This is a genomic window from Rhodococcus sp. DN22 (assembly GCF_036669995.1).
Lineage (GTDB): Bacteria > Actinomycetota > Actinomycetes > Mycobacteriales > Mycobacteriaceae > Rhodococcus_F > Rhodococcus_F erythropolis.
Genome location: NZ_CP133326.1, coordinates 3,825,917 through 3,883,587, shown reverse-complemented (window position 1 = coordinate 3,883,587; position 57,671 = coordinate 3,825,917). Strand labels below are relative to the sequence as shown.

The following is a 57,671-nucleotide window of genomic DNA, read 5'->3' as shown; positions in this document are numbered from 1 at the left end:
ATCGTCGTCACCCAGATTCCGTTTCTGTTCACCCTCTACTACTCGACGCAGTCGTGGAACCTAGTCCGGCCGGGATCGCGGCACTTCAACGGGTTCGACAACTACATAGAGGTTTTCAAGGACAGTCAGTTTCGGGAAGTCGCGGTCAACACGGTCATCATGATCGTGGGAACCGTCATCGTTTCCGTGATCCTCGGACTCGCGCTGGCGCTGCTACTCGACCGCGCATTCCTTGGTCGGGGCATCGTCCGGACACTGCTGATCACGCCGTTTCTCATCACTCCCGTCGCCGGCGCATTGCTGTGGAAGACAACAATGTTCGACCCGGTGTTCGGTATCGTGAACTTTGTCCTCCAGCCTTTCGGCGTCGGCCAGGTCGACTGGGTCAGTAAGTTTCCGCTCGCCGCCGTCATGATCAATCTGATCTGGCAGTGGACGCCCTTCATGATGCTGCTCATTCTGGCCGGTTTGCAGTCCATGCCCCGAGACATTCTCGAAGCCGCACGAGTGGACGGAGCCAAGCCGTTTGCGATGTTCCGCGAACTGACGTTGCCGCACCTGCGCCGCTTCATCGAACTCGGTGCAGTTCTGGGTGCGATCTACCTCGTGAACACCTTTGACGCGGTGTACATGATGACGTCGGGCGGGCCCGGCGTGGCCAGCTCGAACCTGCCGTTCTACATCTACCAGCGCGCGTTCCTCGGCTTCGACGTAGGTCAAGCTGCGGCGATGGGTGTCGTGACAGTGATCGCGACCATCATCGTGTCGACACTCGCGCTCCGATTGATCTTCAAGAGCTTCACCGGCAACGAGGAGGCGGCGTGATGACTGCCGTAGAGACGACACTCGCGACGGCCGACAAACCCGTCGTCAAGAAAAAGAAGAGCAGTAAGTTCAGTCCGTGGTCGGTCGTGGCGTGGATCGCCGCTCTCGGGTTTTTCTTCCCGGTCTTCTGGATGGTCCTCACCGCGTTCAAGACCGAGGCAGACGCCTACACGGATCCGCCGAAGCTGTTCTTCACTCCCACCCTCGAACAGTTCCGTGCCGTCCTCGACTCCGGTCTCGGCACGACGCTGGCAAACTCCGCATTTGCGACGGCCATGTCGACGATTCTTGTTCTGCTACTGGGTGTTCCGGCTGCGTTTGCATTGTCGCTTCGCCCGGTAGCCAAGACTCAGGACGTTCTGTTCTTTTTCATCAGTACCAAGATGCTCCCAGTCGTCGCTGCAATCGTGCCGCTGTACGTGATCGTCAACGACATCGGGTTGCTCGACAACATCTGGGCGCTGGTCATCTTGTACACATCGATGAATCTGCCGATCGCAGTGTGGATGATGCGTTCGTTCTTTCTCGAAGTCCCCGGCGAACTTCTCGAAGCTGCCAGCATGGACGGCGCGAGTTTGTGGACCTCGGTTCGCGAGGTGATCCTCCCGCTGATCTCGCCCGGAATTGCTGCGACTGCGCTGATCTGCGTGATCTTCTCGTGGAACGAATTCTTCTTCGCCGTCAACCTGACAGCTGTTCAAGCACAGACGATTCCGGTCTTCCTGGTCGGGTTCATCACCGGCGAGGGCCTGTACTGGGCTCGGCTCTCCGCGGCAGCGACCATGGCGGCATTGCCCGTCATCCTGGCCGGTTGGTTCGCCCAGAACAAACTGGTGCGCGGCCTGTCCTTCGGTGCAATCAAATAATTCTCCTCACCCTCTCAGGAGTTCGCCATGGCTGAAATCTCGTACCAGAAAGCGTCTTGCATCTACGAAGGTGCCGGGACCCTCGCTGTCGATTCACTCGATCTCGACATCAACGACGGGGAGTTCATCGTGCTCGTCGGTCCGTCAGGTTCCGGAAAGTCCACGGCCCTGCGCATGTTGGCAGGGCTCGAGGACATCGATTCCGGCGCGATCACCATCAACGGCAAGGACATGACCGATGTCCCGTCCAAGGATCGCGACATCGCAATGGTCTTCCAGAATTACGCGCTGTACCCCAACAAAACCGTCGGGGAAAATATGGGGTTCGCGTTGAAGATGCGCGGTGTGCCCGTCGAGGAGCGTAAGAAGAAAGTGGCCGAAGCGGCCAAACTGCTTGACCTGACTGACTATCTCGACCGCAAGCCGGCCAAGCTTTCCGGTGGTCAACGGCAGCGAGTTGCCATGGGCCGAGCTATCGTTCGTGAACCGCAAGTGTTCTGCATGGACGAGCCGCTCTCCAACCTCGACGCAAAGCTACGCGTCCAGACCCGCACGCAGATCGCGGCGTTGCAGCGTCGTCTCGGAACCACCACCGTCTACGTCACGCACGATCAGGTGGAAGCGATGACGATGGGTGATCGAGTGGCAGTGCTCAAGGGCGGCAAGTTGCAACAATTCGCTTCTCCGACCGAACTTTACGATCGGCCGGCCAATGCTTTTGTTGCCGGTTTCATCGGATCTCCAGGTATGAACTTGGTAACGGCGCCGGTCAGTTCGGGTGGGGTGCGTTTCGGTGACGTCGAGGTTCCGCTGGACCGCGAGCAGATGGCGGCAATCGCCGCGGCCGGTCTGGACTCGGTCACAGTAGGAATTCGACCCGAGCAATTCCAGGTGGTTGCCGCTGGAGACGGAATCGCAGCTCAGATCGACCTGGTGGAGGAACTGGGCAACGAGTCGTACATCTACGCGCACGTACCCGGCACGGAATCCGATCCGATTTCGCTCGTCGCACGCACCGGCGGGCGATCGAAGCTGCAGTACGGCCAGACGCTGGGCTTCGAGCGGGTGGACGGCCTCGTTCACCTCTTCGACCCGACTACGGGCGAGCGTGTGGGTAGCTGAATCCCACCATAATCGTGACCTGCTCGGCACCCGAACTCGTTCGTGCCGAGCAGGTCACATCCATCTTCGACCGGTGAGAAGGTTAGGGTCTACCGATGAGTGATACATGCGAACGATCCGTCGTGGTGTGTGGTGAGGGACTGGTTGATCTGGTTCCGGTGGGGGAGAACTTCTCACCCAAGTTGGGCGGTGGACCGTTCAACGTTGCGATTGCACTGGGTCGACTCGGATCCGACGTGGGATTCGTCTCTCGCTTGTCCACAGACGCCTTCGGAGATCGGATGATCGACTCGCTGGCCGCGTCCAATGTCGACACAACCGGAGTCGAACGTGGGCCCGAGCCGACAACTCTGGCCGTCGTGAACCTTGCAGCGGACGGAGGTGCGCGGTATTCCTTCTACCTCGAGGGAACGGCAGATCGACAGTTCGCGCTGCCGAAACTTCCCTCTGCCCGGGCATTCTCGTTCGGAACGCTGTCGCTGGTGCTCGAGCCCGGGGCCTCTGCCTACGAAGCTTTGCTGCACGAAGCACACGCCCGCGGTCGACTCACCATGGTCGACCCCAACATTCGTCCGGCGGTGATCTCCGACCCGGACGCGTATCGACGACGGTTTCGTTCGTGGTTGCCCGCCATCGATATTCTCAAAGTGAGCGACGACGACGCGAAGTGGTTGGGTTCGGTCGACGGCGCCGAGTGGCTCCACGAAGGCGTCGGCGCCGTCCTGCTCACCCGTGGTGGTGACGGGTTGCGGTTGATCACCGAGGAACTCGATGTTTCGGTGCCGGCGCCCGCGGTCGACGTCGCGGACACGATCGGTGCGGGCGATACCGTTCACGGAGCCCTGTTGGCCTACCTTGATCGTCACGACGCACTCGACGTCGCTGTTGTGCGTGCGTTCACCGAGGCAGATTGGTCGGCCGCGTTGACCTTTGCCGCACGCGCGGCAGCCGTCACCGTGTCACGTCCCGGGGCGGATCCGCCGTGGTCAAGGGAGTTGGGCCTGCCCGTCTAGCACTGGGGACCACCGCCCTACTGCGAGCGCAGTACGTCGAACTGCCTACCTGTGCACGATGTGCGACGGGGTCGTGTATCGGCACAGTGACACGCATGTCGATATTCCTGTACAAACTCTCGCGACTCGCGTTTCGGCGCCGTTGGGCAATGGTGGGCTTCTGGGTCGTCCTGCTGGTGGCGGGCGGAGTAGGCGCAGCAACGCTGTCCGGTCCGACCGTCAATACGTTGTCGATTCCGGGCACCGAATCACAAGCGGCGCAAGATCTTCTGGCTGAAAGATTTCCGCAATCGTCCACCGACGGAGCCAGTGCTCGCATCGTCTTCGAATCTCCGGCGGGCACGACGCTCACCGATCCGGCGATTCGACAATCCGTCAGTGACTTGGTCTCTGCGCTCGGGAAGGATCTTGAGATTGCAGCGGTATCGGATCCGTATGCCTCCGGCGGAGTGTCGCCGACTGGGACGATCGGATACATGCAGGTCTCCTATACCGCCGACTCGATGGACTTACCGGACAGTTCGAAAGAACTGCTCGAGTCCGCCGTCCACGACGCCGCGGATTCAGGGCTGGCAGTCGATGTTGCCGGCAACGTGCTGATGGAAAGCAGCGCCGAATCGATGGGCGAAGTGATCGGCGTCGCCATCGCCGCTGTGGTCCTGACGGTCACTTTCGGTTCGTTGGTGGCAGCAGGGCTTCCCTTGATCAGCGCGTTGATCGGCATCGGCATCGCGATCTGCACGATCACTATCGCAACTGGTTTCATCGAATTGGGTTCGAGCACAACCGTCCTGGCAATGATGCTTGGGCTCGCCGTGGCGATCGACTATTCGCTCTTCATCGTCTCGCGCTACCGCTCCGAACTACGTGACGGACATGATCCGGAAATTGCTGCGGGCCGCGCAGCGGGGACGGCGGGTTCGGCCGTAGTGTTCGCGGGGTTGACGGTGCTCATCGCATTGGCAGGACTGTTCGTCGTGAACATCCCGTTCCTGACGAGCATGGGTCTGGCTGCAGCATTCGCAGTTGCTGTTGCAGTGGTGATTTCACTGACGCTGCTGCCCGCCACACTCGGATTTGCAGGGTCGCGCGTCATGAGTCGGTCTGATCGTCGACTGCTGGCGTCCGGCGGTGAACTGACACACCGGAAACAGTCGGAGGGGGCGGGCTCGCGATGGGCCAAGTTCGTGATCCGGCGTCGAGTTCCGGTTTTGCTCGCGTCAGTCCTCGGGCTGGGATTGCTGGCGATCCCCACATTCGGAATCAACCTGAGTTTGGCGAGCCCACCAGTGCCCGACACAACTGCCGCCAGGGCTACCGACCGACTATCCGAGGGGTTCGGTGCCGGGTTCAGCGGTCCGCTCATGGTGGTCGTCGACGTTGCCGACGCCGCAGATCCGGCAGCGGCATTGAGCGGCGCCCAGGAAAAGCTCGGTGCTCTGCCCGACGTAGCGGCAGTGACGCCGCCAGCACTCAATCAGGCGGGCGATACAGCAGTCATCACGGTGGTTCCCTCGAGTGGCCCGGAAACCGAGGCAACAAAGGCGCTCGTCGCAGATATACGTGAGGTCGCCGGATCACTGACCGACGAGACCGGAGCCACGATGTCGGTCACCGGTCAGACAGCGTTGACGATCGACGTTTCGGATCGCCTGGCCGACGCCCTGGTTCCCTACCTCGCATTGGTCGTCGGCCTCGCCTTCATCCTCCTGATGTTGGTGTTCCGCTCGATCTTGGTACCACTCAAGGCAACTCTCGGATTTCTGCTCTCGATCGGTGCGACGTTCGGTGTGCTGGTCGCGATCTTCCAGTGGGGTTGGTTCGCCGGCATTCTCGGAATCGAAGGTCAAACCGGATCAGTTGTGGCGATGTTGCCCATCTTCATGATTGGCATCGTCTTCGGGTTGGCGATGGACTACCAGGTGTTCCTGGTGACCAGAATGCGTGAAGCGTTCGTCCACGGTGACGGACCGGATGAAGCAGTCGTGAAGGGCTTCGACCAGGGCGCGCGAGTGGTCACGGCCGCGGCGCTGATCATGATCGCCGTTTTCGCGGGCTTCATCTTCGGCGGCGACGCCTTCATCATGCAGATCGGACTCGGACTCTCGTTCGCGGTTCTGTTCGACGCCTTCGTGATTCGTATGACCGTCGTACCGGCCGTCATGTCCCTGTTGGGCTCGAGGGCATGGTGGTTCCCCTCATGGCTGGACCGGTTGGTCCCGAACGTCGATGTCGAGGGGGAGCAGTTGACTGCGCTGCTCGCAGATTCGAAGGAATCCAGTGAACCCACGAGCGACAAGTTGTCGGTGTGACCCGGATACGGTAGATCGATGACTTCGACATCGACGTGGGGTCGATGGTGTGCGGAACACCCGCGCACCATCGACCTGGCACTGGCGATTCTCGTGCTCCTTGCCACGTGGACGGCGCACCGCATCGCGCTCGACGGCAATGACACCCGCGAGGTCACGGTTGTGGGAGTGCTTGTAACAGCGATCGCAGCGGCAACCATCGTGTTCCGAAGGCGCTATCCGTTCTCGGCACTGGCGGTGGCAGTACTCCTCGGCGTATTGATGATTGCACTGTCAGCGCCGCCGAATGCCGGCACAGGTTCCGCAGCGATGGTGTGCCTCTACTACGTTGCCAGCACGAGTGACCGCCGGAGGACCTTCTTCGCAGCGGCGAGCACAGTCAGCTCGCTGATGCTCGTCACGATCTTTCTGGGAGTGGGGAACAATCTCCTGCAGGAGGCACTGGGGTTGTTGGCTTGGTTGCTGATGGCAAGTTTTGCCGGCGCCGAGGTCCGTTCTCGCCGAGCCTATCTGGAGTCCGTCGAGGCGCGCGCGGTGCAAGCGGAAAGAATGCGCGAGGACGAGGCCCGACACCGCGTCGTCGAAGAAAGGATGCGGATTGCGCGAGACCTGCACGACGTTGTCGCGCACCACATTGCCTTGGTCAACCTGCAAGTCGGGGTCGCGTCGCACTTGATCGGGAAAGACCCGGAGAAGGCGACGACTGCACTACGCGGAGTGGAGGAAACGTCCAAGGCGGCACTCGATGAAATTCGGGCCACGGTCGGAGTTCTCCGTGATGCTCAGGACGGTGATCGCTCGATGAAGCCGGCTCCGGGGCTTTCGGATCTACCGGCACTGGTGGATCAATTCGTCAGTGCGGGAATGGAAATCGAAGTGCGCGCTGTGGGTTCGCTGCGCCCTCTCGGGCCAGCAGTAGACCTCACGGCGTACCGAATTATCCAGGAAGCACTCGTGAATGCGAGCAAGCATGCGTTGCCAGGGGCCGTCACCGTGTCGTTGTCGTACGAAGCCGAGGTTCTGGTGCTGTCGGTCGAAAACTCCGGAACGGCAGTGCCTTCGACGTCACCGCCCGGGTACGGACTGCTGGGAATGAAGGAGAGGGCACAGGCAATGGGAGGCGAGGTCTCAGCAGGATTCCGCGCGGACGGGGGATTTCGTGTGGACGCCCAACTGCCGCTTGTCTCGGTGTCCAGGGGTTCGGAGAGTGGGGAGTCGTGAGTATTCGGGTGGTAGTGGCAGACGATCAGGCGCTCTTCCGTCAAACGCTTGCGCTGCTGATCGGTTCGGAAGAGGACATGGAGGTGGTCGCCGAGGCGGCAGACGGAGAGCAGGCATTCCAGGCGGCGATCGAGCACCGACCCGACGTTGTATTGATGGACATTCGAATGCCAGGCACCAGCGGAGTCGAAGCGACCGCCATGATTGCCGATCATCCGGATTTGTCCGACGTACACGTGTTGATCCTGACGACATTCGAGGTGGATGAGCATGTGGCACAGGCGATCCGGGCGGGTGCCAGCGGCTTTATCGGCAAAGGGATCCGGGCTGAAGATCTGCTGGATGCTGTTCGGACGGTCGCAAGTGGCAACTCGTTGTTGTCGCCGATTGCGACCAGTGCGTTGATTACTCGATTCCTTTCCATCCCGTCGCGGGCAGACTCGACTTCTGGGATCTTCGGTCAATTGACGCCGCGTGAACTCGAGGTGGTAACTCTCGTTGCTATGGGGATGTCCAACGACGAAATCGCCGCGGAATTGGTGATCAGCGCGGTCACGGCAAAAACCCATGTGAATCGGGCGATGACGAAACTGGATGTCCGCGACCGCGCGCAACTGGTGGTTCTCGCATATCAATGCGGTGTGGTGATTCCGGGACGCTCGGTGGACTGACTCGTGAAACTCTTGACTCGAACGGGTGTTCGAGTATGATATGGGGAGGGGATCGGGGGATTCAATGAGCGTCTTGTTGTCGGATGTGGTGTCAGGTTCTGCGGTGGGGTTACGCGGACGCCTGTGGCAGTTGACTGCTGCCGAGTTGCGCGCTGCTGCTGTCGAGGCGAGTGCGGAGATTCTGCGCCTGGAAGCCGTTCGTGTGGCGGTGGTGGACGAGTTGTCGTTGCGCCCGGATGATCAGGTGATTGCCAGCCGCGGGGTGGGTGCGTGGTTGGCGGCTAACACGATGCTGCAGGTTCGGGACGGGAAGAAGATCGCCGCGTTGGGTGCAGCTTTGCGGCCGCTTCCGGGTGTGGCGGCTCGGTTCGATGGCGGGGATTGCTCGTTCGAGCATGCCGTGTTGATCGTGGCGTTCTGCGAGTCACCACCTAAAGGCATGCCGGAGGAGGCGCTACCGAAGTGCATCGATTTGTTGTTGGCTGCGGCATCGGGGGTGGAGGCGACGACCACGAAGGTGCGGAACGTAATCGCGACCTTGGAGCGGTTGTTCGAATCGGATGAGATCCCGCCCGCAGAGGATGTCGATCTCAATGAGTTGCGGATCGCCTCGACCTTGAACGGCCGGGTGGTGGTGCGTGGTGATTTCGATGCCCTCACCGGCGAAATGCTGCTCTCGGTCCTGTCGAATCTGACGATGCCGACCCCGGCACCGGACGGGACTCCCGATGCTCGGTCGGCGGCGAAGCGGACCGCGGACGGGTTCACCGAACTGATCCGGCGTTACCTGGACTGCGCGAGGACTGGCACCGATGGTGGTCAGCGTCCGCATGTGAATGTGCACATCAATGCTCGGGATCTGGCGGAGCATCGGGACTGCGCCGCAGCACCCTCCACTGCTGATGACGGAATGGCTGTGTCGGATCTTGATGTCGGGCACATGCCGTGGCTCGGACCGCTGTCGGTGTCGCAGACCAGGCTTCTCGGGTGTGATTGTTTCCTGTCGACCGTTCTGCTCGACGGTCACGGGGCGCCGCTCGATGCGAGACCAGGGAAGAGGTTGGTCACCGCCGAACAACGGACTGCGTTGATTGCCCGAGACAGAGGCTGCGCGTTCCCGGGCTGCACATGTGTACCGGCGTGGACCGATGCGCACCATATCCGGCACTGGGCGAACGGTGGGCCGACGGTGATGAACAACCTGGTCCTGCTGTGCCGTTCACATCACCGGCTGATGCACCGGAAATCAGGGTTCGTCGGGAAATGGGATATCCGGATCGGTGTCGACAACAAACCCTGGTTCATCCCGCCACCCTCGATCGACCCCGGGCAGCACCCACGGCCGGCGAACACCACCTTCAAAACCTGAGGGGTCAAACCTCAGATGCACCAGAACATGCCCAGGCCTGTTTCAGACCCGCTGCTCTGTGTCCGACCGATTGGTGGGAGGTGGAGTCGAATGGTTGCGTGCTTTCGGGGCGGCTCTACTTTCGGGTGCCCGTGTGGCCTGTCCCACTCAGTGGGTCGTTATTCCGTTGTTGCCGCGCCGGTTGTGCCAGGTCATTTGGACATCTGACCTGCAGTGCAAAATCTTTCGTTAGAACACGTTCCAATTTCGCAGATTTGTGGCTATGGTCACAGAGATAGATGCGGGTGTGCGAATGAAAGGGTGAAGTGACGTGAAGACCAAGGGTGCAATCCTGTGGGGCCTCAATGAAAAGTGGTCCGTCGAGGAGATCGAGATCGGTGAGCCCGTAGCCGGCGAAGTTCAGATTCGCATGGAAGCGGCCGGAATGTGCCACTCCGATCACCACATCGTCACCGGCGCGACCCCGATGCCGTCGTTCCCCGTCATGGGTGGGCACGAGGGTTCGGGCGTCATCACCAAGCTCGGCCCGGAGGTCAAGGGTCTGGAGGTCGGCGACCACGTCGTTCTGTCCTTCATTCCGGCTTGTGGAACCTGTCCGGCGTGCTCGGCCGGCCATCAGAACCTGTGTGACCTCGGGATGGGCCTCCTCAGCGGCCAGGCCATCAGTGACGGTACCTACCGAATCCAGGCACGCGGCGAAAACGTGATCCCGATGTGCCTGCTAGGGACGTTCTCGCCCTACATGGTCGTGAACCAGTCGTCAGTGGTGAAGATCGACAAGGATATTCCGTTCGAGGTTGCCGCACTCGTCGGTTGCGGCGTCCCGACCGGTTGGGGATCGGCAACCCACATCGCCGATGTGAAGCCCGGCGAAGACGTTGTGATCATGGGTGTCGGCGGCGTCGGTATCAGTGCGCTACAGGGTGCAGTTGCATCGGGCGCCCGGTACATCTTTGCCATCGACCCCGTGCCGTGGAAGCGTGAGCAGGCTCTGAAGTTCGGCGCAACGCACGCTTTCGAAAGCGCTGCCGCTGCCATTCAGCCGATCATCGACGCTACGTATGGCCGCATGGCGCAGAAGACGATCATCACCGTCGGCGAAATGAAGGGTGAGTACGTCGAAGAAGCGATGATTCTGACGGCAAAGGCCGGCCGTTGTGTCGTCACCGCAATGGGGCACCTGACGGACATGGATGTGAAGCTGAACCTGTTCCTGATGGCGATGCTTCAGAAGGACCTTCAGGGCAACATTTTCGGCGGTGGCAACGCTCGCCAGGACGTGCCGAACCTCCTCGCGATGTACAAGGCAGGCAAGCTGAACCTCGACGACATGGTGACTCGGACCTACACGCTCGAAGGCGTGAACGACGGCTACCAGGACATGTTGGATGGCAAGAACATCCGCGGCGTCATCCGCTACACCGAAGCTGACTGGTGATCGGAAGCGCAACTCTTGTGCCAGTAGTCTGATCGGGTGCCCAGTACTCACAGTCTCGACGTAATCCAGCAGTGGCCGGTCGACAATGCGGCAGCGGTCGTCCTCTCCGGGAAGAATCCCGGTGAGGGCGACCGCATTCGTGCTTTCAGTGGCGACCAGGCGCATGTTTTCCCCCTGGCTTCGGTGACAAAACTGTTGTGCGCCTACGCGATTCTCGTGGCACTGGAGGAGGGGGCGGTCGAGTTGGATGGGCCGGCCGGGCCTGAGGGGTCGACCGTTCGTCATCTCCTCGCACATGCTTCGGGATTGGCATTCGCCGAACGTGTTGTTCAGGCGCCGGTGGCGTCGAAGCGGATCTACTCGAGTGCGGGGTTCGAGGTGCTTGCCGAGTTGGTTTCCCGGGAGACCGAGATCGAATTTGCCGACTATCTGGCCGAGGCGGTGTTCGCGCCGTTGGCGATGACCAGCGCGGCTCTTGTCGGTCCGGCCGGTCACGGTGCGCAGGCATCGGCAGACGACTTGGCCAAGTTCGCGGCTGAACTGCTCTCGCCGACTCTGGTCTCGGCGCAGACGTTCGCAGAGGCGACAACTGTGCAGTTCCCGGGGCTCAACGGAATTCTTCCGGGCTATGGCTCTCAGCGCCCCAACGACTGGGGGCTCGGATTCGAAATTCGGGGCGACAAGCGTCCGCATTGGACGGGTCTCGAGAACTCGGCCGCTACCTTCGGTCATTTCGGCCAGTCCGGGACGTTCCTGTGGGTCGATCCCACGATCGATACTGCGTGCGTCGTGCTTACCGATCGCGATTTCGGTGATTGGGCCAAGCCTTTGTGGACCGAATTGTCGGATGGCGTGGTCGGTGAAGTTTCGCGGTAGAGCACAAATTTCTCTCCTTCCACTGGCGCAACACGGGTAACACAAGGCACACTGTTCAATCGAGCGTGCTGCACGAACTCGACAGAGGTCGTTGGGGAAGACGTCCCTCGTCGAAGCAGGAGGCTCGAGTGCGCGAAATGAATCAATTCGCGGACGTGACGACTGGTGTGGTTTACATCCACTCGTCGCCCGCGGCGCTGTGCCCGCACGTGGATTGGGCTCTGTCCGCCACGTTGGACAGCCCTGCCAAGCTGAGATGGACCTCACAGCCTGCCTACGACGGGCTTCTGCGTGCGACGACGGACTGGACGGGTCCCGTCGGAACCTGTGCCCGCCTGGTCGACTCGCTACGCGCGTGGCCGATGTTGCGGTTCGAGGTCACCGAGGACCCGAGTCATGGCGTCGACGGCGAACGGTACAGCCATGTGCCCGGTCTGGGCCTGTGGCGCGGATCCACCAGTGCGAACGGTGATGTCGTCGTAGGGGAGATGAAACTGCGGTCCATCATGAATTCCGGTGGAGACATCGCCGCGGAAATCGATCGGGCGATAGGTACACCGTGGGACGAGGAACTCGAACCCTTCCGGAGTTCAGGCGAAGGTGCCGAAGTGACATGGCTGCGAAGGCGTGTCAGCTGACCGAGGTCCATCCTGAACCCGGAGTGCTCTCGCGGCTTGAACGACAAAGACTTGAATGACAAAGGTGGGCCCCGCCGTATCGGCGAGGCCCACCTTGCTGTCCAGGGTTGTCAGAGCGGAATGTTCTTGTGCCGCGCGCGGACAGATGGTGCAGACGCGAGGGCAGCGGTCACGATGCTGCGAGTCTTCGCCGGGTCGATTTCCTCGTCGACGACGCCGATTTCGACCGCGCGGTCGACGCCGCCCGCGATTGCCTCGTGCTCGGCAGCGAGTCGGTCGTGCAATGCTTCACGCTCGTCGTCCGGTGCAGCTGCGAGGGCCCGCTTGTGCAGGATGCCGACAGCAGCCTTCGCACCCATCACGGCTACTTCGGAGTTGGGCCAAGCGAATACGGCCGTGGCTCCCAGTGCTCGCGAGTTCATCGCGATGTAGGCGCCGCCGTAGATCTTTCGAGTGACGACGGTGACGCGGGGGACCGTTGCCTCGGCGAAGGCGTGAAGTAACTTCGCTCCGCGTCGGACAACGCCTTCCCACTCCATCGAGACGCCCGGCAAATACCCGGGAACATCGACGACGACCACGAGCGGCACGCCGAATGCGTTGCACAGTCGCACGAATCGAGCGGCCTTCTCTGCACTTTCGGAGTTCAGGCACCCCCCGAGTCGCAGTGGGTTGTTCGCAATGACGCCAACGGTGCGTCCGGCCATCCGGCCGAAACCGGTGACGATGCTCCGAGCGTAATTGCCTTGCAGTTCTTCGAAACTCGACTCGCCTTCGACGTTGTCGAGCATTTCGTGAACGATCGGACGAACGTCGTACGCGCGTTTCGCGGAGGCAGGCATCATGGCGCGCAGATCGCTGTCGCCGAGTTCCGCTGCCCGCTGATCGAATTCGCCCTGCTCGCACATCATCGAGACCAGGCGGCGCGCGCGGTGCAGTGCGTCGGCCTCGTCGTGTGCGGCGATGTGCGCGACACCCGACTTCTTGGTGTGTGTGTCCGGACCGCCGAGTGACACCATGTCGACCTGTTCGCCGGTGACACTACGAACTACGTCTGGCCCGGTGACGAACACTCGGCCTTCCGGCGCCATGATCACGACATCGGTGAGGGCTGGACCATACGCGGCTCCGCCAGCGGCAAAGCCGAGCACGACGGAAATTTGAGGTATGAGACCCGACGCGCGGACCATGGCCTCGAAGACCAGTCCGACGGCGTGGAGCGCCTCGACGCCTTCAGCCAGACGCGCGCCACCGGAGTGCCAGAGGCCCACGATGGGGGACTCTTCCTCGATAGCGGTATCGATGGCTTTGACGAGGTGTTTGCAACCGTCGACGCCCATGGCGCCACCCATGACAGTGGCGTCGGAGCAGTATGCGATGGTGCGGACGCCGTCGATGTTTCCGGACGCGGCGAGCACACCGGACTTGTCACGGGCGTGGAGCGGCACTGTTGTGCCGGGGTCGAACAGATTTTCCAGGCGCGCAAGAGGATCGCGCGGGTCTGTCGATGATTCGGACTTTGTCACGGGGGCCAGGATGGTCATCGCGTCCTCCTTCAGTACGAGCCTTGGGTGGAACGAAAGGTCGGTGTTGTCCGCGGGTGACGTTGTGTTGCAACGACACCCGCGGACAGGTGCAAACCGCGGTTCGGGCTAGGCCCGACCGAAGGCGAGCGCGACATTGTGCCCACCGAAACCGAACGAGTTGTTCAGTGCGAAATCGAAAGAGCCGGTTCGGGGTTCACCCTTGACGACATCGAGATCGATTTCTGGATCCTGGCTGTCAACATTGAGCGTGGGCGGGATGATCCCGTCACGCACTGCCAGAACCGTGAGGACTGATTCGAGGGCGCCGACAGCGCCGATCGAGTGTCCCAGCGCGGATTTCGGGCCGTACACCGCAGCGTGATTGCCGACCGCTGCGTTGATTGCCTTTGCCTCTGCGATGTCACCGATCGGCGTCGCAGTGGCGTGGGCGTTGATGTGCTTGATGTCGGACTTCGTCAGTCCGGCCATCTCGATTGCTCGGGTCATGGCTCGCGCCGCGCCCAGGCCTTCCGGATGCGGTGCCACGATGTGGTACCCGTCCGAAGTGATTCCGGAACCAAGCAGGCGGGCGTGAATCGTTGCCCCGCGTGCCTTTGCGTGCTCCTCGGTTTCGAGGATCATCAAGGCGCCGGCTTCGCCGAAGACAAATCCGTCGCGGTCCTTGTCGAAAGGACGTGAAGCTGCGGCCGGATTGTCGTTGTTGGTGCTCATCGCACGCATCATGGCGAAGCTCGCGATCGGAACGGCGTCGATGAAGCTCTCGACTCCACCAGCCACAACCATGTCCGCGTCACCCATGACAAGCATGCGGTGAGCGTGAGCAATTGCCTCGGAACCTGATGAACATGCCGACACCGGAGTGATGACGCCACCGCGGGCCCCGAGTTCGAGTCCGACCGTTGCGGCCGGTCCGTTGGGCATGACCATCTGCACCGAGAACGGGGACACCTTGCGGTATCCGCCGCCACGGAGCTTGTCGACGGCGTCGATGAGCGTGTCGCCGCCGCCGAGTCCGGTGCCGATGACAACGGCCAGGCGGTCCTGATCGACTTCAGGGCTGCCGGCGTTGCTCCAGACCGTGCGACTCAACGTGAGGGCAAGGCGTTCCACCCAGCTCATCCGTCGAATTTCGACGCGGGACAAGCCCTCGTCCGGTGAAACCTTCAGGTGCCCGCCGATGCGAATGGGAAGGTCGAACTCGTCGATGAACGGGTCATCGAGGATTCCGATGCCGCTTTCGCCGGCGAGTAGCGCCTTCCACGTGCCATCCACATCACCAGCCACCGAGGTCGACGTCGCGAGGCTCGTGACGACGATGTCGGGGAATTTCCCTTTGCGGGTAGAAGCGGAAGTCACGGTCGGCTCACTCTGCGTTCTTGGCTTCGGCGCCTTCGGCTTCGAGCTTCTGGATGTACGCGACGATGTCGCCGACGGTGCGCAGGCCTGCGAGATCCTCGTCGGGGACCTTCACGCCGTACTTGTCTTCGGTCTGAACGGCGATCTCGACCATGGACAGGGAGTCGATATCGAGGTCGTCGACGAAGGACTTGTCAACGGTGACCTCGGAAGGCTCGATACCAGTGACCTCCTCCACGATCTGGCCGAGTTCCGCGATGATTTCTTCCTGAGTGTGGGCCACTGGTGTGGCTCCCTTCTTGATCGATTGAGGTGGGGTGAAACGTCCGGCCGCCGTTCGGGCTGATCGGCCGGGTGGGCGTCCGAGCTAGGTCAGCTCGGACAGTGCGGAGATATCCTCCGGGTTCTTGAGGGCCACCGTCGGTGTGCCACGCATTTCACGCTTGGCAATTCCGACGAGGGTTCCAGCCGGCGGGAGTTCCACGATCGCGCTGACTTCTGCTGTCCGCAACGACGCGGAGCAGAGGTCCCAACGAACGGGGCGGGTTACCTGCGCGGCAAGCTTGGTGAGGGCGTCGGCGCCCGAGGAGACGGGTGCGCCATCCGAGTTGGAAAGCAGCGTGCGCGTCGGATCGGAAGGGGTGATCTTGGCGGCAGCAGCTGCGACGGCGTCCTGCGCCGGCGCCATGAAGCGGGTGTGGAAAGCTCCGGCGACGGGTAGTGCGCGGACTCTGGCCTTTTCGGGTGCGTTTGCTGCGAGTTCTTCGAGCGCGGTGAGCAGTCCGGCCGCCACGATCTGGCCGGCCGCATTGCGGTTGGCTGCTTCCAGCCCGAGTTCTTCGATTCGTGCGAGCACTTCGGCTTCGTCTCCACCGAGAACGGCTGACATGCCCGTGGGCTCGAGCGCACAAGCCTTGGCCATCTCGGCGCCACGGAGGGCGGCAAGCGCGACCGCGTCGTCAGCGGAGATAACACCGGCGACCGCAGCAGCGGCAAGCTCACCCACCGAATGGCCGGCAGCGATGACGTCGGCGCCGAGGAGCCGACGTGATTCGATTTCCTCGTATGCCAGCAGAGCAGCGGCAACGACGAGGGGCTGGGTTACCGAGGTGTCGGTGATTTCTTCGGCGGTCGCGGTCGTGCCGAGTCGGACGAGGTCCAGGCCGGCTGCCTTCGACCACACTTCGAGGCGGTCTTGTGCTCCGGGCAGTGCCAGCCAGGGGCTGAGCATGCCGGGTGTCTGAGAGCCCTGTCCCGGGGCGAGCAACGAAATCACTTATTAAGAGAACACCGCCGCGAGCGACCTGCGAGATGTCGGTCGCGATGAACTCTGGCGAAGTGTTTTGTAGGGTTCCCACAAAATCCCACGTCGCGCTCGGCCATCGAAATTGGACGCTCAGGGGTTACAGGTTTGTTTGTCCGGATGTTAAAGATGTGACTGAAGTAACCGAATTGTTCGATTTGAGATCGATTTGTGTCAATCGGCCCACGGTAGCGGCGATCCGTAGTACATACGCGTCGCGTGGATTCGTTGGATCCCGGCCGGTAACTTCGGCGATTCGCTTCAAGCGGTACCGAACGGTATTTGGATGAACAAACAGAAGACGTGCACAAGTCTCAACCGCACCTCCACAGTCGAGATAACTGTCTAAAGTATCGGTCAAGACTGTGCCGGATTCAGCTAAAGGTGCGACGAGGAAATCGCGAAGAGCCTTCACGGCAGCGGCGTCTCCCAGTAGTGCCCGTTCCGGGAGCAGTTCAGTCGCGAAAACGGGACGAGGTGCGCCGCGCCACCCGGCAACAGCCTTGATTCCCGCCAGAGCTTCGGACGCACTGAAGTGCGCTGCGCTCAACGAGGGTGTCGTCGGGCCGATCACCACCGGCTCGTCGGCGAAACTCATGAGCAGGTCTTGAAGGAATTGGCTGCCTTCCGTCTTACTGCTCAGCTCGCCGCTGACGATCATCACCAGTCGCGGACCCTGCACCACGGCGAGAACAGCGCGCCCGTGCGCGGCGGCAGTCGCGTGGACGGTGCCGGCAACCGAGACCCGCTCGTCCGGCGGGGGAGACCCGACGATGACGGTGGCCGGAGCCGTGGCATCCCAGTTCAAGGTGGCGGCGCGAGAGAGCATGTCCGAGCCGGTGTCTCCCTGCACGACGGCGTCGACGACGAGCGCTTCCAGTCGCGTGTCCAGGGCACCCCGCGACTCGGCAGCGCTTGCGTACACCGTCGCTGCTGCGAAACCGAGTTCACGCCCGTAGCGCAGGACGGCTTCTGTCAGCGCGATCAGCTGCTGATCGTTGCGGGCGAGAGCCGGCAGCCATTTCTCGAAGAACTCCATCGCCACCCGGACCATGTCGACGGTCTGGCGCAGCGTGAGCTGTCGAGCAAGATCCTGAGGGATGACCGGAAACGACTCGTATCCGAAGCTGATCTCCGAGTCGAGTTGCCGCAGCCATTCCAGGAAATTCACCACCGACGTCTGCACCAACAGTTGAACGTCGGCGCGTTGCGAAGCGTCGAGACTGTCGAAGAACGGAAGCTGCTCCTCCATCACGGTCACGGCCTCGGTGGAGAGCCGGCCGGAGAACTGTTTGACGCGGCGGAGCAAGGCTTCTGGAAGTGGATCGCGAACCTGACGACGGCGGGCGAGTACAGCCTGCAACCCGGACGACTGTGGTCGAGTGCGGCGTACGCCCTCTTCGGGTTTCTCGGGATCAGGTTCGGGCATGAGAAAAACCTACGCCCATTGCCGCAGCGGATGTCGAGATGACACCCGCGGCGATGGGCGTAGGTCTGTTTTCGATCGCTTGGACTGTTGTCCTACGACTTAGGCGCTACCGGTGTCCCCGGTCTGCTCGGGAGCAGCATTCACGTCGTCGATGCGGTATCGGCTCGCTGCTTCGACGGCATTCGACCGCTCGATCGACCCTTCCTTCGCCAAACCGATCAGCACGGCAACGACGATGGATTCGGCATCGACGTTGAAGTAACGACGCGCAGCGGTGCGGGTGTCGGAGAAGCCGAACCCGTCCGTGCCGAGCGTGGTGTAGTCGCCGGGAACCCACTGACGGATCTGGTCCGAGACCGCCCGCATCCAGTCCGAAGCCGCGACGACAGGGCCTTGGGCCGAGGACAACGCCGTGGTGACGAAGGGAACCGGAGCATCCTCGGACGGATTGAGCAGCGCCTGACGTTCGCATTCGACGCCTTCGCGGCGCAGCTCACCCCAGGACGTGACCGACCAGACGTCAGCCGAGACGCCCCACTCGTCGGCGAGCAGCTTCTGCGCACGCAGACCCTCGGGCATCGCGACACCGGATACGAGGATCTGTGCCTTCGGGCCGGCTGCTTCGGACGTCTTGTAGAGGTAGATGCCCTTGAGCAAGCCCTCGACGTCGAGACCTTCGGGCTCGGCCGGCTGAACGTACGGCTCGTTGTAGATGGTCAGGTAGTAGAAGATGTTCTCGCCACCGAAACCGTCGACGCCCTCGGTGCCGCCGTACATGCGGCGCAAGCCGTCCTTGACGATGTGCGCCAACTCGTACGAGAACGCGGCGTCGTACGTGACAGCTGCGGGGTTGGTGGATGCCAGGAGCAGCGAGTGTCCGTCGGCGTGCTGGAGACCTTCACCGGTCAGAGTTGTACGACCGGCGGTGGCGCCGAGAACGAATCCCCGAGCCATCTGGTCGGCAGCCGCCCACAGGCCGTCGCCGGTGCGCTGGAAACCGAACATCGAGTAGAAGATGTACAGCGGAATCATCGGTTCACCGTGGGTGGCGTACGACGTGCCGACTGCGGTGAACGAAGCCGTCGAACCGGCCTCGTTGATGCCCTCGTGCAGGATCTGGCCGATCGGGCTCTCCTTGTAGGCGAGCATGAGTTCGGCGTCGACGGAGGTGTAGAGCTGCCCGTTGCGGTTGTAGATCTTCAGCGACGGGAACCACGAGTCCATACCGAACGTGCGAGCCTCGTCCGGGATGATCGGCACGATGCGCTTGCCGATCTCCTTGTCGCGCAACAGTTCCTTGAGGATGCGCACGATCGCCATGGTGGTGGCGACTTCCTGCTTGCCCGAACCCTTGCGGATGACGTCGTACGTCTTGTCCTCGGGGAGCTTGAGCGGAGCAGCGTCGGTGTTGCGGGAAGGCAGGAACCCGCCCAGTGCTTTACGACGGTCGAGCATGTACTTGATCTCGGGTGCGTCGGCGCCCGGGTGGTAGTACGGAGGCAGGTACGGATCCTTCTCGAGCTCGGCGTCCGAGATCGGGATGTGCTGCATGTCGCGGAACGCCTTGAGATCGTCCAGCGTCAGCTTCTTCATCTGGTGCGTGGCGTTGCGGCCCTCGAAGTGCTTACCGAGGGTGTAGCCCTTGATGGTGTGCGCCAGGATGACCGTCGGCTGGCCCTTGTGTGCCATGGCCGCTGCGTAGGCGGCGTGGACCTTGCGGTAGTCGTGGCCACCGCGCTTGAGGTTCCAGATTTCCTGGTCTGTGAGGTCCTTGACCAGTTCCTTGGTGCGGGGGTCACGTCCGAAGAAGTGATCGCGTACGAACGCGCCGTCGTTGGCCTTGTACGTCTGGTAGTCACCGTCCGGCGTCACGTTCATCAGGTTGACGAGTGCGCCGTCGCGATCGGCGTGCAGCAGCGCATCCCACTCGCGACCCCAGACGACCTTGATGACGTTCCAGCCGGCACCGCGGAAGAACGATTCCAGTTCCTGGATGATCTTTCCGTTGCCGCGGACCGGGCCGTCGAGGCGCTGGAGGTTGCAGTTCACGACGAACGTGAGGTTGTCGAGGCCTTCGGTTGCCGCGACGTGAGCGAGGCCGCGTGATTCGGGCTCGTCCATTTCGCCGTCGCCGAGGAACGCCCACACGTGCTGATCGGTGGTGTCCTTGATGCCGCGGTCGTTGAGGTAGTGGTTGAACCGGGCCTGGTAGATGGCGTTCATCGGGCCGAGGCCCATCGAGACCGTCGGGAACTCCCAGAAGTCGGGAAGCAGCCGTGGGTGCGGGTAGGACGGCAGTGCGCCGCCGAAGTCGGCGTGGGACTTCTCCTGGCGGAATCCGTCGAGCTGTACCGCGGGGATCCGGCCCTCGAGGAAGGCGCGGGCGTAGATGCCGGGGGAGGCGTGACCCTGGATGAAGATGTGGTCGCCGCCGCCGGGATGGTCCTTGCCGCGGAAGAAGTGGTTGAAGCCGACCTCGTACAACGCTGCCGAGGATGCATAGGTCGAGATGTGACCGCCGACGCCGACGCCCGGTCGCTGAGCGCGGTGGACCATGATCGCGGCGTTCCAACGGATCCAGGCGCGATAGCGGCGCTCGACCTCTTCGTCACCGGGGAACCACGGCTCGTTTTCGGTCGGAATCGTGTTGACGTAGTCGGTCGAAGTGAGCGCGGGGAGTGCGACATGCTTCTCACCGGCGCGTTCGAGCATGCGGAGCATGAGGTAGCGGGCACGCGTGGGTCCGGATCGATCCAGAAGTCCGTCGAATGATTCGAGCCATTCGGTGGTCTCGTCCGGATCGATGTCCGGCAGGTACGACGCAACACCTTCGCGAATGACGCGAACGCGACCGTCGGTTCCCCCCGGCGTATTCGACGCGGGCGAACCCGACTCGCCGGCGGCGCCGGAATCGGCGTTCTGCCCGGACGCGGGACCCTGGATCAGGTCAGACAACGTGTGCTCCTCATTGGTTTGGGGACGCGTGGTGGGGCGTCCTTACATAGGTGATCGAGGCCTTGTTAGGTCCGACGCACTTCCATCGTGAATATGGCGCGTACCTCATCTTTCACCATCCCGGTCGGTCCGGCACACCTCGCCTCTGGTTACTCTCGGGTAGCGTTTTTCGGCGTGACGCAGGGGTGTGATGGTTCCCCGTAGTCACAGGCTTGGGGGATCGATCGGAACGTATGAAGGGGTGGGAAAAAATAAACAAAGAAATCAATTACGGCAGGGTCGGGGCGTGGGTCTCGGTCGGATCGATCGCAGTGGGACTGTCGGTGATCGTGGGATGTTCGGCGGCGGTGACCGGATCGGCAGTACCCAATGAAGCGCACGTGGCTGCATACCAATCCGAGGTGAGTATTTCGATGGCCGCCGCGTCCTCGTCGAAAGCGGCGGCAGATGCGGCAGATGCGGCGTTCGCGATCTGTGAGGAAGCGGTCTCTCGATCGAAAAACGACGTGGTTGCGTTCAATGCCTACGTCGACGCCGGAAATCATGGTGAGACCGACCTGAGAGCCGAAGCAAGCGCTGCTGCTTCCTCGGCAAGGGAGACGGCCTCGTGGTTCGACTCGGTCTCGAGTGAACTTCCGACGCAACTTTCCGGACTGTTCGCCGAATTGGCCGCGAACCTACGTTCATCTGCTGTCGTGATCGAGAGTGATCATTCGGCCGATGAAATCAATTCGATCAGCGATACGAGCAATTCGATTCGCAAGTCGATCTTCGATGAATGTGGATCCCTGTGACCTGCGGTAATCCGCAGGCGTAAGGTTCGCCGTGTGTCAGAAGACGATCTTTGGTGAAAGTTTTCGGCGTGGTCGGCTTGCGCTAACGCCTCAGACCATGTTCGCTTTCCCTAATTGATCGTCAAACGGTAGGTGTGCGGGGTCGCCACACACCATCAACAAAAGGAGGACCCCACCGTGGTCGCCGCGGCGGATGCCCAGAACTACGCTCAGAAACTCGGGATTACCACTGACATGGTGGTGCAGGAACTGGGCTGGGATGAGGATACCGACGACGGCATTCGTGCCGCGGTTGAGGAAACCATCGGCGGGGAAATGCTCGACGAGGATTCCGACGAGGTCATCGACGTCGTGCTGCTGTGGTGGCGCGACGAGGACGGTGACCTGGTGGACGCCCTCATGGATGCCATCGGGCCCCTCGCCGACGAAGGCTTCGTGTGGGTTCTCACTCCCAAGACCGGTCTCGACGGACACGTCGAGCCCAGCGAGATCGCCGAATCGGCGCCGACTGCCGGCCTGACGCAGACATCGGCAGCCAACCTCGGTGACTGGTCGGGAAGTCGACTGGTTCAGCCGAAGGCTCGTCCGGCCAACAAGCGCTGACCCGGTCCTTTCCGCACTTTCCCAAGGAATCGCACATGCCTCTCGAAGTTGGTGCCCAGGCACCGGATTTCACCTTGAAGGACCAGAACAACCAGGAAGTTTCGCTCGCAGATTTCCGCGGTAAGAAGAACGTTCTGCTGGTCTTCTATCCGTTGGCCTTCACCGGGACTTGTCAGGGGGAACTCTGCAAGGTCCGTGACGAGCTTCCGAAGTTCGAGAACGACGACACCGCCATTCTCGCGATTTCTGTCGGTGCTTCGCCGACTCACAAGATCTGGTCGGCCGAGCAGGGATACACATTTCCCTTGCTGTCGGACTTCTGGCCGCACGGTGAGGTCGCTCAGAAGTACGAGGTGTTCAACGACAAGTTGGGCTTCGCGAATCGTGGCACCTTTGTCATCGACAAAGACGGAATCATTCGTTTTGCCGAGATGAACGGCCCCGGAGAAGCCCGTGACCACGGACTTTGGGCAAATGCGCTTGCCGCGCTAGAGTCTTAGAGCACTCCCGGTGAGGGTCTCACCGGGAGTTCGGGCGTGTAGCTCAGTGGTAGAGCTCTGGTTTTACACACCAGCGGTCGGGGGTTCGAAACCCTCCGCGCCCACCGAAGAATTCAAGCCCCGATCTGCGTCGACGCAGATCGGGGTTTTTTCATTTTCGGCAACGAATTGTCCGCAATACGCCATTCTGGACGCATGTCCAGTTCTGTGATCGAAGTAGCCGTCGACCCGACGCGCGTGCATCCCACCCGTCCGCACATACACATCGCCGAGATGCCCAGTCTCAGTGTTGCGTTGTTCCCGGGGCAGACGATCCGGGTTCGTTCCCAAAGCGACGCACTGGCGACCGGGATTGCCCGTGTCTGGGAAATCAACCGAATGCACCGCTTGATCTACCTGACGATCGACTGGGACGGGTAGAGATCGGCTCGTGCAGACACGTGACGGTTGGCCAGAGAACGAGCGTCGCTGCTACAACTACGCTCGTGCAGATTTCGGTTCGTTCGTCCCAGTCTCGATTCAATGCGCGAGCTGCCGGGCTTCTCCTCGGCTTCGTCGCGGATCGGGTCTTCGCCGATCCGGGGCGGTTCCATCCGGTTGCCGGCTTCGGAACCGCGGCTATCGCGCTGCAGAAGAGGTCCTACCGGGACTCGCGCGCGGCCGGAACACTTCATGTTGCCGTGCTCTTGGCCGGCACCGCAGGACTTGGGCTCGCAGCCGAAACAGCGTCGCGCCGGGCCGGTTGGGTGGCCGTCACGGGTACGACAGCGATGGCTACCTGGGCTGTGCTCGGCGGGACGTCGCTTGCACGCACCGGCATCGACATGGCCGCTCGATTGGAGGCGTCACAGGTCGATCGCGACCTGACGAAAGCGCGCGAGCTTCTCCCTTCACTGTGTGGACGCGATCCATCGGTACTGAGCGAGGAGGGCCTCACGCGTGCAGCGCTGGAGTCGGTCGCCGAAAACACCTCGGATGCAAGCGTCGGTGCAATGTTCTGGGGTGCAATTGCGGGCGTGCCGGGTCTGTTCGTCTACCGCGCCGCCAACACCCTCGACGCGATGATCGGCTACCGCTCCGAGAAATACCGCAGATTCGGGTGGGCTGCGGCGAGGTTCGACGACCTGGTCAACATCGTCCCCGCTCGGCTGACCGGTGCGCTGACGGCTGCGTGTGCACCGGTGGTGGGCGGCTCGGTTCAGGAATCACTGTCAGCGTGGAAACGCGACGCAGCGGCTCATCCAAGCCCCAATGCGGGCGTCGCGGAAGCGTCGGCGGCAGGGGCGTTGGGCATTTCGTTGGGTGGTCGGACCGAGTACGCGCACGGGGTGGAGATGCGTCCCGTCCTCGGCCGAGGGACTGTGCCGACGCCGAACGATCTGCGCCGCGCGTCGAGGCTTTCGTCGGCGGTGCAGATCAGTGCAGTTGTGGTGTCAGCGGGTATTTCAGCGGGTATTGCCGTATCGATCGGCAAGTTTGGCTTCCTGCGCCGTCAGCGGCACTGATTCCGGCTCCGGCTTCTTGCGACGGCTGAAGGTACGAGCCGGTTCGGCGGGGGATGAGGCAGGCGCGGACACCGGCGCTTCCGGGGTCGTCTCGGTAGCGGCGTCGTCCGCTGCGAAACCGTCGACAGCTGCTTGAGCTGCCTTCTCCTTGCGACGTTCGCGCCACTCCGCGCGAATGAAGTAGGCCAGTCCGAGCGGCGCCATGATGCCGAACGCCAGCCACTGGAACCCGTACGAGAGGTAGGGGCCTGCATCGAGTTGGGGGAGAGGGATCGTCCCCAGGCCGCCGGGCTGGTCGGGTTCGAGTTGGATGTACGCGTCGATCAGGTCCGTTCCGATGAACTCGCCGATAGGTTGTGCGTCGATGGAGTAGACCTGTTTCGCGCCGTCCTCGAACATCGGAACTCGGCCGGGCGCGGTGCCTTCCGACAGACGCACGCGACCGTTGAGAGTGACCGGATCGGTCGGCGGCGCGGCGATGGGCGGTGCCTCGGCGCCGTTGATCGGCCGAACGTATCCGCGATTGACGAGGATCGTGCGGCCGTCGTCCAGGCGGAAAGGCGTCAGGATCTCGTAGGACGGCGCGCCCTCGATGGACTGCAGTCGGACGAGGATATCGGCGTCGGGCAGATAGGTGCCTGCCGCGGTGATGTTTCGCCATTCGTCGTCCGGTGCGATCGTCGAATCGGCGATGACATCACCGATCGGCACGGTCTCCGCGTTGATCGAGTTCGAGATCAGATCATTGCGGTGCTCGGTCTTGGTGTTCTTGCCGAGTTGCCATGGAGCGAGCACGGTGAAGCACAGGTAGGCGAAGAGCCCGACCACAGCTGCCAGTACCAACCAACCGGGCCGCAACAGGAATTTCAGTCTTCGCACACGTCCACGGTATCCGTTGCCCGAACGGGAGTGAATTTTGCTCCGGGTTCAGGCCCGCTCGCGGATCCAGTCGAGCATGTCGGGAATGGCTGCTTCGATCTGGTCTCGCACCAGTTCGAAGTCCTCCTGATCCCCGTAGTACGGGTCCGGAACCGATTCTCCGTCAGCCTCGGGGTCGAACGATCGCAGTAGGCGCCGACGCTCGGTGGGCACGCCGAGATGAGCAAGCTCACGTTCATGGCCGGTGTCGAGGGCGACGACCAGATCGGCCGCGAGATGATCTGCATTGACCTGCGCGGCACTGTGGCCCGTCGGATATCCGGCCCGCTCGGAGCACGACGTTGGTCCGCTCGTCGGCCTCGCTACCGGTGTGAAACCCCTCGGTACCTGCACTGCTGACACGGACTCGGTCGGCGAGGCCTTCACGGTCCAGATGCGCGAGCAAGATCTTTTCGGCCATCGGTGACCGGCAGATATTGCCGGTGCACACAAACGTCACATGAAGTGGTTCAGTCACGTGGAGTGGTTCAGTGGCGGCCATCGAGAAGTCCTCCCAGTTCGGATGCCGACGATACGGAGCGAAACGCTTGCCGCGCTTCCTCGGCGGAACCGTAGCCCCATTCGACGACGACGGTGGGGATGCCGTACTTCGCGGCGCCGAGCACGTCGTGATCACGGTCGCCGATCATGAGAACGTCGGGGGTTCCGCCGTCGGATGCGAGGACGGGAGTGATCCCGAGTGAGGTCAGCGAATGCGCGATCACATCGGGTTTAGCCCGACGAGTTCCGTCGTCACTCGCGCCGCCGATGAACTCGAAGTGCTCGGCCAGGCCGAAATGCTCGAGGATTCGAATGGCGAATCGCTCCGACTTGGAGGTGGCGACGGCCAGTCGGGTGCCGCTCGCGCGAGCCTTACCCAGGACGACGTCCATGCCCTCGTACACCGAGTTCTCCTGCCACCCGGTCGCGTCGTAACGCTCGATGTACGCGGCGATCGCCCGATCCACGTCCGCCGGGGCCATACCGAGTGACCTGAAGGTATCGACCATCGGCGGGCCGATCACCGATGCCAACATCGCTTCCGTCGGCTCCGGATGGCCGACAGTTGCCAACGCATGTCGGAAGCCGCCGTGAATGCCGGGAGCGGAATCGGTGATGGTGCCGTCCAGATCGAACAGAACTACAGGAAAACGGTCGAGGGGTGGTGTCGTCACGGCACTCATTGTCCCGGACGGCAGGGGTGATGTCCGCGCACGGTGCTCGACCGTAGGCTGACCGGGTGAGTACCGGAACGGTTGACCTGGAGAGCTTGCGACATCACGGCGATGTCGAAGCGGAGCCCGGGTTACTCGATTTTGCCGTCAACGTTCAAGGCTCCGGCCCGCCGAAGTGGTTGCGGGATCGGCTGGCCGCAGGGCTGGCGACGCTTGGTTCGTACCCGTCGGCCGCAGCGGAACTGAAGGCTCGCGAAACGGTCGCGCAGCGGCACGGGCGCCGGCCCGAAGAGGTGTTGTTGCTCTCGGGCGGTGCCGAGGGATTCGCGATGCTGCCGCGCCTGGGCGCTCGTTCGGCAGCGCTGATCCATCCGTCGTTCACCGAGCCGGAACTGGCACTGCGAGAGGCCGGTGTGCCGGTGACTCAAGTGATTCTGGAGCCGCCTTTCGAGCTTCGGACCGCGCAGGTACCCGAATCCGCGGACCTTGTCGTTCTGGGCAATCCGACCAACCCGACGTCCGTGCTTCACCCCAAGGCCGATGTGTTGGCATTGCATCAGCCGGGCCGGATCCTGGTGGTGGACGAGGCCTTCGGCGACGCGGTCCCCGGCGAAACGGAGAGCATCGCCGGTGTCGAGTCGGCGGATGTACTGGTCCTTCGGAGCCTGACCAAGACGTGGGCGCTCGCCGGATTGCGGTGTGGATACGCGATCGGCTCTCCCGATCTTCTGGCTCGACTCAGTCACGGCCGAGCCCACTGGCCGTTGGGCAGTCTGCAGATCGAGGCCATCACGGCGTGCTGCGAACCGTTCGCCGTCGAGCAGTCGAGGATCAAAGCCGACGCGATTGCCGTGGACCGCCGAGACATGTCGCGGCGACTGACCGAGATCGGGATTGCCGTGCACGAACCCGCTGCGGGGCCGTTCGTGCTCATCGACGTCCGTGACGGCGCCACGATGCGAGAGCACCTGCGTGCCCGCGGAATCGCCGTCCGCAGGTGCGACACCTTTCCCGGACTCGGCCCGGATCGGCTGCGCGTGGCCGTCCGTCCAGCCGAGCAGGTTGCGGTACTGATCGAAGCGATGAAGGAGATCTTGTGAGTGGCCCAACCCTTGCGGACGTCATAGCCGTGCTGGAATCCGCTTATCCGCCGGCCCTGGCGGAATCGTGGGACTCGGTCGGCCTGGTCTGCGGCGATCCGGCCGACGCTGTGACGAGAGTGGTTTTCGCGGTGGATCCGACCGAGGCAGTGGTCGACGACGCCATCGCCTCCGGTGCCGACCTTCTGGTCGTTCACCATCCACTTCTGCTGCGTGGGGTGGACACCGTCGGTGCTCACACTCCCAAAGGTGCGTTGGTTCACAAGCTCATCAAGGCGGGGTGCGCGCTGTTCTCGGCGCACACCAATGCGGACTCGGCCGACCCCGGAGTGTCCGACGCGTTGGCGCAGGCTCTGGGCCTGACCGTGCTGCGCCCGATCGAACCCAAGCCGACGCAGCCGCTCGACAAGTGGGTCGTCATGGTTCCGGTGGAGAATGCATCGGCCGTGCAGGATGCACTTTTCGAGGCCGGGGCTGGGCGGATCGGTGATTACAGCCAGTGCAGTTGGACCGTCACCGGTACGGGTCAGTTCCTGCCCGCCGACGGAGCGAATCCGACGATCGGGACCGTCGGCGCTGTGGAGCAGGTTCGCGAGAATCGTGTGGAGGTGATTGCCCCTCGCGGAAAGCGAAGCGCAGTGCTGGGCGCATTGCGTGCCTCCCATCCGTACGAGGAACCGGCCTTCGATGTCTTCGAACTCGCAGCGTTCCCCAGTTCACTCGGACTGGGGCGGTTGGGTGAGCTCGACCACCCCGAAACCTTGCGGGAATTCACCGCGCGAGTGGCGCGCTCACTGCCCTCGACCGAGTGGGGTGTTCGCGCGGCCGGAGATCCAGACGCGACCGTTCGTACCGTGGCGGTGTGCGGCGGTTCCGGCGACTCGTATCTCGACGTGGTGGCGGCACTGGGCGCCGACGTCTACGTCACTGCGGACCTGCGGCATCATCCCGCGGACGAGCATCTACGCGCCGGTGGCCCGGCTCTGGTCGACGTCGCGCACTGGGCGAGTGAATACCCGTGGTGCGCACAGGCGAAATCGGTGCTCGACGCCGCGTTTGCCGACAATCCGGAGTGGGAAAGCCGGGTTTCGACAATTCGCACCGATCCGTGGTGTTTGAGTGCGCATTAGTGCAGCGCTCTGCAAGGTACGGTTGCACGAACAATTCAAGAGCAGTTCTTCGAGAGCCGTCCTTCGCGAGCACTGCCGACATCGGACTTACAGCAGGAGTTATACAGCGTGAACGTCGAACCACAGGTGCAATCCAAGCTTCTCGACCTCGCCGGGGTGGATGCTGAGCTCACTCGGATCACCCACCGACGCGGAGCGCTTCCCGAGCAGCAGGAAGTCGAACGTCTCGAGGCCGAGCGAATCAGCCGTAAAGACGCGTCCGTAGCCGTCGAAATCCAGATCGACGACATCGATCGCGACATTCGCAAGCTCGAAGGCGAGGTCGACGCGGTTCGTCAGCGCGAGGATCGTGACCGCACACTCCTGCAGAGCGGATCGGTCGGGGCGAAGCAGCTCACCGAACTCGAACACGAACTCGGCAGCCTGGTCCGGCGTCAGGGGCTCCTCGAAGACGAGTTGCTCGAAGTGATGGAGCAGCGTGAGGCGTTGCAGGCCGATCACGATCACGCCGGTGCCCAGCTGTCCCAGGCCGAAGAAGAGCTGATCGACGCCAAGCGTCGCCGCGACGATGCCGTCGCTGATCTGGACAAGGCGCAGGAGCGTTGCGCCGCCGATCGTGAACGACTCGTCGGTGAATTCCCCGCCGATTTCCTTGCTGTCTACGAGAAGCAGCGCAGCCTGGGCGGACCGGGCGCGGCGCTTCTGCAGGCACGCCGATGCGGCGCTTGCCGGATCGAGATCGACCGCGGCGAGATCTCGCGAATTGCCGCGACACCGGCCGACGTCGTAGTTCGTTGCCCAGAGTGCAACGCAATCATGGTGCGTACCAAGGAGTCCGGTCTGTGACTCCCACGCAGGTCATCGTCGAGGCGGACGGTGGATCGCGCGGCAACCCCGGCCCGGCCGGCTACGGCGCCGTGGTCTTCGACGCCTCGCGCTCGGTGTTGGCCGAACGCAAGGAAAGCATCGGTATCGCGACCAACAACGTCGCCGAGTACCGCGGACTGATCGCCGGGTTGACCGCTGCCGGTGAACTCGGCGCGTCGACGGTCGACGTCCGCATGGATTCCAAGTTGGTCGTCGAGCAGATGTCCGGGCGCTGGAAGGTCAAGCACCCGGACATGATTCCGCTGCAGCGGCGCGCTGCCGAGCTGGCGACGCAGTTCTCGCGAGTGACCTACACGTGGATTCCTCGCGGCGAGAACTCTCATGCCGATCGTCTTGCCAACGAGGCGATGGACGCGGCTGCCGGCATCGAAACCGGCCCAGTCGCACCTTCGGCCCCCGCACCTGCTGCACCTGCCGCGCCGTCCGAAGAGACGTCGGAGCCGCAGATCGCCGGCTCTCCGGGATGGATCGCCACCACCGGCAAGCCGACACGAATGTTGTTGCTACGTCACGGACAGACAGCGATGTCGGTCGATCGCCGGTATTCCGGACGCGGGAATCCGGAGCTCACGGAACTGGGCCGCGCGCAGGCTGCCGGCGCAGCCGGACGCTTCGGGAACCGAGGCGGTATCGACGCCATCGTCTGCTCACCCCTCGGCAGAACCCGTGAGACGGCAGAGTCATCGGCCCGCGTGCTCGGTTTACCCGTCGTCGAGCACAAGGGTTTGATCGAAACCGATTTCGGCGACTGGGACGGACTCACGTTCCGCGAGGCAGCCGAGCGTGACCCGGACCTGCATCGCGAATGGCTCTCGGACACTTCGGTGCGTCCACCGGGCGGCGAGAGTTTCGACGAGGTACGCGAACGAGTCGTCGCCGCGCGTGACGACCTGATCTCGACCTACGGCGGCGCGACGCTGTTGGTCGTCTCTCACGTCACCCCGATCAAGACTTTGGTGCAGCTGGCCCTCGATGCCGGGCCGTCGTTGCTGTACCGGTTGCATCTGGATCTGGCGTCGCTGAGTATCACCGAGTTCTATCCCGACGGGGGAGCCTCGGTCCGGTTGGTCAACGACACGTCACACCTTCGCTGAAAGAGCCCCGACGGCTGATCAGCCTCTGATCAGATCACCAACCACAGGGCACTCACGGCGGCGAGCAATGTCAGTGGCGTCGTGATGACCCCGAGCAGAGTGAATGTCGCCAGCGTGGGCGGTGCGCCCGCGCTGGTGGCGACTCGTCGCCAGAGCATCGTTGCCAGTGAGCCCACGTAGGTGAGGTTGGGGCCGAGGTTGACGCCGATCAACATCGCAAGCACCAGAGCTGGAGGTGCCGCCGTTCCGAGCGCTGCGATCATCAGCAAGGTTGCCGGCAGGTTGTTGACGAGATTGGACGCTACCGCCGCTACTGCGGCGACAAAGAGCAGTGAGCCGTAGCTGGTGTCGCCTGGCAGGATCTGCGCAATCCATTCGCCCACCGGCCCGTTCGCGACTCCGGCGACGATGATTCCGAGAACCAGGACGAACGCGCAGAACCAGAGGTCGGCAGCGTAGAGCATCTTGGCGGCGGTCGTACGGTGCCGAGCCAGAGCGATCGCTCCCAGGACACTCGCACCCACCACCGCGATCCAGGCGGGCTCGATCCCGAAGAAACCCGAAACCGCGAAACCGAGCAGCGTCATTCCGATCACCGTCAGCGGCAGAATCGGCGCAGGCGCAGATCTGGCTGCCACCGGCGGTTCGGCGCTGTCGCCCCGCGCGAGTTCCGAACGGAAGAACAGTCGAAAAATCAGGTACTCGACAGCGATCGTCACGACCCACGGCAACGCCATCAATGCGGTGAAGTGCAAGAACGTCAAACCTGTTGCGGCAAACGCGATGAGGTTGGTCAGGTTGGACACCGGCAGCAGGGTCGACGCCGAATTCGACAGGTGCGCACTGGCATAGGAATGCGGCCGGGGACTTGCTCCGATGGATCGTGCGGCCGCGATCACCGCGGGTGTCAGCAGCACGACGGTGGCGTCGAGGCTCAGGACCGCCGTGGTCAGGGCGGCGGCGCCGAACACATAGATCAGCAACCGGTGTGGATCGGCGAGGGATTTTTGCTGCAGGATCTGGCTGACCCAGCGAAAGACGCCGAGAGCATCGGCGGCATGAGCGAGAACCAGCACGGCAACCAGGAAGACGACGGTGGGTGCCATGCTCGCCAGTTCGTCGCGGGCTTCGTCGAGAGTTACGACGCCGGTCAGGAGAACGACGACAGCTGCCGGCCCGGCGATGACGATCTCGGGAAGCCCGCGTGGACGCACTATCGCGAAGACGAGGACGAGGGCGACGAGCAGGATCGGTAGAAGAGTCACGCGATGGTGCTCCGTGTCGGGGCGAGCGTCATTTGAGCAGTTTGTAGAGCGTGTTCAGGTTTCGGGTTGTGGTGAACGCCTTGAACTTCGGTTTTCCGGTGTTCCTGCCGAACGCGCTCTTGACGGTCTGCCCCTTCTCGACCTCCCAGTACAGGACTCCGTCGCCTGCCGCCACACGCTCGACCGAGGCATCGAGTTGCGCTGCTGCAGTGCTCAATTCCTCCAGGATTTCCGGCTCGGAGGCAACCATCGCATAAGCATGCCAACCCTCGCGTTCGCGCTCGAACGGGTAGTTGTCCACGATCGCCTGCAGTGTCGGAAGGTCGAGGGCGAACACCCAAGCCTCGTAGCCGAACTCGCGGGCAAGGGCGGATTCGATCTGTTTCTTCAGCGTCGGGATGTCGGTGCTCGGACTGTCGAACAGAACGTTGCCTGAGGCCAACACGGTTTTCACCCCTTGGAATCCGAGGTCACCAAAGACTCTCGCCAGGTCCGCCATCTTGATGTTGATGCCGCCCACGTTGATACCGCGTAGCAGGGCCACGTACCGAGTCATACGGTGACCATAGTGCCGGCCACCGACAGGCGCCCGGTAGCATACGGGGGCGGACGAGTTGGCCGGGCGGCCGCGGCTTCTGGAACCAGCGCGTATCGCGCACAGGCCTGGGGCCGAGGAAAGTCCGGACTCCACAGAGCAGGGCGGTTGTTAACGGCAACCCGAGGCAACTCGCGGGACAGTGCCACAGAAAACAGACCGCCTGCCTTTCGAGGCAGGTAAGGGTGAAACGGTGCGGTAAGAGCGCACCAGCACCTCGGGTGACCGGGGTGGCTAGGTAAACCCCGCCCGGAGCAAGGTTGAAGGTCGCATCGCTCGCGGTGCGGCTGCGCAGGTGTTCGAGGGCTGCTCGCCCGAGCCTGCGGGTGAACCGCTCGAGGCACCCGGCGACGGTGTGCCCAGATGGATGGTCGCCACTCGGCACTTCGGTGCCGCAGGACAGGATCCGGCTTACACGCCGACTCGTCCGCCCGCGATCTGCAAGAGAGCACAAAGAAGACCCCCACCGGATCGGTGGGGGTCTTCTTTATGGTCGAAAGCTGTCAGACAGGCTTGATGACCAGCAGCGTAGCCCAGTACGTTGCCGCGTCATGGCCCATGAGCGGGAGGAGGTAATCGTAAAGAATTGCGGACATGCGCACTCCATTTTCTGTTCGTAGCTTGTGTTGGGCATTCAAGCAGAACTCACCGTTCGAATGTCCGGTTCTCACCTGCCAGGCCAAGTAGAAAGAATATCAGTCTCACAGCGATCTACAAGCTTCTATCTCACTCTGATGTCACACTGTGGATATGACTGATGAAGATCGACTCTGGTACTTCGACGTGTCCGACGGTTCCGTCACGCAGGGAAAGGGCGCGTCCTCGCTGACGAGGATGGGGCCGTACCCTGATCGGGACTCTGCCGAGCATGCATTGAAGATCGCTGCCGAACGCAACAAAGCCGCCGATCGGGCAGACGAAGACTGGAACAACTGAGACTTGGAATAACTGAGACTTGGAATAACTGAGACTTGGAACAGCTGGGACTCGAACAACTGGGACCGGTACTGCTGCTATACCGGCCCGAACCGATCATGGAGGATGCGTGCCCGCAAGTCGAATGATGGTGCAGGGAATCGACTTCGGAGTGGTTCGGGCGGAGTTCGACTTGCCAGGAGCATTCTCGGCTGCGGCGCAGGCCGAGGCCGAGAATGCCGTGGATCGTTTCGGCGCCGGGCGTGTCGACGAAACGGGTATCGCCTTCGTGACCATCGACCCTCCCGGATCGATGGACCTCGACCAGGCAGTGCACATCGAGAAGACCTCGACCGGGTACGTCGTGCACTACGCGATCGCCGACGTCGCGGCGGTGGTGACGCCGGGTGGCGCTCTCGACATCGAAACCCGCAAGCGGGGCCAAACCTTCTATCTCCCGGACGGTTCCGTCCCGCTGCATCCCCGAGCGTTGTCGGAGGGATCGGCGAGTCTGCTGCCGGACGTGGTTCGTCCCGCCGCGCTGTGGCGGATCGAACTCGACGCGCAGGCCGAGCCGACGTCGTGGCAGGTGAGACGCGCTCTGGTGAAATCGGTGGCACGTCTGGACTATTCGACCGTGCAGCGCGATGCCGACGCGGGAACCTTGCATCCGTCCATCGCCGCACTACCGGAGTTCGGACGATTGCGCAGTGTCTCGGCGGTTGCCAGGGGTGCCATCGAGCTGAAACTGCCCGAGCAGTCAGTGGTTCGGGATCAGCCGGAGGACGAGTCCTCGGCTCGCTGGCGGATCGAACTGGAGCCACGCACCGAAGCGGACGACTGGAACGCAGAAGTGTCGCTGCTGACCGGGATGTGTGCCGGCCGCATGATGATCGACGCAGGTATCGGGTTGCTTCGCACGCTGCCGCCGGCCGAGGAGTCCGCGGTTCGGACCTTGCGGAGAACTGCAGTGGCGCTGGGTATCACGTGGCCGGAGGGGCAAAGCGTCGGGCAGATTCTTGCCGGACTCGATTCCAACGAGCCGTCGACGATGGCGCTGATGTCGGTTGCGCCGTCGTTGCTGCGCGGGGCAGACTACGCGGCCTTCGACGGCCGACTACCGGAGTTGACGGTGCATGCGGGGATCGGAGCGCCCTACGCTCACGTGACTGCTCCGCTGCGCCGGCTGTCCGATCGTTTCAGCACCGAGGTGTGTCTGGCGATCACAGCTGGTACGCCGGTACCGGAATGGGCGCGCACTGCACTTCCCGAGCTGCCCGACATCATGAGTGGGTCCGACTCGCTGGCGAACAAGGTCGACCGTGCGTGCATCGATCTGACCGAGTCCACGCTGCTCGACGGCCGGGTCGGCGAGGTCTTCGACGCAGTGGTGATGCGCGCCAAGGACGGAAAGCGCTCGGCGGAAGTGTTTGTCCCGTCGGTCGCAGTGATTGCGAAATGCGTCGGAACGCCCGACGACGGTGAGCGCGCAAAGGTGCGACTCACCGCCGTCGACACCGTCAAACGGACGGTGGAGTTCACGTTCCCGGCGTAGCGAGCTACCGGTAAGAATCGGTGGCTTCCACCAAGTGATGTGCGATGCCGGGCTCCATCGCGGAGTGTCCGGCGTCGTCGACGATCACGAGCTTGGATTCGGGCCACGCCTTGTGCAGCGCCCACGCGCTGGTGGCGGGGCAGACGACGTCGTAGCGGCCCTGGACGATCGTCCCCGGAATGCCGTGCAGTGCGGAGCTTTCGCGTAGGAGTTGACCCTCGTCGAAGAATCCGCCGTTGACGAAGTAGTGGTTCTCGATACGAGCGAAGGCCAAGGCGAACCTGGTCTCGGAGTTCTGTTCGATCTTGTCCGCCTGTGGGTACAGGTAGCTCGTCGATCCTTCCCAGGCCGACCAGGCGATCGCTGCCCGGGCTGCGACGGCGGGGTCTTCGGAATGGAGCAGTTGGTGATAGACCGCGACGAGGTCTTCGCCGCGCTGCGCCTCGGGTACCGGTTCGAGGAATTTGTCCCAGCGCTCCGGGAAGATGTTTCCCGCGCCGCCGTTGTAGTACCAGTCGATCTCGCTACGACGCAGGAGGAAGATCCCGCGCAGGACCAGCTCAGTGACGCGCGTAGGAAACGTTTCGGCGTAGGCGATGGACAGCGTGGAACCCCAGGACCCGCCGAAAACCATCCACTTGTCGATCGAAAGATGTTCGCGCAGGGCTTCGATGTCGGCCAGCAGCTTGTCCGTCGTGTTCACCGACAGGTCGGCGCCGTCGGCAACGTGAGGGGTGGACCGCCCGCAGCCGCGCTGGTCGAGTAGAACGATGCGGTATGCGGCCGGATCGAAGAACTGGCGTACCGCCGGTTGCGCACCACCGCCGGGGCCACCGTGCAGGAACACCACCGGCTTGCCGTCCGGATTTCCGCTGACTTCCCAGTACATGCTCTGGCCGTCACCGACATCGAGGAAGCCGGTGACGAAAGGCTCGATCGGGGGATACAGACTCCGGAGAGCCGACGGCTGCCCTGAAGTGGCTGACGTGTCGGTCATCAGAAGCCCACCAGGCCGGAGGCGAGATCGGGGATCTCGAGTGCGGAAATCGCGCCGCTCCGGACGTCGGGGCACGCGGCCGAGGTTGCCGCGTCGATGCTTTCGCGGTTCTGAGCGAGATCGAGCAGGTTGATGCCGTTCTGCGTCGCCCACGTGATGACGATCGTGTTCAGTCCGCCCTTGCCGAGCGTCGGGGTGACGGTCCGCCAGTTCTGCAGCTGCCCTTCCATATCCGAGCACAACTGCTGGACCTGAGCGTCGGTGAACGTCGAACCGGACGCGGTTGTTGCCGGCGCCGTCGTGGTGGAACTCGCGGGCGTAGTGCTGCTGGGCGCGGGAGAGTTGGTGGACCCTCCCGCGCATCCGCTCAGCACCGTGACGAGAGCTGCCGCACCGACTACAGCTGCGGCAGTAGAACTTCGACGGTTACCGATCATTGAACGCACCCCTGGCTGGTTGAGAGACAGGCGGCGTTCGCCGGTCTCGGATCAGAAACTGTGTTCTGCGGCCGGGAAAGCGCCAGTGCGAACTTCTGATGCATAGGCTGCGGCTGCGGAACGCAGTTCGTCACCGACGTTACCGAAACGCTTGACGAACTTGGCTGTCTTACCGCTCGTGTAACCCGCCATGTCCTGCCAGACGAGTACCTGAGCGTCGCATTCGGAACCGGCCCCGATGCCGACGGTGGGGATGGTGAGTTTGCGGCTGACCTGGCCCGCAATCTCGGCCGGAACCATTTCCATGACGACGGAGAACGCCCCGGCTTCCTGGACCGCAATGGCGTCCGCCACAAGTTGCTCGGCCGCGTCGCCACGACCCTGGACGCGGAATCCGCCGAGCGAGTTCACGCTCTGCGGGGTGAATCCGACGTGTGCCATGACGGGGATGCCGGCCGAGGTGATTGCCGCGATCTGCTTGCTCATCCGCTCACCGCCCTCGAGTTTGACGGCGTGCGCGAGGCCTTCCTTCATGAACCGTGTGGCAGTCGCCAGGGCCTGCTCGGCGGAACCCTCGTAGGTGCCGAAGGGGAGGTCGGCGACGACGAGTGCGTGCGGCGCGCCGCGAACGACGCCACGCACGAGCGGGAGCAGTTCGTCGACGGTGATCGGCACGGTGGTGTCGTAGCCGTAGACGACGTTGGCGGCAGAGTCGCCGACGAGCAGCACCGGGATGCCTGCGTCTTCGAAGATGCGTGCCGTGGAGTAGTCGTAAGCGGTGAGCATCGACCAGCGTTCGCCGTTCTGCTTCATCTCGGCGAGGTGGTGAATGCGCGTCTTACGCTTCGGTGCATCGGTAGAGCTTGCAGTGGGTACAGAAACTGCACTGGGTACAGAACCGTAGAGAGGTGTTTCGGACATCGTTGTCCCTTTCTGGCCTCGAGGCCCTGAGCGTTGATCGCCTTCGGGTCCCCGGGTGTGGGTGATGACGTGTTCAGTCTGCCACCGGACATCGCCGACACGAATAGTTGACGGGGTGCAATGGGTCACATCACCGCGCGCGTATCAGGTAGGTGCCGAGACGAGGCGAACCGCTGGCTATCGCGGTTTCCTGGCACCATCGATGGCATGTCGAAGTTCGTTCGCCTCTCCGGTGCCCTCGCCGGAAGCGCAGCAGTGCTCGTGTTGGTTGTCGGTTGCACCAGTTCGGAAGGCACGCCCGAATCAGTGGAACCTGCTGGTTCTGCCGCGTCCGCGGTGCCGTCCGGCCTCGAGAAATTCTACGAGCAGACGCTCGACTGGGGTTCGTGCGACCAATTTGTCGAAGAAGGAACTGCGCCGCTGGGGCGTGGGATCGACTGCGCCGAGGTGAGCGTTCCCGTCGACTACGCGAATCCGAACGGCGACACCGCGAAGGTGGTGATCTCGCGTTCGAAGGCAACCGGCGACCGCATCGGCTCACTGTTGCTGAACCCCGGCGGGCCGGGTGGGTCCGGGCTGTCGATGGCGACCTCGGGTTCGGGCACCGAATTGCAGGAACGTTTCGACATGATCGGCTTCGATCCGCGGGGGATCGGGGCGTCGACCCCGCAGGTTCGGTGTTTGACGCCGGAGGAGACCGACGCGGAGCGTGCGGAGGTCAACGTCGACATGACGCCGGAGGGCATCGCTCTCGCCGAGGCGGACAGCAAGGACTACGCCGCCAAGTGCGCTGAGCGGACCGGTACGGAGTTCCTCGCTCATGTCGGTACCTACGAGGTGGTGCGAGATATGGACGTCATTCGGGGCGTTCTCGGCGATCCGAAGATGAACTACCTCGGGTTCTCGTACGGGACCCGGCTCGGATCCACGTACGCGGAAACCTTTCCGCAGAACGTCCGAGCGATGGTCCTCGACGGCGCGCTCGACCCCGAGCAGGATCCGGTCGACGAAGTGGTCTTGCAGGGGCAGGGCTTCCAAGGCGCGTTCGACGCCTTTGTCGCCGACTGTGTCTCGCGAACGGATTGCCCGCTGGGTGATGATCCGGCGCAGGCGCAGGCACGCTTTCAGGCACTCGTCGATCCGTTGATCGAGAAGCCGGCACAGACCACCGATCCGCGCGGGCTGAGTTATTCCGACGCGATCACGGGCGTGCAGCAAGCTCTGTACTCGCCACAGTTGTGGACGCCGCTGCGTGGGGGTCTGTCGAGTCTGGCCGACGGACGCGGCGACTCGCTGCTCAATCTCGCCGACATGTACGAAGGCCGTGAGGATGACGGCAGCTACTCCAACATCAACGACGCGTTCAACGCCATTCGCTGCGTGGACGATCCGGCAACCACCGACCGCGCCGAGGCCGGCGAATCCGACACTCGGTACCGCGAGGCGGCGCCGTTCCTCGACGACGGCCGCGGGACGGGTCAAGCGCCGCTCGACCTGTGCGCGTTCTGGCCCGTTCCGGCTACCGGCAGCCCTCACGCGCTCGACCCCCAGGCGCTCGCTGACGCCGGTCTGCCGCAGCTGGTCGTCGTGTCCACGACGCAGGATCCGGCGACCCCGTATCAGGCCGGAGTGGATCTCGCGAAGCAGTTGGGCGCTGCTCTGATCACGTTCGACGGAACCCAACACACGGTGGTTCTGGACGGAAACTCCTGCGTCGACGATGCCGTCGTCGACTACTTCGTTTACTTGAAGGCTCCGGAAGAGGGTCTGACATGTTAACCGGCGCGACGCCGTACGCTGCGCCTATTCGATGGTGACCAATCACTCTGTTAATCGGGACCACTGATGTAACACAGATTTAACGTGGCTTGCTTAGTCTCGCGTGCATGGATCGCCAAAAAGAATTCGTGCTTCGTACCCTGGAAGAGCGCGACATTCGGTTTGTCCGCTTGTGGTTCACCGATGTTCTCGGGTACCTCAAATCGGTGGCGATCGCCCCCGCCGAACTCGAAGGCGCCTTCGAGGAGGGAATCGGATTCGACGGTTCCGCCATCGAGGGATTCTCTCGAGTCTCCGAAGCCGACACCGTCGCTCGGCCCGACGCCTCGACATTCCAGATCCTGCCGTGGGCGCACAAGGACGGTGCGCAGCATTCCGCTCGCATGTTCTGCGACATCACGATGCCCGATGGTTCGCCGTCGTGGGCCGATCCGCGCCACGTACTGCGTCGCCAGCTGAGCAAGGCCAGCGACTTGGGCTTCAGCTGCTACGTCCACCCGGAAATCGAGTTCTTCCTTCTGGAGAACGGCCCGATCGACGGCACTCCACCGATCCCGGCCGACTCGGGCGGATACTTCGACCAGGCCGTGCACGATTCGGCTCCGAATTTCCGCCGCCACGCCATCGACGCACTCGAGTCGATGGGCATCTCGGTCGAGTTCAGCCACCACGAGGCCGCGCCGGGTCAGCAGGAGATCGATCTGCGCTACGCCGACGCACTCTCGATGGCCGACAACGTGATGACGTTCCGGTACGTCGTCAAGGAGGTCGCGATCGGTGAAGGCGTCCGGGCGAGCTTCATGCCCAAGCCGTTCAGCGATCAGGCCGGCTCCGCGATGCACACCCACATGAGCCTGTTCGAGGGCGACACCAACGCCTTCCACAATCCGGACGATCCGATGCAGCTCTCCGAGACCGGCAAGGCGTTCATCGCCGGCATCCTCGAGCACGCCAACGAGATCAGTGCGGTCACGAACCAGTGGGTCAACTCGTACAAGCGACTCGTCCACGGGGGAGAGGCACCCACTGCCGCGTCGTGGGGCCCGTCCAACCGATCGGCTCTCATTCGCGTCCCGATGTACACGCCCAACAAGGCGTCGTCACGTCGCGTCGAGATCCGTAGCCCAGACTCGGCTTGCAACCCGTACCTGACTTTCGCGGTCCTGCTTGCTGCCGGTCTTCGCGGCATCGAGAAGGGCTACACCTTGCCGCCCGAGGCAGAAGACGACGTGTGGTCGTTAACCTCCGCCGAGCGCCGCGCCATGGGTTACAAGGAACTGCCGAGCAACTTGGACAGCGCTCTGCGCGAGATGGAGAAGTCGGAGCTCGTGGCCGAAGCACTCGGCGAGCACGTCTTCGATTTCTTCCTGCGCAACAAGCGTCGTGAGTGGGAGGAATACCGCAGCCACGTGACGCCGTTCGAGCTCAAGACCTACCTCGGTCTGTGACGGTGAAACCGCCCGCTGCGAGATCAGCAGTTCCAGGACCGGGTCGACTCGGGCTGGTCGAGCCCACCGCTGCCGACGAGTTGCGTCAGCTCGGTTGGGTCGACGCCGAGAGCATCGAACTCTTGTGGTCGCTGTCGCGTGCCGCGAACGCCGACCTCGCTCTGCGCACCCTTGTGCGGATCAAGGACGGGCTCGGCGACGGGTGGCGCGAACTCGATCAGGCATTGCGCAAGGACAAGAGCCTGCGCGGCCGTTTGTTCGCACTGGTGGGTGCGTCGTCGGCCTTCGGCGACCACCTGGCCGCGGATCCGATCGGCTGGAAACTGCTCGACGGCACCGCTCTGCCGACCAAGGACGAGGCGACTGCAGCCTTGCTGGAGGTCGTGGGTGCAACTGTCGACGAGGGTGCCACCGAAGGTTCATTGACCTACCGCGCCACGGTGACCGGGCCGGAAGCTGTTGTTGCTCTGCGTAAGAGCTACAAGGACCAGTTGATGCTGCTGGCTGCGGCTGATCTTGCGGCGACCGTCGAGAACGAACCCGTAGTTCCGTATCAGACTGTGGGGCACCAGCTTTCCGATCTGGCCGACGCCGCGCTGACCGCTGCACTTGCGGTGGCCATCGCAACGGTGTGTCCCGAGGGCAGCTGTCCGATCCGGCTCGCCGTGATCGCCATGGGCAAATGTGGTGCGCGCGAGCTGAACTACGTCTCCGACGTCGACGTCGTGTTCGTCGCCGAACCGGCCGATGCGACGGCCAGTCGCGTTGCCGGTGAGATGATGCGTATCGGTACCTCCGCATTCTTCGAGGTCGATGCTGCGCTGCGGCCCGAAGGCAAGCGCGGAGAATTGGTTCGCTCCCTCGAATCCCACATCACGTACTACAAGCGCTGGGCCAAGACCTGGGAGTTCCAGGCACTGCTCAAGGCTCGTCCGATGACCGGCGACATGGAGCTCGGTCGCCAGTACTCCGAGGCGATGAGCCCGATGGTGTGGATCGCCTCCGAGCGCGAGGACTTCGTCCCCGAAGTCCAGGCCATGCGTCGACGCGTCGAGGAAATGGTTCCCCCCGAACTGCGTGAGCGTGAACTCAAACTCGGCCGCGGAAGTTTGCGCGACGTCGAATTCGCCGTCCAACTCCTGCAATTGGTGCACGGGCGCGCCGACAGTTCGTTGCATGTCCAGAGCACCGTCGATGCACTGACTGCATTGGCGGCGGGTGGATACGTCGGCCGCGACGACGCCGCCAACCTGACTGCGTCATACGAATTCCTGCGCCTGCTCGAGCACCGTCTGCAGTTGCAGAAGCTCAAGCGCACACACACCCTGCCGCCGCCGGACGACGAGGAAGCGCTGCGTTGGCTGGCCCGCGCCGCGCACATGCGGCCAGACGGTCGTCTGGATTCCCTGGGAGTCCTGCGCGCCGAGATCAAGCGGAATTCGCATCGGATTCGCCGCCTGCACGCCAAGTTGTTCTACCGCCCGCTTCTCGAATCGGTGGCGCGGATGGACAAGGAAGCACTGGTCCTGGGACCAGAAGCCGCGGTTCGGCAGTTGGCCGCTCTGGGTTACACGGCACCCGAGCATGCTCTCGGGCATCTGACTGCACTGACGAGTGGCGCTTCACGCAAGGGGCGCATTCAAGCGCTCCTGTTGCCGACTCTGCTCGAATCACTCGCGGACACACCGGATCCCGATGCAGGTCTGCTCGCTTACCGCAGGCTCTCGGACGCGCTCGTCGACCAGACGTGGTTCCTGCGCCTGCTCCGCGACGAGGCTGCGGTGGCCGAGCGTCTGATGACCGTGCTGGGCTCGTCGGCGTACCTACCCGACCTGCTCATCAAGGCTCCCGACGTGATTCGCTTGTTCGCGGATTCGCCGAGTGGACCGCGCCTTGTCGAGCCGAAGCCCGAGGACGTCGCTCGCGGAATCCTCACCGCCTCCGGCCGACACAGTGATCCCAATCGTGCTGTTGCTGCGGCCCGCTCGTTGCGGCGACACGAACTTGCGCGAATCGCGTCGGCCGACATCCTCGGCATGCTCGATGTTCCTGCAGTCTGCAAGGCGCTGTCCTCGGTGTGGGCCGCGGTGCTCAATGCATCGCTCTCCGCGGTGATCAAGGCCAGCGTCACCGAACTCGGGACCGAGGCGCCGGCCAGTTTCTCCGTCATCGGCATGGGCCGACTCGGCGGTGGCGAACTCGGCTATGGATCCGATGCGGACGTGCTGTTCGTGTGCGAACCCCGCGAGGGCGTCGACGAGACCGTTGCGGTCAAGTGGGCCAACAGCATTGCCGACAAGGTGCGCAAGCTTCTCGGGGCACCGAGCACGGATCCTCCGCTCGAAGTCGACACCGGATTGCGTCCGGAAGGCCGCAACGGACCGATGGTTCGCACGCTCGAGTCGTACGACGCGTACTACGCGAAGTGGGCTCAGGCGTGGGAGATTCAAGCGCTTCTTCGTGCGCACCCGGTTGCCGGTGATCCTGAACTGGGACTGCGGTTCCTGCACATGATCGACAAGACGCGCTACCCCGAAGGCGGCGTCAGTGACGCGGCGGTGCGCGAGATCCGGCGCATCAAGGCGCGAGTCGATTCCGAAAGGCTTCCTCGCGGAGCCGATCCGGCGACGCACACCAAACTGGGTCGCGGCGGCTTGGCCGACATCGAGTGGACTGTGCAATTGCTGCAGCTGCGCCACGCCGACAAGATCGAGTCGCTGCACAACACGTCGACCCTCGAGACTCTCGACGCCATCGGGGCCGCGGAACTGCTCAGCGAAGGTGACGTCGAACTGCTGCGTGACGCCTGGATCACCGCGACGAAGGCACGCAACTGCCTCGTTCTGGTGCGGGGGAAGCCGACCGATCAGCTTCCCGGTCCCGGACGCGTCCTCGCGGCGGTGGCGCAGGTCGCCGGATACGGCGACGACGCAGGGGAGTTCCTCGACAATTATCTGCGCATCACGCGACGGGCAAAAGCTGTGGTGGAGAGGGTGTTCGGCGGCGAGTAGCGCTCTCGGTCAGTCCTGCCGAATCGCCGCATTCGCGGCGAACTTGCGGACTTCGGCGTTCTGCCACACGTGGGCGGGAACGCCGCCGCCGAGTAGCTCGCGTGCGAGCGCAGGTTGCCCGCCGATCGGTACGTCGCTGCCGGCGATGATCATGTTGCCGTAGCGGCGGCCCTTGAGCATCGCGGGATCGGCGATGATCGCCATGTGTTCGAACTGTGCGCCGATGGTTGCGGCCTCGCTGCGCGCGCCCTGGAGATCCGGGGTGTCGCCGCAGTTGACGATGTAGATGCCGCCCGGTGCGAGCACGCGTCGTACGTGGGTGGTGAATTGCGCCGTCGTCAATGGTGTCGGAGTTGTGCTGCCGGCGAAGACATCTCGAATCACGATGTCCCGGGTGGACTCGGTGAGAGTTTCGGTGACGGCGCGGGCTTCTCCGACGCGGATGCGCAGAAGAGGCGCGCGCGGGAGGTCGAACCAATCGCGTACGAGTTCCGCCAGAGCACCGTCGATTTCGACCACCACTTGACGCGCGTCAGGGTAGGTGGCGGCGAAGTATCTGGCCATAGAGCAGGCGCCACCGCCGAGATGAAGCACCCGCAGGCGCTCGGCCTTTTCACGTTCGGAATCGACCAGATGCGCGATCCACCGCATGTACTCGAAATCGAGCACCGTGGGATCCGCGACGTTCACGTGGGAACTGGGCACTCCGTTGATCTGGATGATCCAACTGTCATCGGAGTACTGATCGCGGACTAGTTCGCACGTCCCGGTATCGATCGGAAAAGTGCCGGCGACGGGACCGGACTCGCCTCGCTCGGGAGCACTGCTGCGAGTTCTGGTCTTGCGAGTTCCCTTGGCCACTGTGTCCATGTTAGCCGTGCGCCTTTTTGGTAGTGCCCACTACCAAAAAGGCACACGGACCGACGGTATTCTCGGGCTACTTCAGGCACACTCGTACATGGAGTGTGATCGGCGACACAAATGCCGGCGCGTTCTTTCGTCGTCCGTGCATCACGAAGAATTTCGAGGAGTGCAGGTGAAGGTCAAGGCAGCGGTAGTCAAGGCGCCAGGTCAGGCGTGGGAGATCGAAGAGGTCGAGCTGGGGGACCCGGTCTCGGGTGAGGTGCAGGTCCGACTCGCCGCATCGGGGCTGTGCCATTCGGACGAACATTTGCGTACGGGCGCCAGCCCGCTGCCCTTCTACCCGGCCCTGGGCGGGCACGAAGGCGCCGGAGTGGTGACGAAGGTCGGACCGGGTGTCGCGAGCGTCGAAGAAGGCGACCACGTGGTTCTCGCCTTCATCCCGGCGTGCGGACGTTGTCCGTCCTGTGCGAAGGGTCTGCAGAACATCTGCGACGAAGGAGCCGGCCTGTTGACCGGGCAGGCGATCTCCGACAAGACGTACCGCGTCACCCTCGACGACGAGCCGGTCATCCAGATGTGCCTGCTCGGAACATTTTCGCCGTACGTGACCGTCAACGAGGCGTCGGTGATCAAGATCGAGAAGGACATCCCGCTCGACAAGGCGGCCTTGCTCGGCTGCGGTGTTGCCACCGGTTGGGGATCGGCCACCGCAATCGGTGGAGCCAAGGTCGGCGACACGGTGGTGGTCGTCGGCGTCGGCGGCGTCGGAATCAACTCGGTGCAGGGTGCGGCGTCCGCCGGAGCACGATTTGTGATCGCGATCGATCCCGTCGAGTTCAAGCGCGACAAGGCAAAGGAATTCGGCGCCACACACACTTTTGCCTCCCTCGAGGAAGCGCTACCGGTGATCGGCGAGATCACCTGGGGCAAGATGGCCGACGTCACCGTGATCACCGTGGGCGAGATTCACGGCGACATCATTCAGCCCGCGCTCAGCGCGACGGGCAAGGGTGGCCAGGTCGTGGTCGTCGGAATGGGGCATTACGCAGATTCGCAGGTGACGCTCAGCCTCTTCGAGCTGACCCTTCTGCAGAAGCGTTTGCAGGGAGCCATCTTCGGCGGGGTAGGGCCACGGTCCCAGATTCCCAAGTTGCTCGATCACTACCGAAGCGGCGCACTCAAACTCGACGAGTTGGTGACCAAGACTTACAAGCTCGAGGAGATCAACGAGGGGTACGCCGACATGCTCGAAGGAAAGAATCTGCGGGGGATGATCGTCTACACGGAGGACGATTACTGATCGTTTCCCTTTGACTGAAGGCTCCGGCCCGGCACCACGCTTCGTGGTGTCGGGCCGGAGTCTTCTGCCCCCACGCACATTTCTGTCGATCGATGAGTCGACTGCCCCCGTAGTGGGCACTCGCAGAGTGAGGAAACCGGGCACCGTGTCCGGATCTCAGTCCACGACTCGACAGAGAAGAGCAGAGCATGCCCTACATCACCACCTCCGACGGAACCGAGATCTACTACACCGAGCACGGCGTCGGCCGGCCGATCGTCCTCAGCCACGGGTGGCCGCTGAGTTCTGACGCGTGGCAGGTCGAGATGAAGTTGTTCGCCGACGCCGGATACCGGACCATCGCGCACGATCGTCGAGGACACGGTCGCTCGTCGAAGACGTACACCGGCAACGACATGGATACATATGCCAAGGACCTGGCTGAGCTGATCGACACACTCGACCTGAAAGACCTGGTCCTGGTTGGCCATTCGACCGGCGGCGGGGAAGTGGTCCGGTACGCGGCGCAGCACGGCAAAGGGCGCGTGGCCAAGGTGATCACCGCCGGCGCCGTACCGCCGATCATGGTCAAGTCGGACGGCAACCCCGAAGGCACACCGATCGAGGTCTTCGACGGCATCCGTGAGGGAGTTCTGCGAGACCGATCGCAGTTCTACAAGGATCTCAGCGAGAGCTTTTACGGCGCGAACCGCGAAGGTGCCGACGTCTCGCAAGGGGCGAAGGACGACTTCTGGCGGCAAGGTATGTTGGTCAATCTCGCCGCGGCCTACGACTGCGTCAAGGCATTCTCGGAGACGGACCAGACCTCCGATCTCGAAGCCATCGACGTTCCGTTCCTCATCGCTCAGGGCGACGACGATCAGATCGTGCCGATCGGCGCAGCGGCCGAGAAGGCGATCAAGCTGGTGAAGAAGGGCACGCTGAAGGTGTATCCGGGCGCACCTCACGGCATCTACGGCTCATATCAGAAGACACTGGACCAGGACATTCTCGCGTTCATCGAGGACTGACGTCAGCGAGGCGGAAGGACCGGAGTCGAAAGGACCAGAGTGGGAAGGATAAAATTGCCATGTCTACACACGTTGCCTCACTATGCAATGGCCCCAGTGTCTTCGAGAACGAACTTGGGTCGATCTCGCAACTCGACACGAGTTCGTTGCCGATCCTGTCCGGTCTGTCGATCAAACGAATTGTTCTCGGTCCCGGCGCGATCCGTGAACCACAATGGAACGTCAACGCGAACCAGATCGCCTACGTCACCAGCGGAACCGTGCTCGTCTCGATGCTGGGCAATGCTGACGAGTTCGCCAGCTTCGTGGTGCGAGCGGGGCAGATGTATCACGTCGAATCCGGCGCGATTTATCACATCGAGAATGTCGGAGAGGAGGAGGCGGAGATCATCGCTGCCCTGCGTACTTCACTCCCGCAGCACTTTTCGTTGCAGAGTAGCGTCAGCGCAATGTCGAACGCGGTGCTCGGCAACACGTACGATCTCGCCGCATCGGCCTTCGACGTCTTCGGTAGAGCCGATGCGTCCCAGATAGTTCGGCGGGACGGCGCCGCCGTCGTTCCCGATACCGCCGGCCTTCCCAACGCGCATCTCTTCGATCTCGAAGGCCAGATCGCGCCTCTCGCATATCCGTACGGACAGGCGAAAGTGGCGCGCAAGCAGTATTGGGCGGCGCTGGAGGATCTTTCGATGTACTCGTTGACTATTCGCGAGAGTGGGATGCGTGAGCCACACTGGCATCCCGTCACTGCCGAATGGGATACGTGCATCGTGGTCACGGGCGGATGACGGTCCTCGATCCGGACGGTTCGCTCGACACCTACCTACTGGAGCCTGGTCAGGTGTATTTCGTTCCGCGTGCCTATCCCCATCACATCGAGGTTCTAGGTGACGAGGACATCAACTTCCTCATCTTCTTCGACCAGCCGACGCCGGGCGACATAGGCTACCGTGCAACGGCTTCCGCGTTCTCACGCGGCGTTCTCTCGGCCTCGTTCGGTGGTCCGGAACGGGATCTGCCGCACTTTCCTTTCACCCCGATCGATCCGCTCATCGTCTCGCGGATCAATCCGATCGACCGCCAGCACTGATCGGCAAGGACGCCCATCATGACCACCACGCTCACCGTGACCGATCACGGGACGACGCTCGACTTCACGTACGAGGACGCCCTCCGCTATCACGGTCCGCAGGCCCCGGGCGGCGTGGCGCATGCCTACAAGGTTCTCGAGCGCGCTCTCGGTGTGCTCGGCGGGGAAGGCTCCGTCGAGCGTCGCGAGCTGGTCGTCACCACCGCACACGGCGGACCAGGAGTGCGCGATTCGTTCGAGTTGGTCACGCGCGCGGTGACCGAAGGGCGGTACACCGTTGACAGTTCCTTGGCCAGGCGTGAACGTGGAAACACGCTCGCGCTGTACGTATTTCGGATCACCTATCGCGGCGCGAGCGTCACGCTGACTGTTCGGGAGGGGTTCGTCGTCGACGAGTTCATCACTCTGTCCCGTAAGTCCGACCGGACGGCCGAAGACGAGTCACGGCTGACAGAGCTCAAGCAGGAGATGGCGGATCGAGTGATGTCGAGCCCGGCCGAGAGCGTGTACGACGTCGAGACCGGCACGCTCCCCGTCTGAGCGACGGCGGCGCAGGCGTCGGCGTGCAGAAATCTGGGCTGTCTGAAGTCAGCGGCTGGCGAACATCCTTATTCGTTGGTCGCGGCTGCGCTCGAGATGGTTGCGCATGTGACCACGTGCGGACGATTCGTCCCGGGCGCGGATGGCGTTCAGGATCTCTTGATGCTCCGAATTGAGCAGGTCAGGTTCGCCGTAGTTCGACGGCGGGCCGCTGTCGTAGATTCGCAGTTGGGTGGTGAGGCGGATCAGCAATGAGGTGATCGTGGAATTGTGGGCGGCCTGCCAGAGGGCCTCGTGAAACTTGAAGTTTCCGGCACGAACCTCGGTGCCTTCTGTTGCAGTGCAGCAGAACTCGTGCAATCCGTCCAGGCGGGCAAGGTCGAGATCGCTGTGGCGGAGTGCGGCGGCGCCGGCGGCTTCCGATTCGAGGGCAACCCGCGCTGCGTAGATTTCGATGACGTCTTCGGGAGTGCCGGAGCGGACACGAAAACCGCGGGCGGCTCGTTCGAGTAGACCGTCGTGCGCGAGCCAGTTGAGTGCCTCGCGGATCGGGGTACGCGATGCGCCGTACGATTCGCACAATTGAGTCTCGTGCAGCGGAGCGCCCTGGGGGAACTTGCCGGCCAGGATGTCGGCTCGCAGGCGCAGGTACTGCCGCGAGGTCTGATCGGACCGGCCGAGCGCAGCCTCCGGCACCAGCAGATCGGTGGTGCTCGTATCGGCGTCGAGATCCATGTGTCCCCATTCCTGTGCATGCAAGTAGAGCGCGTTCGATTATGCCATCGACGACGAGTGAGTACTTGCGTATACGCTAGTACTCATTTAGGTTCGTGCTTGTTCGTTTCCGAGGGAGAGGGTCCGAAGTGGCTGGAGAGACCGCGTCGCCGCTGGTGAGTGCCGTTGAACTCGACGCGATGCTGCGTGAGGGAGGCGTCGCCGTGCTCGACGCGACGGTTCATTTTCCTCCCGCGCGATTTGACGGCGACTATCGCCCGGAGTCCGGGTACGACGGCTGGGTTTCCTCGCACATCCCGGGTTCCCGACACGTCGACCTCATGGACGTCTTTTCCGAAAGGGAAGCGGCGCTGCATTTCACACGCCCGTCAACGGAGCAGTTGATGTCCGATCTCCAATCCAGTGGTATCGAACCGGGTGCGACAATCGTGATCTACGACCAGGGTTCGACCACTTGGGCATCACGGCTCTGGTGGGTGTTTCGCAACGCCGGCATCGAAGCAAGGGTCCTCGACGGTGGCCTCGCCGAATGGACTCGATGCGGCTTCGCCCTCGCGAGCGGCGACGACGTCACCCACACGTCGGCGTCGAAGCGTTGGAGTGTGACGGACCTTGGCCTGTGGGTCGATCTACCTCGCGTTGCCTCACTGTCCTCAGGAGAAGAAGCCGGAACGCTGGTGTGCGCGCTGGCGCCTGAGCAGTACGAGGGAACGGAGAAGACGCGATATTCGCGACGCGGACATATTCCGTCAAGTGTGAATCTGTCCGCGAAGAGTCTCCTCGACACCGACTCCAGGATGCTTCCAGTCGAGGAAGTGTTGTCGAAATCGGCCGACGTTCTACCAACCGCCGCCGACCCTGTCGTGATCTATTGCGGCGGTGGAGTTTCGGCGTGCCTGACAGCACTCGCACTGATCCGCGGCGGCTATGAGGACGTCAAGGTCTACGACGGCTCGTTGGAGGAATGGACTGCAGATCCGACTTTGCCGATGGTTGTCGGCGGTGAGCCCGGCGGCGCGCTTGCGAATGTTCGATGTCCGCGGTCCTGAATCGCCGCAGTCCTCAATTACCTCCCGTCCTGAAGGAATTCTCATGTCTGACACTGTCTCTGTCGAAACCGTCGCGTCGGCGATCGACGCACTCCGCGATCAGGTACCGCTCGTCCAGTCGCTGACCAACATCGTTTCTGCGAACTTCTTGACCAATGTTCTGCTCGCCGCCGGCGCAAGCAACGCTCACATCGACAACGTTCACGAAGCCGGTGGGTTCGCTGCCGTCGCCGGGGGAGTGCTCGTCAACCTCGGGACGCCGGACGACGGGACAGCCGAAGCTTTCCTGATAGCAGCAGAAGCGGCCCGAACTGCCGGTACGCCATGGGTTTTGGATCCCGTCGGTGTCGGCGGACTACCCTGGCGGAGCGGTATCGCTGTGGATCTGCTGCGCTTTCACCCCAGCGCCATCCGCGGGAACGCATCGGAGATCATCGCTCTGGCCGGACTCGGCGGTGACACCCGCGGCGTCGACAGTGCCTCCGATTCCGCCGACGCGGTGCCCGCCGCTCTGTCACTCTTGAAGCATGCGGATGCCGTGTCGGCATCCGGACCGGTCGACTACATCGTCGGCCGCGATGCGGGCGGTGACACCCAGGGCATCCGAGTCTCCGGTGGCAGCGCGCTGTTGCCGCGCGTGACCAGTACCGGTTGCTCTCTGGGCGGTCTTGTCGCCGCCTACCTCGCCGTCACGTCGACCGCGCTGGACGGATTGGTTGCCGCGCATACGCATGTTGCCGTGGCATCGGAGATCGCCGAGGAAAATGCCTCGGGCCCCGGTTCTTTCGCGGTCGCATACCTCGACGCGCTCTACAGCGTGAATGCGGACACCATCCGTTCGCGTGCCCGAATCGAATCGTTCGACCTGCCGGCTGGAGTGCAGAACTGATGGGCATCAAGACATTCTGGTATCTCACCCAGGCAGACGGGGACTACCCGTGGAGCCCCGGTGGGCTGTTCCCCGTGGACGGGGCCAGGCAGATCGAGCTCGCGAAGACCATCGACGACGGCGGATTCGAAGGTGCGCTTGTTGCCACCTGGCCGAACGATCCGTTCATCTCGGCGACGTGGGCGGCAGCGCACACCACGCGCATGAAGTTCCTCGTCGCCGTCTACGCGAACATGACGCCGGCGCGACTGCTGGCGGAGAAGGCATTGACTTTCGACGCCTTCAGCGGCGGCCGACTGTTGATCAACTCGGTCAACGGACGCGAGAACATCCTGACCAAGTACGACATGAACGTGCCCCACGACGAGCGTTACGAGTTGGGGGAGCAGTACTGGGCGGACTTCCGCCGCATCTACGCCGAAGGCACGGAGTCGAACTTTCCCAACACACCACTGCGTATCGATGCGCCCGCTGGGCATCAGGTTCCGCTGTGGGGTACCGGTGATTCGCCTGCAGGCCTGGCGAATTCAGGCAAGGTGCTCGACACCTACTTGGCGATGCTGCGCGAGACTTCGTTCATCGAAGACAAATTCACTGCCGCACGGGCGGCGGCGGAGGCAGCCGGGCGCGAGTTCACCGACTTCGGTGCGCTCACCGGTGTGATCGTTCGCCCCACCAAGGCGCAGGCGCACGACCGGTTCCGTTCGTTGTTCGAGAAGACGGGCGTCGAGCAGATCGCTCATGTCTTGGACAACGCAGTGCGTCGTCGTACTCAGGGGAAGCAAGACCTCAAGACCTTCACCGCCCGCGACGCTCAGCGGCAGGGTTGGGCGGACAAGATTGCCTCCGGCCGACTTCCGGAACCGGAGGAGTTGTACGTCGGTGACGGGCTGTACGCGGGTATCACGGCGTGGTCACCCCTCGACATCTTCGGCACCGGGTCATCGGCCGTGTACTACGTCGGCGATCCGGATTCGATCACGGACTCGGTACGCACGCTTCGCAGCCGAACCGGTTTGACTGCACTGATCCTGGCAGGTTGGCCTCTGATCGAGGAAGCGAAGTGGGTTGCGGAGCATCTTGTTCCGCGATTCGACGAACTCAGCTGACGGCGCGCCGCAAGACAGTGGCACCGAGACCTAGAACGTCGCGGAGAAATGCTGTGGCAGTGTCGATTTCAGACGCAGTACATTCGAGAAGGATCTTGACTTCCACGTCCTTCTTGACGATGTCGGCAACAACGGCCACGGCGACAACACCGTTGCCGACGGCCGAGCCTCGGAACAGATCGATCCCGTCGCCGTCCGCGCTGACCGTGCCGTCGAGATAGCCGTATTCGAGCGGATAGATCGCATCGGGGTACCGCGGGTGTGCCGACCCGCGGGGCCGATCGATCACGACGGTCGACGTGGCAGCCAGGTGATCGAGGGCGGCGAACAGATCTTCGCTCATCGTTACCGGTGCTCGCGCAGTAGCTGAGTCGGTGTCAGACCTGCCAGTGCACGCGTATCGCGTGCGAGGTGGGCTTGGTCGGCGTAGCCGGCGCGACCGGCCAGCGACGACAGCGTGAGTTTTGCGCCGCGGCTGAGAGTCAACACGTCCTGCATTCGTTGCACCTTCTGAATCAGTTTGGGGGACAGCCCGACCGCTGACGTGATCGATCGTCTGAAATGACGTTCGGAAACACCGAGGTCTGCAGCAATCTCTCGTATCGGCGTGGAAGGGGAGGAGATGAGCGCGGAGTAACCACGCTCGATTCCGTGGTCGGGTTCCAGTCCGCGCCACAACTGGCCCAGTAGTTGTGCGTCGACTGCCTCGTGGCGCAGGGCGTCGGCAAGTACCCGCGCTTGTCTGGAAGTGAGGATGTCGTCGATGGCGATCTTCGAATCCTGCACCGCATCGGCAGCTGTGCCGAGCAGGCTCCGCAGAGCCGGTGGATTGATCCGGATGCCCCACATGGTTGTACCGGCGGCGACCGAAACCAGATCGGCACCGGTGGCAGGTCCGACGAGCCACGACTTTCCGGTGCTGTCGACGATGAAGTCTGCGCAGAGATCGGGAAGAATCCGCTTTGCTTCCGTGGGCGCATGGGGGTCGGTAGTGCTTTTCCACGTGCAACTGAAGAGGCCGGCCGAACCGGTGATCCAAGTCTCGACATAGGTGTGGCCGTTTTGTTCAAGACTCGACGCTACCGTCCGACTACCGTCAAGAGCGAGGGTGTCAGTGCCGGTCATCAGATCATCGTCACACACTCGCCGATCACTTCTCGACCCGAAACAGGAGAAATACCGTGTCCGTCTCTCCGAGACTCGATCTCGTCGGAATCGTCACCAACGATCTCGCGCGTTCCCTCGCGTTCTACCGAACCCTCGGGCTCGACATTCCGGAAACACCCGCTGACGCTCCACACGTGGAGTTCACTTTCGACAGTGGGCTTCGGCTGGCCTGGGACGCGCTGTCCACCATCACGAGCTTCGATCCGGACTTCGCTGTCGGGGAAGGTCGACACCCCGTCGCTTTGGCCTTCGATTTCGGGACACCCGCTGCAGTCGACGAGGCGTATCAGCGCATCACAGCCGACTTCCCCGGACACAAGGCGCCGTTCGATGCCGTGTGGGGGCAGCGTTACGCCGTTCTTCTCGATCCCGACGGCAATACCGTGGATCTCTTTGCCGCGCTCTGATGTCGAACGACGCAGGCCCCGACCGAATATCGGTCGAGGCCTGCGGTTGTCGGTGATCGAGTAGTTGTCAGTTCACCAAGCGTTGAGGGTGTCGAGGATCTGGCCTCGGGCCTTCCACAGTTCTGCACCCCAGTACGGCCACGAATGAGTGCCGTTGGCTGGGAAGCTGTACGTTGCCGGAATCCCCAGGGAGTTCATGCGCAGCTGGAATGCCCGTGAGTTCATCAGGGCCAGGGCTTCGAGGCCGATGGCGCTACCGGTATTCACGAAGTCGACGGGACGACGCGGTTGATCGAACTGCCCGGGTAGGCCGCTCGCAGCGGAGATGTACAGCGAGAGCCCAGCCAGTTCGGGTGCAAACACGAAGGGATCGTTGCGGAGCCAAGCGGGGTTCCACGGCGGTCCCCACATTGCATCGACATTGAAGGACCCGGCGCTGACCATGGCCACCCGGATCGCCTCACGCATGCCTGGAGCTGAGATGTTGAGGTATCCCGAGAGCGAACCGGCGAACTTGAACTGATCGCGGTGGTAGGCGGCTAGCGTCAGTGCCGCGCTGCCACCCATGGACAGTCCGAGCACGCCGTTGTTGGTTCGGGAGACGCCGCGCGATTCCAGATAGGCGGGAAGTTCCTGGGTGAGGAAGGTTTCCCATTTGTACGTGACCGGCTGGCGATTCAAATTGCTGTTCGCATACCAGTCGGAGTAAAAGCTGGACTGCCCGCCGACCGGCATGACCAGGGTGACGTTGTCGCCGCGATACTGCTCGAGAGCGTTGGTCTCGAAACTCCATGCGTTTCGGTCGTCGCGTGCTCGTAGGCCATCGAGAAGATAGAGCGCCGCGTTGCCGCCGCGCGAAGCCCACTGGATCTGAACCTTGATCGGTCCCATCGACGAGTCTACGAACACTTCCTCGTAGCCACCGGCCGGGGCGGTACGCGCGGGCGCTGCGGTCGCTACCGATCCGCTGATCAGGCCTGCGGTCAGGGGGAGTGCGAGTGCTGTCGCTGCGAGGCCCAGGATCCGACGCTTGATTCGTTTCGAAATACGGTTTCTCGAAAGATCCGGGTTCGAAATATCTGGGTTCTTCGCCAAATCTGTGTGAGCCTCGTGCATGTATCACTCCCGCCCCAAAGGTGCTTGCACACCGAAATCCGACCGAGCCCCCCGAGGCGCGGAATTCCTTATGACACTAAGTGGTCTGTATTGACCTCGACGGCACCGTTACCGGTTCGTTATCAAACTGGTCCGATTTACCGTAATGCCGTCAGGCGTCGTCGACCGGAGGTTGTGCCACGATTTGCCAACCTCCACGAATCAGGTGTTCACGTACCCGAGCGACGTCCGATTCGTGCGGAATATCGTCGGTGACCTTGGTGATGAGGACGCCGATGTCGATCGGATCGACCGAACCGGGAAAGTCGATCGGATCGACCGGAAGCGGAAAGCCGGCGACGAGATCGTCAGCAAGAACGGCGATCTCGTCGTCGGACAGTTGTCGCCGGAGCAGGGCCATCAAAGGGACGTAGTCCTGCTCCGGCACACCGTTCGGATACCCGGCACGCAGCCAGCCGAGTATCGAAGCCAGAAGTGGTGGAAGACTCAACGAATCGAGCTTCAGTGGTTGTCGAGATCAGCGAGGGGCCACCCGGCGGCAGCAAGGACGGAGGCAACGCGCGCGATGTCCTCGTCCGAGGGAGTCTGGCTCGTCAGATCGGCGATCTGAGCGCTGATCTCGTCGCTCGAGATCACCTGGTCGCTGTTGACGTCGCTCAGTTCTGCGAGTGCAGCGCCGATGGCAATGTCTCGAATTTGCGCGTCCGAGAGTTTGCGTCGTAGCAATGCGACCAGCGGAATGCGGTCCTTGGGCGGTATGCCTTCGGGGTAGCCGGCGCGAAGCCAGTCAAGAATGGATTGAGGAAGGGATGGAGTCGGTGCAGTCACGGTGATGTCTTTCCGCTCGTGAGGGCGCACGGGATCAGAAGATCTCGATGCCGAATGTGTGGCTGAGGAAGCCCTGCATGATGAAGAGGATTCCGGTGACGATCGCGATGAGCACGACCGCGAAGCACACCACTGCGCCTGCCACGGCCAACGGACTGCGAGCCACGACGGCAGTGCTCCCGCCGCCACTGCCACGTTGTCCGGCGTCGAGCGACTTCAGGCCGATTGCGAAGATCGCCGGTAGTCCGGCGCCCAGCAGGAGGCCGACCAGTACGACCTGCCAGAGCGAGTCGACGGTGTTTTTCAAGATATCCATGTCGATTCCCTCTTTCAGGCTTTGGCGTCGGTGGTGACGCGGGCGTCCGGACCGGGGACCTCTGCAGGCACCAGGCCGCCGTCCCACTCGGCGTTGACGTTGCTCGGATCGATGGGCTCCTTGCGGGAGCGCAGGTACATCCAGCCGGCCAACGCGATGAGCACGGCGAAGACGACCAGGACACCGGGCAGGCCGCCGACGATGTCGGCCAGTCCCCAGCACAGAGCGCCGACGATTGCAGCGGACGGAAGAGTGATCAACCAGGCGACCGCCATACGTCCGGCTACGCCCCAACGAACTTCGGCGCCCTTGCGTCCCAGACCGGTTCCCATGATGGAACCCGTCGCCACATGGGTGGTGGAGAGCGGAAGGCCGAGGTGGCTGGAGGTGAGAATGATTGCAGCAGAGGATGCTTCGGCTGCCATGCCTTGTGGTGCGGCAATCTCGACAAGTCCCTTGCCGAGAGTGCGGATGACTCGCCAACCGCCGAGGTAGGTTCCGGCAGCGATCGCGAGCGCACAGGTGAGCTTGACCCAGAACGGCATGTCCGCGTCGGCGGAAATGGTTCCGTGGGCGACCAGGGCGAGGAAGATGACGCCCATGGTCTTCTGAGCGTCGTTGGTGCCGTGTGCGAGGGAAACGAGTGAAGCCGAACCGATCTGGCCGAGTCGGAAACCTTTGTCCTTGGTTTCTTCTCCGACGTTGGAGGTGATGCGGTAGATGAGCCAGGTGCCGGCCGCGGCAACCAAGCCGGCCACGACGGGAGCGAGAACTGCGGGGATGACAACCTTGCTGAGGACGCCGCTCCAGGCGACACCGCTCATGCCGAGGGACGCGATGGCGGCGCCGATCAGGCCGCCGAACAGTGCGTGTGAGGAACTCGAGGGGATGCCGAGCAACCACGTTGCCAGGTTCCAGATGATGCCGCCGACAAGGCCGGCGAAGACGATGGTGAGCAGCGCTTGGCCACCCACATTTCCGAGGTTCACCACGCCCTTGGCCACGGTGGCAGCAACCTCTACCGAGAGGAAAGCTCCGACCAGGTTCAAGGAAGCAGACAGAGCGACTGCCACCTTGGGCTTGAGGGCGCCGGTTGCAATCGACGTGGCCATAGCGTTGCCAGTGTCATGAAAACCGTTGGTGAAGTCGAACCCCAGAGCGGTTACGACGACGACGAGGAGAACGATGAGTTCCGCATTCACGAGAAGTCATGTTCCAACACCTCCGGGCCTCAAATCGACCTCAGACGTGGTCGTTCCGCGACATTTCCACCACTCGGCACCTGTTGTTCACCTTCGTCCGGATAATTGTCCGTTTTGAAACTCCTGGGGTAGAGAAAATTCATTCGCGTGCATGGTCGTGGAGGTTGTGGAGGCATACGCTCGTTTCATGTCCCTGGGCGAAGAGAAGACGATCTCGGTCACCACATTCCGTAAGAGCGGTGACGGCGTAGCCACGCCGACGTGGGTCGTGCCTCTGCCTGACGGACGTATCGGCTTCTGGACTTCCTCGAAGTCGGGTAAGGCCAAGCGTCTGCGGAACAACCCACGCGTCACCGTGGTGCCGTGCAACAACCGCGGAAAGGTTGCCGACGGTGCGTCGCCGGTCACCGGGACCGCTCAGTTGGTGAGCGGTGGAGCTGAATTCGACGAGATCCGCAGCAAAGTCAAAGCGAAATAC

The 57,671-nt window shown here is 62.9% G+C and carries 55 protein-coding genes, 1 tRNA gene, 1 other RNA gene and 2 pseudogenes (2 of these 59 running past the window's edge); 36 read left to right on the top strand and 23 right to left on the bottom strand.

Translation table 11 applies throughout. From position 1 onward, the window contains the following. From RA302_RS17655 to RA302_RS17605, 11 genes are all read left to right on the top strand, one after another. On the top strand, positions 1-825 hold the 3' portion of the coding sequence (locus tag RA302_RS17655; protein ID WP_019748978.1) for a sugar ABC transporter permease. 126 nt of this gene lie to the left of the window's left edge; the window shows 825 of its 951 coding nt (coding positions 127-951); its start codon lies off the left edge, out of view; the stop codon is at positions 823-825. Then, on the top strand, positions 825-1,691 hold the full coding sequence (locus RA302_RS17650; RefSeq protein ID WP_070160003.1) for a carbohydrate ABC transporter permease: 867 nt from the start codon (positions 825-827) through the stop codon (positions 1,689-1,691). The genes RA302_RS17655 and RA302_RS17650 overlap by 1 nt, the downstream gene beginning before the upstream one ends. A 27-nt stretch (positions 1,692-1,718) precedes the next feature. Then, a complete protein-coding gene (ugpC, locus tag RA302_RS17645) occupies positions 1,719-2,813 on the top strand; it encodes a sn-glycerol-3-phosphate ABC transporter ATP-binding protein UgpC (protein WP_070159989.1) in 1,095 nt (364 codons plus the stop codon). A gap of 95 nt (positions 2,814-2,908) precedes the next feature. Beyond that, positions 2,909-3,826 (top strand): carbohydrate kinase, encoded by a 918-nt coding sequence (locus RA302_RS17640; protein ID WP_070159987.1) that lies wholly within the window; start codon positions 2,909-2,911, stop codon positions 3,824-3,826. A 95-nt stretch (positions 3,827-3,921) separates the two neighbouring features. Then, on the top strand, positions 3,922-6,138 hold the full coding sequence (locus tag RA302_RS17635; protein ID WP_070159985.1) for an MMPL family transporter: 2,217 nt from the start codon (positions 3,922-3,924) through the stop codon (positions 6,136-6,138). 18 nt (positions 6,139-6,156) lie between these two features. Next, complete coding sequence (locus tag RA302_RS17630) at positions 6,157-7,359, top strand: sensor histidine kinase (protein WP_030536577.1); 1,203 nt, start codon at positions 6,157-6,159, stop codon at positions 7,357-7,359. After that, a complete protein-coding gene (locus RA302_RS17625; RefSeq protein WP_030536576.1) occupies positions 7,356-8,030 on the top strand; it encodes a response regulator transcription factor in 675 nt (224 codons plus the stop codon). The genes RA302_RS17630 and RA302_RS17625 overlap by 4 nt, the downstream gene beginning before the upstream one ends. Before the next feature lie 64 nt (positions 8,031-8,094). After that, complete coding sequence (locus tag RA302_RS17620) at positions 8,095-9,399, top strand: DUF222 domain-containing protein (RefSeq protein ID WP_338477333.1); 1,305 nt, start codon at positions 8,095-8,097, stop codon at positions 9,397-9,399. Positions 9,400-9,709: 310 nt separating this feature from the next. Further along, a complete protein-coding gene (locus tag RA302_RS17615; RefSeq protein ID WP_003941638.1) occupies positions 9,710-10,837 on the top strand; it encodes an NDMA-dependent alcohol dehydrogenase in 1,128 nt (375 codons plus the stop codon). Between the two features lie 36 nt (positions 10,838-10,873). Then, entirely contained in the window at positions 10,874-11,713 is an 840-nt protein-coding gene (locus tag RA302_RS17610) for a serine hydrolase domain-containing protein (RefSeq protein WP_047270813.1), read from the top strand. A gap of 128 nt (positions 11,714-11,841) precedes the next feature. Next, a complete protein-coding gene (locus RA302_RS17605; RefSeq protein WP_042445731.1) occupies positions 11,842-12,351 on the top strand; it encodes a DUF3145 domain-containing protein in 510 nt (169 codons plus the stop codon). 110 nt (positions 12,352-12,461) lie between these two features. On the opposite strand, the gene RA302_RS17600 is transcribed toward RA302_RS17605, so the two are convergent. From RA302_RS17600 to aceE, 6 genes are all read right to left on the bottom strand, one after another. Further along, positions 12,462-13,895 carry a carboxyl transferase domain-containing protein gene (locus RA302_RS17600; RefSeq protein ID WP_003941597.1) on the bottom strand — a complete coding sequence of 478 codons (1,434 nt, stop codon included), beginning with the start codon at positions 13,893-13,895 and terminating at the stop codon, positions 12,462-12,464. A 108-nt stretch (positions 13,896-14,003) separates the two neighbouring features. Continuing rightward, positions 14,004-15,254, bottom strand: coding sequence for a KasA/KasB family beta-ketoacyl-ACP synthase (locus RA302_RS17595; protein WP_003941591.1), 1,251 nt, complete (start codon positions 15,252-15,254; stop codon positions 14,004-14,006). Between the two features lie 7 nt (positions 15,255-15,261). Beyond that, the gene (gene acpM / locus RA302_RS17590) at positions 15,262-15,537 is read right to left on the bottom strand and encodes a meromycolate extension acyl carrier protein AcpM (RefSeq protein WP_003941649.1); all 276 of its coding nucleotides are present in this window, start codon (positions 15,535-15,537) and stop codon (positions 15,262-15,264) included. A gap of 84 nt (positions 15,538-15,621) precedes the next feature. Next, entirely contained in the window at positions 15,622-16,530 is a 909-nt protein-coding gene (locus RA302_RS17585; protein ID WP_083291512.1) for an ACP S-malonyltransferase, read from the bottom strand. A gap of 127 nt (positions 16,531-16,657) precedes the next feature. Beyond that, positions 16,658-17,986 (bottom strand): helix-turn-helix domain-containing protein, encoded by a 1,329-nt coding sequence (locus tag RA302_RS17580; protein WP_003941635.1) that lies wholly within the window; start codon positions 17,984-17,986, stop codon positions 16,658-16,660. Between the two features lie 99 nt (positions 17,987-18,085). Then, the gene (gene aceE, locus RA302_RS17575; protein WP_338477332.1) at positions 18,086-20,941 is read right to left on the bottom strand and encodes a pyruvate dehydrogenase (acetyl-transferring), homodimeric type; all 2,856 of its coding nucleotides are present in this window, start codon (positions 20,939-20,941) and stop codon (positions 18,086-18,088) included. A 233-nt stretch (positions 20,942-21,174) separates the two neighbouring features. On the opposite strand from aceE, the gene RA302_RS17570 reads away from it, so the two are divergent. From RA302_RS17570 to RA302_RS17545, 6 genes are all read left to right on the top strand, one after another. Beyond that, a complete protein-coding gene (locus tag RA302_RS17570; RefSeq protein ID WP_228401081.1) occupies positions 21,175-21,735 on the top strand; it encodes a hypothetical protein in 561 nt (186 codons plus the stop codon). A 177-nt stretch (positions 21,736-21,912) separates the two neighbouring features. After that, positions 21,913-22,338 carry a DUF3052 domain-containing protein gene (locus RA302_RS17565; RefSeq protein ID WP_003941575.1) on the top strand — a complete coding sequence of 142 codons (426 nt, stop codon included), beginning with the start codon at positions 21,913-21,915 and terminating at the stop codon, positions 22,336-22,338. 35 nt (positions 22,339-22,373) lie between these two features. After that, positions 22,374-22,838: a peroxiredoxin gene (locus RA302_RS17560; RefSeq protein WP_003941619.1), complete on the top strand. Its 465-nt coding sequence runs from the start codon at positions 22,374-22,376 to the stop codon at positions 22,836-22,838. A gap of 32 nt (positions 22,839-22,870) precedes the next feature. Beyond that, positions 22,871-22,942: transfer RNA gene (locus RA302_RS17555), tRNA-Val, on the top strand. Between the two features lie 91 nt (positions 22,943-23,033). After that, on the top strand, positions 23,034-23,258 hold the full coding sequence (locus tag RA302_RS17550; RefSeq protein ID WP_003941648.1) for a hypothetical protein: 225 nt from the start codon (positions 23,034-23,036) through the stop codon (positions 23,256-23,258). A 65-nt stretch (positions 23,259-23,323) separates the two neighbouring features. After that, on the top strand, positions 23,324-24,343 hold the full coding sequence (locus RA302_RS17545) for a cobalamin biosynthesis protein (protein WP_338477331.1): 1,020 nt from the start codon (positions 23,324-23,326) through the stop codon (positions 24,341-24,343). Here RA302_RS17545 and RA302_RS17540 read toward each other — a convergent pair. From RA302_RS17540 to RA302_RS17530, 3 genes and pseudogenes are all read right to left on the bottom strand, one after another. Continuing rightward, complete coding sequence (locus tag RA302_RS17540; protein ID WP_070160785.1) at positions 24,284-25,222, bottom strand: SURF1 family protein; 939 nt, start codon at positions 25,220-25,222, stop codon at positions 24,284-24,286. The genes RA302_RS17545 and RA302_RS17540 overlap by 60 nt on opposite strands. Before the next feature lie 48 nt (positions 25,223-25,270). Next, positions 25,271-25,763, bottom strand: a pseudogene (locus tag RA302_RS17535) (low molecular weight protein-tyrosine-phosphatase). Then, complete coding sequence (locus tag RA302_RS17530; RefSeq protein ID WP_042445748.1) at positions 25,750-26,445, bottom strand: HAD hydrolase-like protein; 696 nt, start codon at positions 26,443-26,445, stop codon at positions 25,750-25,752. Before RA302_RS17530 ends, RA302_RS17535 begins: the two are co-directional and overlap by 14 nt. Positions 26,446-26,501: 56 nt before the next feature. Between RA302_RS17530 and cobC the strand changes: the two genes are divergently transcribed. The 4 genes from cobC (at position 26,502) to RA302_RS17510 (ending at position 30,648) form a co-directional block, all read left to right on the top strand. Then, positions 26,502-27,536: an Rv2231c family pyridoxal phosphate-dependent protein CobC gene (gene cobC / locus RA302_RS17525; RefSeq protein ID WP_070160787.1), complete on the top strand. Its 1,035-nt coding sequence runs from the start codon at positions 26,502-26,504 to the stop codon at positions 27,534-27,536. Then, positions 27,533-28,666 carry a Nif3-like dinuclear metal center hexameric protein gene (locus tag RA302_RS17520; protein WP_030537562.1) on the top strand — a complete coding sequence of 378 codons (1,134 nt, stop codon included), beginning with the start codon at positions 27,533-27,535 and terminating at the stop codon, positions 28,664-28,666. Before cobC ends, RA302_RS17520 begins: the two co-directional genes overlap by 4 nt. A gap of 108 nt (positions 28,667-28,774) precedes the next feature. Continuing rightward, positions 28,775-29,512 carry a C4-type zinc ribbon domain-containing protein gene (locus RA302_RS17515; RefSeq protein ID WP_003941604.1) on the top strand — a complete coding sequence of 246 codons (738 nt, stop codon included), beginning with the start codon at positions 28,775-28,777 and terminating at the stop codon, positions 29,510-29,512. Beyond that, positions 29,509-30,648, top strand: a complete 1,140-nt coding sequence (locus RA302_RS17510) for a bifunctional RNase H/acid phosphatase (protein ID WP_338477330.1) — start codon at positions 29,509-29,511, stop codon at positions 30,646-30,648. Before RA302_RS17515 ends, RA302_RS17510 begins: the two co-directional genes overlap by 4 nt. Before the next feature lie 29 nt (positions 30,649-30,677). On the opposite strand, the gene RA302_RS17505 is transcribed toward RA302_RS17510, so the two are convergent. Next, entirely contained in the window at positions 30,678-31,913 is a 1,236-nt protein-coding gene (locus tag RA302_RS17505; RefSeq protein WP_007735459.1) for an SLC13 family permease, read from the bottom strand. 28 nt (positions 31,914-31,941) lie between these two features. Then, positions 31,942-32,469, bottom strand: a complete 528-nt coding sequence (locus tag RA302_RS17500; RefSeq protein ID WP_338477329.1) for a DUF1697 domain-containing protein — start codon at positions 32,467-32,469, stop codon at positions 31,942-31,944. Between the two features lie 54 nt (positions 32,470-32,523). Here RA302_RS17500 and rnpB point away from each other — a divergent pair. From rnpB to RA302_RS17485, 3 genes are all read left to right on the top strand, one after another. Continuing rightward, positions 32,524-32,938, top strand: an RNA gene (rnpB, locus tag RA302_RS17495) — RNase P RNA component class A. A 320-nt stretch (positions 32,939-33,258) separates the two neighbouring features. Beyond that, positions 33,259-33,444, top strand: a complete 186-nt coding sequence (locus RA302_RS17490) for a hypothetical protein (protein ID WP_007735457.1) — start codon at positions 33,259-33,261, stop codon at positions 33,442-33,444. A gap of 124 nt (positions 33,445-33,568) precedes the next feature. Next, positions 33,569-34,978, top strand: coding sequence for an RNB domain-containing ribonuclease (locus tag RA302_RS17485; protein ID WP_064113243.1), 1,410 nt, complete (start codon positions 33,569-33,571; stop codon positions 34,976-34,978). A gap of 4 nt (positions 34,979-34,982) precedes the next feature. Here the strand turns inward: RA302_RS17485 and pip are convergent, their stop codons facing one another. Genes pip through panB form a run of 3 tightly spaced genes read right to left on the bottom strand, consistent with a single transcriptional unit; the run spans position 34,983 to position 37,333 of the window. Next, positions 34,983-35,975: a prolyl aminopeptidase gene (gene pip / locus RA302_RS17480; protein WP_070160789.1), complete on the bottom strand. Its 993-nt coding sequence runs from the start codon at positions 35,973-35,975 to the stop codon at positions 34,983-34,985. After that, on the bottom strand, positions 35,975-36,412 hold the full coding sequence (locus RA302_RS17475; protein WP_007735455.1) for a hypothetical protein: 438 nt from the start codon (positions 36,410-36,412) through the stop codon (positions 35,975-35,977). Before RA302_RS17475 ends, pip begins: the two co-directional genes overlap by 1 nt. A gap of 51 nt (positions 36,413-36,463) precedes the next feature. Then, positions 36,464-37,333, bottom strand: coding sequence for a 3-methyl-2-oxobutanoate hydroxymethyltransferase (panB, locus tag RA302_RS17470; protein WP_007735454.1), 870 nt, complete (start codon positions 37,331-37,333; stop codon positions 36,464-36,466). Between the two features lie 207 nt (positions 37,334-37,540). Here panB and RA302_RS17465 point away from each other — a divergent pair, with 207 nt between their 5' ends. From RA302_RS17465 to RA302_RS17455, 3 genes are all read left to right on the top strand, one after another. Further along, positions 37,541-39,112 carry an alpha/beta hydrolase gene (locus tag RA302_RS17465; protein ID WP_007735453.1) on the top strand — a complete coding sequence of 524 codons (1,572 nt, stop codon included), beginning with the start codon at positions 37,541-37,543 and terminating at the stop codon, positions 39,110-39,112. Between the two features lie 107 nt (positions 39,113-39,219). Then, a complete protein-coding gene (locus RA302_RS17460; RefSeq protein WP_003941637.1) occupies positions 39,220-40,560 on the top strand; it encodes a glutamine synthetase family protein in 1,341 nt (446 codons plus the stop codon). Then, a complete protein-coding gene (locus RA302_RS17455; protein WP_042921890.1) occupies positions 40,557-43,571 on the top strand; it encodes a bifunctional [glutamine synthetase] adenylyltransferase/[glutamine synthetase]-adenylyl-L-tyrosine phosphorylase in 3,015 nt (1,004 codons plus the stop codon). The genes RA302_RS17460 and RA302_RS17455 overlap by 4 nt, the downstream gene beginning before the upstream one ends. Before the next feature lie 9 nt (positions 43,572-43,580). Here the strand turns inward: RA302_RS17455 and RA302_RS17450 are convergent, their stop codons facing one another. After that, positions 43,581-44,441, bottom strand: a complete 861-nt coding sequence (locus tag RA302_RS17450; RefSeq protein WP_070160791.1) for a fused MFS/spermidine synthase — start codon at positions 44,439-44,441, stop codon at positions 43,581-43,583. 166 nt (positions 44,442-44,607) lie between these two features. Between RA302_RS17450 and RA302_RS17445 the strand changes: the two genes are divergently transcribed. The 4 genes and pseudogenes from RA302_RS17445 (at position 44,608) to RA302_RS17430 (ending at position 48,375) form a co-directional block, all read left to right on the top strand. Next, complete coding sequence (locus tag RA302_RS17445; protein WP_003941634.1) at positions 44,608-45,735, top strand: NDMA-dependent alcohol dehydrogenase; 1,128 nt, start codon at positions 44,608-44,610, stop codon at positions 45,733-45,735. 188 nt (positions 45,736-45,923) lie between these two features. Beyond that, positions 45,924-46,745, top strand: coding sequence for an alpha/beta hydrolase (locus RA302_RS17440; RefSeq protein WP_003941629.1), 822 nt, complete (start codon positions 45,924-45,926; stop codon positions 46,743-46,745). A gap of 59 nt (positions 46,746-46,804) precedes the next feature. Continuing rightward, positions 46,805-47,835, top strand: a pseudogene (locus RA302_RS17435) (cupin domain-containing protein). Positions 47,836-47,853: 18 nt separating this feature from the next. Continuing rightward, entirely contained in the window at positions 47,854-48,375 is a 522-nt protein-coding gene (locus RA302_RS17430) for a hypothetical protein (protein ID WP_054186672.1), read from the top strand. Between the two features lie 48 nt (positions 48,376-48,423). Here the strand turns inward: RA302_RS17430 and RA302_RS17425 are convergent, their stop codons facing one another. After that, positions 48,424-49,110: a GntR family transcriptional regulator gene (locus RA302_RS17425; RefSeq protein ID WP_058039441.1), complete on the bottom strand. Its 687-nt coding sequence runs from the start codon at positions 49,108-49,110 to the stop codon at positions 48,424-48,426. 128 nt (positions 49,111-49,238) lie between these two features. Here RA302_RS17425 and RA302_RS17420 point away from each other — a divergent pair, with 128 nt between their 5' ends. From RA302_RS17420 to RA302_RS17410, 3 genes are read left to right on the top strand one after another with little or no spacing between them, the layout of a single operon-like run. Beyond that, on the top strand, positions 49,239-50,159 hold the full coding sequence (locus RA302_RS17420; RefSeq protein WP_083291514.1) for a rhodanese-like domain-containing protein: 921 nt from the start codon (positions 49,239-49,241) through the stop codon (positions 50,157-50,159). A 43-nt stretch (positions 50,160-50,202) separates the two neighbouring features. Beyond that, positions 50,203-51,048 carry a hydroxyethylthiazole kinase gene (thiM, locus tag RA302_RS17415; protein ID WP_042445779.1) on the top strand — a complete coding sequence of 282 codons (846 nt, stop codon included), beginning with the start codon at positions 50,203-50,205 and terminating at the stop codon, positions 51,046-51,048. Next, positions 51,048-52,157 carry an LLM class flavin-dependent oxidoreductase gene (locus tag RA302_RS17410; RefSeq protein ID WP_070160793.1) on the top strand — a complete coding sequence of 370 codons (1,110 nt, stop codon included), beginning with the start codon at positions 51,048-51,050 and terminating at the stop codon, positions 52,155-52,157. Before thiM ends, RA302_RS17410 begins: the two co-directional genes overlap by 1 nt. On the opposite strand, the gene RA302_RS17405 is transcribed toward RA302_RS17410, so the two are convergent. After that, the gene (locus RA302_RS17405) at positions 52,150-52,500 is read right to left on the bottom strand and encodes an inorganic pyrophosphatase (protein WP_070160803.1); all 351 of its coding nucleotides are present in this window, start codon (positions 52,498-52,500) and stop codon (positions 52,150-52,152) included. The two genes, RA302_RS17410 and RA302_RS17405, sit on opposite strands and share 8 nt — an antisense overlap. Positions 52,501-52,502: 2 nt before the next feature. Next, a complete protein-coding gene (locus RA302_RS17400; RefSeq protein ID WP_252194467.1) occupies positions 52,503-53,282 on the bottom strand; it encodes an AraC family transcriptional regulator in 780 nt (259 codons plus the stop codon). A gap of 56 nt (positions 53,283-53,338) precedes the next feature. On the opposite strand from RA302_RS17400, the gene RA302_RS17395 reads away from it, so the two are divergent. Further along, on the top strand, positions 53,339-53,731 hold the full coding sequence (locus RA302_RS17395) for a VOC family protein (RefSeq protein ID WP_042921874.1): 393 nt from the start codon (positions 53,339-53,341) through the stop codon (positions 53,729-53,731). Between the two features lie 72 nt (positions 53,732-53,803). Here the strand turns inward: RA302_RS17395 and RA302_RS17390 are convergent, their stop codons facing one another. From RA302_RS17390 to RA302_RS17370, 5 genes are all read right to left on the bottom strand, one after another. After that, the gene (locus tag RA302_RS17390) at positions 53,804-54,847 is read right to left on the bottom strand and encodes an alpha/beta hydrolase family protein (RefSeq protein ID WP_172827113.1); all 1,044 of its coding nucleotides are present in this window, start codon (positions 54,845-54,847) and stop codon (positions 53,804-53,806) included. Positions 54,848-54,998: 151 nt separating this feature from the next. Continuing rightward, positions 54,999-55,337 (bottom strand): DUF3349 domain-containing protein, encoded by a 339-nt coding sequence (locus RA302_RS17385; RefSeq protein WP_007735437.1) that lies wholly within the window; start codon positions 55,335-55,337, stop codon positions 54,999-55,001. 11 nt (positions 55,338-55,348) lie between these two features. Then, positions 55,349-55,681, bottom strand: a complete 333-nt coding sequence (locus tag RA302_RS17380) for a DUF3349 domain-containing protein (RefSeq protein ID WP_037129727.1) — start codon at positions 55,679-55,681, stop codon at positions 55,349-55,351. Positions 55,682-55,709: 28 nt separating this feature from the next. Continuing rightward, positions 55,710-55,991, bottom strand: coding sequence for a hypothetical protein (locus tag RA302_RS17375; RefSeq protein WP_064113254.1), 282 nt, complete (start codon positions 55,989-55,991; stop codon positions 55,710-55,712). 14 nt (positions 55,992-56,005) lie between these two features. Continuing rightward, the gene (locus tag RA302_RS17370; RefSeq protein WP_007735433.1) at positions 56,006-57,193 is read right to left on the bottom strand and encodes an inorganic phosphate transporter; all 1,188 of its coding nucleotides are present in this window, start codon (positions 57,191-57,193) and stop codon (positions 56,006-56,008) included. Positions 57,194-57,380: 187 nt separating this feature from the next. On the opposite strand from RA302_RS17370, the gene RA302_RS17365 reads away from it, so the two are divergent. Continuing rightward, on the top strand, positions 57,381-57,671 hold the 5' portion of the coding sequence (locus RA302_RS17365) for a PPOX class F420-dependent oxidoreductase (protein ID WP_042445944.1). 105 nt of this gene lie beyond the right edge of the window; only the first 291 of its 396 coding nucleotides appear in the window; it begins with the start codon at positions 57,381-57,383; its stop codon lies off the right edge, out of view.

Coding starts and splice junctions, on each gene's coding strand:
- RA302_RS17475 (WP_007735455.1), bottom strand. CDS start 36,412: ATGATCGGTAACCGTCGAAGTTCTACTGCCGCAGCTGTAGTCGGTGCG.
- RA302_RS17425 (WP_058039441.1), bottom strand. CDS start 49,110: ATGGATCTCGACGCCGATACGAGCACCACCGATCTGCTGGTGCCGGAG.
- RA302_RS17600 (WP_003941597.1), bottom strand. CDS start 13,895: ATGACCATCCTGGCCCCCGTGACAAAGTCCGAATCATCGACAGACCCG.
- RA302_RS17490 (WP_007735457.1), top strand. CDS start 33,259: ATGACTGATGAAGATCGACTCTGGTACTTCGACGTGTCCGACGGTTCC.
- RA302_RS17620 (WP_338477333.1), top strand. CDS start 8,095: ATGAGCGTCTTGTTGTCGGATGTGGTGTCAGGTTCTGCGGTGGGGTTA.
- RA302_RS17430 (WP_054186672.1), top strand. CDS start 47,854: ATGACCACCACGCTCACCGTGACCGATCACGGGACGACGCTCGACTTC.
- RA302_RS17440 (WP_003941629.1), top strand. CDS start 45,924: ATGCCCTACATCACCACCTCCGACGGAACCGAGATCTACTACACCGAG.
- RA302_RS17390 (WP_172827113.1), bottom strand. CDS start 54,847: ATGCACGAGGCTCACACAGATTTGGCGAAGAACCCAGATATTTCGAAC.
- ugpC (WP_070159989.1), top strand. CDS start 1,719: ATGGCTGAAATCTCGTACCAGAAAGCGTCTTGCATCTACGAAGGTGCC.
- RA302_RS17635 (WP_070159985.1), top strand. CDS start 3,922: ATGTCGATATTCCTGTACAAACTCTCGCGACTCGCGTTTCGGCGCCGT.
- RA302_RS17485 (WP_064113243.1), top strand. CDS start 33,569: ATGATGGTGCAGGGAATCGACTTCGGAGTGGTTCGGGCGGAGTTCGAC.
- RA302_RS17400 (WP_252194467.1), bottom strand. CDS start 53,282: ATGACCGGCACTGACACCCTCGCTCTTGACGGTAGTCGGACGGTAGCG.
- pip (WP_070160789.1), bottom strand. CDS start 35,975: ATGACCGACACGTCAGCCACTTCAGGGCAGCCGTCGGCTCTCCGGAGT.
- RA302_RS17570 (WP_228401081.1), top strand. CDS start 21,175: ATGAAGGGGTGGGAAAAAATAAACAAAGAAATCAATTACGGCAGGGTC.
- RA302_RS17550 (WP_003941648.1), top strand. CDS start 23,034: ATGTCCAGTTCTGTGATCGAAGTAGCCGTCGACCCGACGCGCGTGCAT.
- RA302_RS17460 (WP_003941637.1), top strand. CDS start 39,220: ATGGATCGCCAAAAAGAATTCGTGCTTCGTACCCTGGAAGAGCGCGAC.
- RA302_RS17650 (WP_070160003.1), top strand. CDS start 825: ATGACTGCCGTAGAGACGACACTCGCGACGGCCGACAAACCCGTCGTC.
- RA302_RS17530 (WP_042445748.1), bottom strand. CDS start 26,445: ATGAGTGCCGTGACGACACCACCCCTCGACCGTTTTCCTGTAGTTCTG.
- RA302_RS17640 (WP_070159987.1), top strand. CDS start 2,909: ATGAGTGATACATGCGAACGATCCGTCGTGGTGTGTGGTGAGGGACTG.
- RA302_RS17560 (WP_003941619.1), top strand. CDS start 22,374: ATGCCTCTCGAAGTTGGTGCCCAGGCACCGGATTTCACCTTGAAGGAC.
- RA302_RS17465 (WP_007735453.1), top strand. CDS start 37,541: ATGTCGAAGTTCGTTCGCCTCTCCGGTGCCCTCGCCGGAAGCGCAGCA.
- thiM (WP_042445779.1), top strand. CDS start 50,203: ATGTCTGACACTGTCTCTGTCGAAACCGTCGCGTCGGCGATCGACGCA.
- RA302_RS17450 (WP_070160791.1), bottom strand. CDS start 44,441: ATGGACACAGTGGCCAAGGGAACTCGCAAGACCAGAACTCGCAGCAGT.
- panB (WP_007735454.1), bottom strand. CDS start 37,333: ATGTCCGAAACACCTCTCTACGGTTCTGTACCCAGTGCAGTTTCTGTA.
- RA302_RS17410 (WP_070160793.1), top strand. CDS start 51,048: ATGGGCATCAAGACATTCTGGTATCTCACCCAGGCAGACGGGGACTAC.
- RA302_RS17405 (WP_070160803.1), bottom strand. CDS start 52,500: ATGAGCGAAGATCTGTTCGCCGCCCTCGATCACCTGGCTGCCACGTCG.
- RA302_RS17580 (WP_003941635.1), bottom strand. CDS start 17,986: ATGCCCGAACCTGATCCCGAGAAACCCGAAGAGGGCGTACGCCGCACT.
- RA302_RS17375 (WP_064113254.1), bottom strand. CDS start 55,991: ATGGATATCTTGAAAAACACCGTCGACTCGCTCTGGCAGGTCGTACTG.
- RA302_RS17500 (WP_338477329.1), bottom strand. CDS start 32,469: ATGACTCGGTACGTGGCCCTGCTACGCGGTATCAACGTGGGCGGCATC.
- RA302_RS17630 (WP_030536577.1), top strand. CDS start 6,157: ATGACTTCGACATCGACGTGGGGTCGATGGTGTGCGGAACACCCGCGC.